Below are 56,555 nucleotides of genomic sequence, written 5' to 3'. Positions count from 1 at the left end.
GCACGGGTCACCATGACGGCGGTGAACATCGAGGTGAAAATCCCGAGGGACATGGTGACCGCAAAGCCCTTGACCGGGCCGGTACCCATGGCGAACAGGATGCCGCCGACCAGCAGGCTGGTCAGGTTGGCGTCGATGATCGCGGTGTAGGCGCGGTTGAAGCCTTCATGAATGGCGCGCTGCACCGACATGCCGGCGTTCAGCTCTTCGCGAATACGCGAGAAGATCAGCACGTTGGCGTCCACCGCCATACCCATGGTCAACACGATACCGGCAATACCCGGCAGGGTCAGGGTGGCACCCAGCAGCGACATCAGCGCCAGCAGCAGGACCATGTTGCCCGCCAGGGCAATGGTGGCGATCACACCGAAGGCACGGTAGATGGCGATGATGAACAGCGAGACGAACAGCATGCCCCACAGCGACGCATCGATACCCTTGGTGATGTTGTCGGCACCCAGGCTTGGGCCGATGGTACGTTCTTCAGCGAAGTACATCGGCGCAGCCAGACCACCGGCACGCAGCAGCAGGGCCAGTTCGGACGATTCACCCTGGCCGTTCAGGCCGGTGATGCGGAACTGGCTGCCCAGCGGCGACTGGATGGTCGCCAGGCTGATGATCTTCTTCTCTTCCTGGAAGCTCTGTACGGCAACGTCCTTCTCGACGCCGTCGACGGTCTGCTTGACGTAGCGGGTCACCGGCTTCTGCTCGATGAAGATCACCGCCATGCTGCGACCGACGTTGCTACGGGTAGCGCGGGTCATCAGCTCGCCACCGTGGCCATCCAGGCGAATGTTCACCTGCGGGCGCCCTTGCTCGTCGAAGCTGGCCTGGGCGTCGGTCACCTGGTCACCGGTGATGATCAGGCCGCGCTCGACCGCGGCGGAACGGCCGCCTTCACGGAACTCGAACACCTCGGTAGTGGCCTTGGACGCGCCCGGCTCGGCACCGAAGCGGAACTCCAGGTTGGCAGTTTTACCCAGGATACGCTTGGCTTCGGCAGTGTCCTGCACGCCTGGCAGCTCGACCACGATGCGGTTGGCGCCCTGGCGCTGGACCAGCGGCTCGGCCACGCCCAGTTCGTTGACCCGGTTACGGACGGTGGTGAGGTTCTGCTTGATCGAGTATTCGCGGATCTCGGCGACTTTCGCCTGGGTCAGCGCCAGACGCAGCACGGCGAGCTCGTTGCGCTCGGTGGTGGTCAGGTCGAAGTCATTGAAATTCTTGCGGATCAGGGCACGAGCCTGTTCGCGGGTAGCATCGTCTGCGAAGCCCAGCATGATGCCGCCATCCTGCTGAGGCAGGCTGCGGTAGCGGACGCGCTCTTTGCGCAGCAAGGTCTTGACCTCGCCTTCGTAGACTTTCATGCGGGCGCTCATGGCCTTGTCCATGTCCACTTCCAGCAGGAAGTGCACACCACCGGACAGGTCCAGGCCCAGCTTCATCGGGCTTGCGCCCAGGTTGCGCAGCCATTGCGGGGTAGTCTGGGCCAGGTTCAGGGCCACGACGTAATCATCGCCCAGTGCCTTGCGCACTACATCCTTGGCTGGCAGCTGATCTTCCTGACTGGTCAGACGGATCAGCCCACTGCCCTTCTCACCCAGGCTTGCACCCTTGACGGCGATCTTGGCATCGCCCAGCGCCTTGCTGACGCGGTCGAGGTCGGCCTGGTTCACCTGCAGCGCCGAGCTGGCACCACTGATCTGTACCGCCGGATCATCCGGGTAGAGGTTGGGAGCGGAATAAATAAAACCGATCGCCAGTACCAGCACGATCAGTGCGTATTTCCACAGAGGGTATTTGTTCAGCATCACGCCGCCCGTTCAAGACGCGGGGCGCTTTGCGCGCCCCGACTGGAAAAATGAAACCCGTAACTCAGATAGCCTTGAGCGTACCTTTTGGCAGGGTGGCCGCGATGGCACCCTTCTGGAACTTCAGCTCGACGCTGTCGGAAACTTCCAGTACCACGAAGTCATCGGAAACCTTGACGATCTTGCCGGCGATGCCGCCGTTGGTGACAACTTCGTCACCCTTCTGCAAGTTGCTCAGCAGGTTCTTCTGCTCTTTTGCACGCTTGGCCTGCGGGCGCCAGATCATCAGGTAGAAGATGACCAGGAAACCGACCAGGAAAATCCACTCGAAACCGGTACCGGCTGGGCCGGCGGCAGGTGCTGCAGCGTCCGCGTATGCGGCGGGGATCAAGAAGCTCATTGGGCACTCCTAATGTAATTTTCTAATAATGGATGCAGACAGTCAGTCCAAAGGCGGTACGGGAAGCCCGCGCTTGGCGTAGAAGGCGTCGACAAAGGCGGCCAATTTACCCTGTTGAATAGCCTCGCGTAAACCGGCCATCAAGCGCTGGTAATGGCGCAAGTTGTGGATGGTATTCAGCATGCTGCTCAGCATTTCGCCGCACTTGTCCAGGTGATGGAGATAGGCGCGGGAGAAGTTGGTGCAGGTATAGCAGTCGCAGGTCGGATCCAGCGGCGATTCATCGTGGCGATGGAACGCGTTGCGGATCTTGATCACCCCCGTATCGACGAACAGATGACCGTTGCGCGCGTTACGCGTGGGCATCACGCAGTCGAACATGTCGACGCCGCGGCGCACACCCTCAACGAGATCCTCAGGTTTGCCTACCCCCATAAGGTAACGAGGTTTGTCAGCCGGCATCTGGCCCGGCAGGTAATCCAGCACCTTGATCATTTCGTGCTTGGGTTCGCCCACCGACAGGCCACCGATGGCCAGACCGTCGAAGCCGATGTTTTCCAGGCCTTCCAGCGAGCGCATGCGCAGGTCCTGGTACATGCCGCCCTGGACGATACCGAACAGCGCCGCGGTGTTGTCGGCGTGGGCGTTCTTCGAGCGCTGGGCCCAGCGCAGCGACAGCTCCATGGACGCTCGCGCCACATCGTGCTCGGCCGGGTACGGGGTGCACTCGTCGAAGATCATCACCACGTCCGAACCCAGGTCACGCTGCACCTGCATCGACTCTTCCGGGCCCATGAACACCTTGGCGCCATCGACCGGCGAGGCGAAGGTCACGCCCTCTTCCTTGATCTTGCGCATGGCGCCCAGGCTGAACACCTGGAAACCACCGGAGTCGGTAAGGATCGGGCCTTTCCATTGCATGAAATCGTGCAGGCCGTTGTGCTTCTTGATCACCTCGGTGCCCGGGCGCAGCCACAGGTGGAAGGTGTTACCGAGGATCATCTCGGCGCCGATGGCCTCGATGTCGCGCGGCAGCATGCCCTTGACCGTGCCATAGGTGCCCACTGGCATGAACGCCGGGGTTTCCACGGTGCCGCGTGGGAAGGTGATGCGGCCACGACGGGCCTTGCCGTCGGTGGCCAGCAGTTCGAAGGACATTCGACAGGTGCGACTCATGCTTGATCCTCGGGCCCGCGTGGCGCCGGATTGCGGGTGATGAACATGGCATCACCGTAACTGAAGAAGCGGTACCCCTGCTCGACCGCCGCCGCATAGGCGGCCATGGTCTCGGGGTAGCCGGCGAAGGCCGAGACCAGCATCAGCAGCGTGGACTCCGGCAGGTGGAAGTTGGTGACCAGGGCGTCGACCACATGGAATGGCCGGCCCGGGTAGATGAAGATGTCGGTGTCGCCGCTGAAGGCCTTGAGCACGCCATCGCGCGCCGCGCTCTCCAGCGAGCGCACGCTGGTGGTGCCGACCGCGATCACCCGGCCGCCACGGGCGCGGCACGCTTCGATGGCCTCGACCACATCCTGGCTCACTTCGAGCCACTCTTTATGCATGTGGTGGTCTTCGATCTTGTCGACCCGCACCGGCTGGAAGGTGCCCGCGCCCACGTGCAAGGTAACGAAAGCCCGCTCGACGCCCTTGGCGGCGATCTTTTCCAGCAGCGCCTCGTCAAAGTGCAGGCCAGCGGTGGGCGCGGCGACCGCACCGGCGCGTTCAGCGTACACGGTCTGGTAGCGCTCACGGTCGGCGCCCTCGTCCGGGCGGTCAATGTACGGCGGCAGCGGCATATGGCCGACGCGGTCGAGCAATGGCAGCACCTCTTCGGTGAAGCGCAGCTCGAACAGCGTGTCATGGCGCGCGACCATTTCGGCCTCGCCGCCGCCATCGATGAGGATCACCGCGCCTTCTTTCGGCGCCTTGCTGGCACGCACATGGGCCAGCACCCGGTGGCTATCGAGCACACGCTCGACCAGCACTTCCAGCTTGCCGCCGGAGGCTTTCTGGCCGAACAGGCGCGCCGGGATGACCCGGGTGTTGTTGAACACCATGAGGTCGCCCGGGCGCAGGTACTCGAGCAGGTCGGGAAATTGCCGGTGCGCCAGCGCGCCGGTTGGCCCATCGAGCACCAGCAGACGGCTGCCATGGCGCTCGGCCAACGGGTGGCGGGCGATCAGGGAATCGGGGAGTTCGAAGGAAAAATCGGCGACGCGCATGATGATGTTCGGTTCGGCAGGGCCGGGAAGTTTAGCCCAATGTGTGAAAATTGACCATGAAAGCCGATTGACCGACCAGCGGTGGCTCTCTATACTGCGCGCCACATGCCCTGATGGCGGAATTGGTAGACGCGGCGGATTCAAAATCCGTTTTCGAAAGGAGTGGGAGTTCGAGTCTCCCTCGGGGCACCAAGATCCGGAAAAAACCGACCTTATGGTCGGTTTTTTTGTGCCTGCGATTTCAGCTTCCCATCAGCGCCAACGATCCAGCTGCCCCTGCGCACGGCTGCTGAAGAGGCTCAGCAGCTCGCGCAGGGTATGCGCTGGCGGTTCGTCAGTGCGGGTTACCGCATACAGGGTGATCGGCAGCGCCGGGGCCAAAGGACGAATCGCGGTCGCCCCAGGCGCCGCGCCAAGGGCGGTGAAGGGGTCGATGACCGCCAGCCCAGCACCGGATTCGACCATCGCCCTGGCCAGTGAATAGGTCTGCACCGCAATGCTCACCCGCGGCGGCGGCTCCACCGCCTTGAGATAGCTGTCGAGGCGCACCGACAGCGGGTCGGCGCTGGACAGCCCGATCAAGGGTGCACCGGCCAGTGCCGTCAACGGCAGCGGCTTGCCTTCATCTTCCGGCGGCCAATAATCTGCCGGTGCCAACGCCACCAACACCCCGCTGGCCAGCGCCTGGGCCTTGAGCGCAGGGTGATCTGGCTGTTGCAGGGTCAGGGCGACATCGATCTCCCGCATCAACAGGTTCTGCACCAGTTCGCGACTGTGAGCACTGGACAGCTCGCAAGCGATGTCCGGATAACGCCGGGTCCACTCATGAATGGCCGGCGGCAGCAGCGACAGGGCCAGTGCCGGGGTCGCACCGATCCGCAGGGTGTGGCCCGGCGCGCGACGCAGGCTTTGCGCCAGGCGTCGCACCCCTTGCAGGCTCTCGGTGACCTTGTCGACCTCACGCTCCAGCTCCAGCGCTTCGGGCGTGGGCTGCAGTTTGCCACGCACCCGCAGGAACAACGGAAAGCCCAGTTGCTGTTCCGCGTGCTGCAGAACCTTGGTCACAGCGGGTTGGGAAACATGCAGCAACTGTGCAGCACCGCTGACCGAACCGGTCTGGCGGATAGCCTGGAAAATCTCGATATGGCGAAGACGCATGGCAAGTCCATAACCTTTGTTTATGGCTCAGCGATCTTTATTCATTTTTCGCCACCTGTCACCTGGCCCTAACCTCAGGCTCGTTTCAACAACGACCTAGGACTGACATGGCTCAGCATGTATGCATCATCGGCGGTGGCGTCATTGGCCTGGCAACCGCTTACGCACTGGTACGCGACGGCTTTGACGTTACGCTGGTCGAGGCGCGCGATTCGCTGGGCAGTGAAACCAGCTTCGCCAACGGCGGCCAGCTGTCCTATCGCTACGTGGCGCCGCTGGCCGACGCTGGTGTGCCCTTGCAGGCCATTGGCTGGATGCTGCGTGGCGACTCGCCGCTCAGATTGCGCCCGCGCTTCGATCCTGCCCAGTGGCGGTGGATGGCCTCATTCCTCGGGGCTTGCCGCTCTTCGGTCAACCGCGCCAATGCAGGCCATCTGTTGCGCCTCGCGCTGTTGAGCCAGTCGACCTTGCAAGCCTGGCGAGAAGAAGATGGCCTGGGTGGTTTCCACTGGCGGCGCAACGGCAAGCTGGTCACCTTCCGCCAGGCCGGCAGCTTCGAACATGCGCGCAAGCACCTTGCCGCGCCCCAGCAACAACAGGTGCTGTCGCACGCTGACTGCATCCTTCTGGACCCGGCACTGGCAGAGGCCCCCTTTGTCGGCGCCATCTATACCCCGGATGAAGAAGTCGGCGATTGCCACGGCTTTTGCCAGCAACTGGCGGCGCGCTTGCAGGCTTCGGGACGCTGCAGATTCCGCCTGGGCCAGGCGGTGTCCGGCATTCGCCATGCCCATGGCGTGGTGAGTGCGATCGAACTGGGCGACGAGGTGCTGCCGGTGGAGCATCTGGTCCTTGCGGCCGGCCACCGCAGTGCCTTGCTGGCTCTGCCGGGTGTCGATCTGCCGCTGTACCCGCTCAAGGGTTACAGCCTGACAGTACCGATCGGCGCCCAGCACCGGGCGCCGGACCTGAGCATCACCGACTACGACCGCAAGATCGTCTACGCCCGGATCGGTGAACAGTTGCGGGTGGCGGCGATGGTCGACATTGTCGGTTTCGACCCGTCGCTGGACCCCAAGCGCCTGGCCTTGCTGAAACGCCAGGCCCGCGAGACCTTCGCCAATGCCGGTAATTATGACTACGCCATCGAATGGGCCGGCATGCGTCCAGCTACCCCTAGCGGCGTGCCGCTGCTGGGCGCAACGGCGTATCGCAACCTGTGGCTGAACCTTGGCCATGGTGCACTGGGCTTCACCCTGGCCTGCGCCAGTGCACGATTACTCAGTGAACTGATAGGCCAACGCCGCCCCTCCATTGACCTGCAGGGTTTTACGCCCCGTGCGGCTTGAACACTCACACCTGGAAAGGACCACCCGATGACCATTCACCGTATCCAGCCCAACCCACGCTTGTCCGGCGCCGTGACATTTGGCGACCTGGTGTTTCTCTCCGGCCAGGTGCCGGACGATGCCACCGATGTCGGCGGCCAGACGCGCCAGGTACTGGAAAAGATCGACGCATTGTTGGCCGAGGCCGGCAGCGACAAGGACCATCTGCTCAGCGCGACCATTTACCTGAAGGACATCGGCAACGATTTCGCGGCAATGAATGACGTCTGGTCTGCCTGGCTATCGCCCGCCCAGGCGCCCAGTCGTACCACCTTGCAGGCCGAACTGGCGCGCCCGCAAGTGCTGGTGGAAATAACCATCATCGCGGCACGTCGCTAATCCCCCCACCTGCAACGGAGAATAACAATGCAAAAAATCACGTTGATCGGCTGCACCCTCGCCCTGTTGCTAGGCACTCAGGCCCATGCTGACGAAGCAGCGCTGGGGCCTACCTTGAGCAAGATCGCCAACGCCAACAGCATCACCCTGGGCTATCGCGACGCTTCAGTGCCGTTCTCCTACGTGGGCGATCACTCGGGCCAACCCATGGGCTACTCGGTAGACCTGGCGAACAAGATCGTCGAGCGGGTACAGCAGAAGCTGGCCTTGCCCCAGCTCAAGGTGAAGTACAACCTGGTGACATCGCAAACCCGCATTCCGCTGGTGCAGAACGGCACCGTCGACCTGGAATGCGGCTCGACCGGCGTCACCGCAGAGCGACAGAAGCAGGTGGCGTTTTCCTATGGGTTCATCTATGTCAAAGGCCAGTTGCTGACCGCCAAGGACAGCGGGATCAAGCACTTCGCCGACCTGCGCGGCAAGAATGTGGTGACCACTGCCGGCACTACCAACGAACGTTACCTGAAGAGCTACAACGTCGATAACAAGATGGACATGTCCGTGATCAGCGCCAAGGACCATGGCGAAGCGTTCCAGATGTTGCAGTCTGGCCGGGCAGCGGCGTTCTACATGGACGATGCCCTGCTCTATGGCGAACGCGCCAAGGCCCGCGACCCGCACAACTGGGTGGTGGTCGGCGAAGAGCAGTCGCGGGAAATCTACAGCTGCATGGTGCGCAAGGATGACCCACAGTTCCTGGCGCTGGTAAATGCAGCGCTGGGCGAGCTGTACAGCTCAGGGGAAATCAACGGGATCTACCAGCGCTGGTTCCAACAGCCGATTCCGCCCAAAGGCTTGAACCTGGAGTTCCCGATGACCAGCGAACTCAAGGCCATCTTTGCCAAGCCGGTGAGTGACCCGGTGCAGTAACTTCAGTATCCCTCCCCTTCCGCTAAACGGCAGTGACCTGCAAGGGTCACTGCCAAAAGCCGCTTCCGAGTGAGCGTTTTCATCGCCATGGCGGTCATGCCTGCCGGCCGCCGTATCCATCACGCAACCGCGTTGCCCGCCAGCTCCCACCCTTCAGGCCGCAGCGTGTGCCATTCGCTGACCTGTTGATAGGCATGGCCGATGCGCAGGATCAGTGGCTCGGCGAACGCTTGCCCCACAACCTGCATCGAGACCGGCATACCCTTTTCATCGAACCCGATGGGCAGCGCCACCGAACACAGGTTCATCAAGTTGGCGAACCGCCCCAACAACGCCAGTGGCGTGCCATATTCGTCGACCTCCTCCAACGGCACGCTGCCAATAGCGTTGGTCGGGAAAACGCAGGCGTCGATGTTGGCCATCGCCTCCTGCATGGCTTGCCGGGCGGCGCGGCGCTGATTGTGCAACTGGATATACGCCGCCGCGTCGATGGCGCGACCACTGAGTATGCGACGTTGGACATGGGGGTCGAAACGCAGGTCGTCGCGCTCGAACAAGCTGCCCAGGCTGGCATAACCCTCGGCGCTCATCAGCCCGCCAGCGATGCGCATGCACTGCTCCAGAGACGTGGGCAGCGGTTGTTCGATCAATTGCATGCCCAACGCGGCCAGCTGCTTGAGTCCCTGGTCGTAAGCCTTCAGTACGCCGGGAGCAATATGCGCGCGTTCCGCCTGCGGCAGCACCCAGATGCGCAAGCCGGCTACCGGCCGGCCAAGACCGGCAGCGGCGCTGAATACCGGTGCCTGGGCCGCAACCGGGTCCAGCGGGTCCGGGCCTAGCAAGGCATCCAGCATCCACGCCGCATCTTCAACCGTGTGCGTGATAGGCCCGACCGAGTCCAGCGAAGGGCACAGCTCGATCAAGCCATGGCGGCTGACCAGGCCACGCGTGGTTTTCAGCCCGACCAGGCCGCACATGCCCGCCGGAATGCGCACCGAGCCGCCGGTATCGGTCCCCAGCGCAGCGCTCGCCAGGCCGCTGGCCACGGCCACTGCCGAGCCACTGCTGGAGCCACCCGGAGCGCGATGTACATTGCGGTCCCACGGGTTCCACGGCGTGCCCATCACCGCGTTGGTGCCCCAGCCACCGAAAGCAAATTCGACCGTTTGGGTCTTGCCAAGAATGATTGCGCCGGCACGCTCCAGGCGTTGCACCGCAGTGGCGGTCAACCTCGAAACGCGCGGTTCCTGCGCCAATGAGCCACCGGTAATGGCCTGGCCATCGATCTCGAACAAGTCCTTGATCGCCACGGGAATGCCATGCAGCGGCCCCAGGTGTATGCCGGACGCACGTTGACGATCCGCAGCAATCGCCGCGCTCAAGGCCCGCGAGGGATAGGCCTCGACATAGGCATTCAGTTGCTCGTCAAAACGCTCGATGCGCGCCAGTTGCGCCCGCACCAGCGCTTCGCTGGTCAGCGAGCCGGCCCGCAGCGCCTGCTGCAACTGGCCAATGCTGTGGAAAGTTACCTGATCCATGGTGTTCATAGGTTCAACCTCGCACGGTTTTGCGCCCGCGTGAAATGTGCTTTTCAAGCACACGCGACAGCATTGAAAGAGGGAAGGCGATAACGAAATAGAACAGCCCTACCAGCAGGAAGACATGCATTGGCAGGAAGGTTTCCGAAGCGATGGCCCGCGCTGCCAGCATCAACTCATCGGTGGCAATCAGGGCGCACAGCGAGCTGTCCTTGAGGATCGACACGTAGGCGTTGAGCAGGGGCGGCAATATGACCCGAAACACTTGCGGCAGGATGACGCTGGTGAACGCTTTGAGTGGCGTCAGGCCAATGGCGATAGCCGCTTCGCGCTGGCCGCGATGCAGCGAATCCAGGCCGCCACGGAGGATTTCCGCAACGTATGCGGCCCCCTGCAAACCCAGGCCGATGGCCCCGGCCCAATAGCCGGACAAGGTCAACCCCAGGCTGGGCAGCGCGAAGTACAGGGCCAGCAGCAACGCCAGAAGCGGTACTGCACGCATGCTCTGGATAAAGAACGCTGCCAACCGCTTCAGGATCGCGCTCGGGCTTCGCATCGCCCAGACCAACAACGCCCCCAGCACGACCGCCAGGGCGAACCCTAACAGCGACAATTCGGCGGTGATCCGTGCACCGAGCATCAGGCGGACGCTCCAGTCGCTCCAGTACTCCGGGTATTGTTGAAAGAAACTGATCATCGCGCACTCCCCAGATGACGTTCGAGCCGAAGGAATCCCACACCGATCGGCACAATCATCACGGCGTAGATGCACATCACTGCCAGGTAGATCAGCGAAGTCTGGAAGGTGGAGGTCACCAGATTACGCGCCAGGAACATGATCTCCGGCACGGCAATGGCTGAGGCGATGGAGGTGTCCTTGACCAGTTGCGTGACGTAGTTGGCGAACGCTGGCAAGGTCACGCGCAGGGCCTGGGGCAAGAGAATGCAGCGCAGAATCTGCATCCGGCCAAGGCCGACAGCCAACCCGGCTTCATGCTGGCCGACATGCAACGACTGCAAGCCACTGCGGAAAATGTCGGCCAATACCGCACTGCCCACCAGGCTCAAGCCAAGGATGGCGGCCAGCCACGCGGGCAAGTTGATGCCAAGGTAGGAGAGACCGAAATAGATCAGGAACAGGTGCGCCAGCGCAGGCACATTGCGCATCCACTCAATGAAGCAGCCGATCACGCCATGCAGCAGCCGTGAGCGACCGAATGTCAGCAACACGGCAAGCACCACGCCGCCGGCACTTGCCAGCAGCAAGGTGCACAGCGCGATTTCCAGGGCGGTGAGCGCGCCTTTCAACAGCAGGGGCAATAGCCCGAGAAACACTTCGAAGTTCGCCATCAAGCGCCCTCCATGGCCATGCGCCCAAGAAAACTGCGGGTACGCTCATGACGTGGACTGTCGATTACCTGCGCCGAAGGCCCTTGCTCGACAATGTGCCCACCGTCCATGAAGATCACCCGGTCCGCCACATCCCGGGCGAAGCGCACTTCGTGGGTCACCATGATCATGGTGCGGCCCTCTTGCGCAAGCTCACGAATCACGGCCAGCACTTCCCCCACCAGTTCGGGGTCCAGTGCCGAGGTTGGCTCGTCGAACAGGATGACCTTGGGTTGCTGGGCCAACGCGCGGGCGATAGCCACTCGCTGCTGCTGCCCGCCGGACAACTGCTCGGGGTAGACCTCGGCCTTGTGCCGCAGGTGGACTTTTTCCAGCATGGCATCAGCCAGCTCGTAGGCCTGCTTGCGCGGCATGCCCTGCGCCTTGATCGGCCCCAGCGCGACGTTGTCGCGCACAGTCAGATGTGGCCAGAGGTAGAAAAGCTGAAACACCATGGCGATCTCGCGCCGCTGTGGGGCCATTTCCCGATCGCTCATCAGGCGTATGCGCTTGCCGTCCCTGACCTGACCGATCAGCTCGTCGCCCAGCCAGATATCGCCGCGGGTGGGCTTTTCCAGGTAATTGATGCACCGCAGGCAAGTGGACTTTCCCGACCCGCTGGGGCCGATCAACGACAGCGTTTCACCGGCTTTCAACTCCAGGTCGATGCCCTTGAGCACTTCCAGATCACCATAACTTTTGTGCAGGTCATGCACGCGCAGCAACGCAGGTTCGGACGGCGTCGACATCTTGGTTAACCTCTTTATTGTTATAGGTATGGCGATGAACCGGCACGGGCAACCAGGCCGATTCATCCGCTCATGCGCTTACTGGCAGCCAGGCAGTTGCCAGTCGGCCGGGCGGTCGACTCCCACCCTCAGGTTGTTGCCTTGCGGCACATACCAGACATCCTGGGACAAGCCGTAGCGGGCACCGATCTTGCGCATTTCACAGCTTTTCCAGAGGCTCTGGATCTGCTCGTTGACCGCGGCCACCAACTGCGGGCTGGCCTCTTTATTGAAGCCGTACACCACCTGTCCCAGGCCGGTCAGCAGTGGGAAATCCGGATCGTTGTCGGTGAACGCGTTGAAGCGCAGGTGCCATTGCTGGTTGCGGAAAATGGCGTACTGCATGACTGGCGGGTCGCCAATCACGGCATCGATACGCCCGGCGAGCAGATCGCGCACTGCGGCATCGGAGGTGTCGTACAGCGCTACCTGCAAGCCTTCGATCTTGCGCATCTCGGGAATGAACGAGAACCCCGTGATAGTGCCGACCTTCTTGCCCTGCAAATCCTTGAGGCTGTTCCAGTTGGTCTTGTCGGTCTGGGTGATGCCGTTCTTGAAATAGTGAATCGGGTCACTCACGGTCATGATCTTCGCGCGCTGCACGGTCCAGCCCATAGTGCCGGCCATGACATCCACGCGGTTGGCTTGTACCGAGGCAATGGTACTGGCCCAGTCCATCAAGGCCGGCTTTACCTTCAAACCCAGCTTCTCGGATATTTGTTGAAGGATTTCACCGTCGTAGCCGACCAGCCGGCTGTCCTGATAACCGGTCCCGGGCATATCCCCGGTGAACGCGACGGTCAGGCTGCCCGGCTCTACCGTTTCCAGTGCGAAGGCCGGTAGCGAGGCCAGCATGGCAACCAGCAAACCCGCATGAATACTGGCAAACCGTCGAACATTGGGCTTGTTCATCACGTGCTCCTTGATTGTTTTTTTTTATGAACAGCATGGTGCTGGGCTAGCGCTCATCGTATGGTGATCAGCGGCATAACTGGTTGGATGGTTTGCAGGAATGATTGAATATTTGCGACATTTCGGAGATGCACTGCCCAACGCCTCCAGCGCAAGCCTCGTGGAAGCGCTGGACAAGGGGCAGGCACGACATCCGCCAAGCCGACGCGGCGCCGCCGAGCTGTCTATCGGTATCGTGCTATGGCCACGCTTCCCCCTGCTATCACTCTCGGGGCTGACCGATGCGTTGCGCCATGCTGCCGATACCGGCGATCAGAGCCGTCCGATACGATGCCAATGGAAAGTTCTCGGCACCCCCGGGCAAAGGGTCGTTTCCAGTTGCGGGCTGGACGTACCCGTCGACAGTGAACTCGGCAACCCTCATCAATTCGATTACATCGTGGTGATTGGCGGGCTACTGGATTACCTGGAGACTGCGCCGAAGACCTATGCGGCATTCCTGCATCAGGCAGCCGCCGCTGACGTGCCGTTGATCGGCTTGTGCACAGGCAGCTTCGTGCTTGCGCGACACGGCCTGATGGAGGGGCGTACTGCCTGCGTGCATGCCTACCATTGCGATGACTGGAAACGCCTGTTTCCCAGATTGCGCTTTGTCAGCAACAGTGACTTCCTCATCGACAAGGACCGCATCACCTGCGCCGGCGGTATCTCGGTGATCGAGTTGGCCATCCATCTTATCGGGATGCATTGCGGCCCGGATCGGGCCGGCAAGGTCGTTCACCAGATGACAGTCGCGAAAAACAGCTCTGGCAGCTTCGTCGATCGGCGCAAGGCACTTGGCTACGCCAGCGCTTCGAACAGGCGCCTGCACGAAGCCGTGATGCTGATGGAAAAGCACATGACCGAGCCTTTGGACATCGACGCGATCGCGAACCTTGTCGGTACCAGTAAACGGCAGCTGGAGCGGCTGTTTGTCGCCGAAACCGGTAGCACGCCGGCCCAGTTCTATCGCCAGGTCCGACTCCGGTTTGGCCGCTGGCTGCTCATCAGCTCGGATCGACATATCGGAGAAATCGCTTTTGAATGCGGTTTTGCCGATGCTCCCCATTTCATTCGGCATTTCCAGAACCTGTTCGGCATGTCCCCCGGCAAATTGCGCAAAGAACTGCTGCGAAATGCGACCCCGACCAAGGGGGAAACAGCTTCATGAACCGTGAATATCGAGCCGTCGCCGGGCAGAATATGACTTCACGGACCAGCCAGCATACAAGGACTTGCCATGCACCTGACCCACCGCCCCGTACAGCCCGACGATATCGCTGAAATCTGCAGCTTCCCGCAAAGCCCGGCCGAACTGTTCTACATGTTCCCCAAAGCCGACTACCCCCTCACCCCCGCGCAACTGAGCAATGCCATCGCCCAACGCAGCAGCTCCACGGTGGTGGAAGGCAACGGCACGGTGCTGGCCTTCGCCAACTTCTACAAGGCCGAACACGGCGGCGTGTGCGCCCTGGGCAACGTGGTCGTGGCCCCCGCCGCACGCGGCCACGGCGTAGCGCGCTACCTGGTAAACGCCATGATCGAACTGGCCCGCCAACATTTCGCAGCCCGGGAGGTATGGGTGTCGTGCTTCAACCACAACACAGCGGGCCTGCTGCTTTATCCACAGCTGGGCTTCGTGCCGTTCGGCATCGAGGAACGGCAGGCGCGGGATGGCTCGCGGGTGGCGTTGGTGCAGATGAAACAGGTGTTGATTCAGCCCGGCTGAGTCAGCGTGGCACTGCATGGGGCTGGACGAGAAGATTCAGAATACCTTGCAACAATCAGCCGCCGAACCTTCGCCCTACCTCGACGTCGGATCCTGCATCTACCCGTTTTCGAGGTACCCCGCGTGAAAGACATCATCGTCCGCAAGTACCGCCTGGCCGTGAAGACCATCGGCTATATCGGCTGGTCGCTGTTCTGGCTGCTGATCTGGGATGTGCTGGTCACCATCGACTTCATGCTGTTCTTCAACAGCAAGTTCACCCTGCCGCTGATCCCGTTGACCTTGCTGGGTTCTGCGCTAGTGGTGCTGGTCAGTTTTCGCAACAGCAGCGCCTACAACCGCTGGTGGGAGGCACGCACCTTGTGGGGGGCGCTGGTCAACAGTTCGCGCAGCTTCGCCCGGCAGGCGCTGACCCTGATCGATGACCCGGACGATGGCCTGAACCCGGTCAAGGCAACCCTGCTGCGCCGGCATATCGCCTATGTGAACTGCCTGGCGGCGCACCTGAAGGGTGAGCGCTGCCCGGACGAACTGATGGCGTTCATCCCGCCGGCGGAATTCGAGCGGCGCAACCGCTCGAACAATTTTGCCAACGACATCCTCAGCGGCTCGGCGGCGCTGCTGGCGCGGGAGTATCAGGCAGGCCGGCTGGACAGCATTCGCCTGGCGCGCTTGGAGTCGACGCTGGTAGACCTGTCCAATGCCCAGGGTGGCATGGAGCGGATCGCCAATACGCCGCTGCCCTACCCTTATGTGTATTTCCCGCGGCTGTTCATCACCCTGTTCTGCCTGATCGTGCCGGTGGGGCTGGTGGAGTCGCTGGGCTGGTTCACGCCGCTGGCTTCGACGGTGGTGGGGTTCATGCTGCTGGCCATCGAGCGGATCGGGACGGATCTGCAGAGCCCGTTCAGGCTCAGTGAGCACCAGATTCAGATGGACAGCATTTGCGAGACGATCGAACGGAACCTAGAGTCGATGCAGCGGGAAGCGCAGTGTGGGGAGTTGGCTTAGTGCCAGACCTCAAGGGCCCTATCGCGGGCAAGCCAGCTCCCACAGGGGCAGTGGGATCCTGCGACCTTGCACAGTACCTGTGGGAGCTGGCTTGCCGGCGATAGGGCCGCAACGCGGCCCCGGCAATCTGTCAGGCCCGCACATAGCGCTGACGCAACACATCACTCAACGCATCCACCAGCAATACCAGCACCAGCATACCCATGATCACCGTACTGGCCTGGGCCTCCTGGAACAGGCTCAAGGTGGTATACAGCATCTGCCCCAACCCGCCAGCCCCGACAAAACCCAGCACGCTGGCCATGCGGATGTTGTTCTCCCACCGATACAGGCTGTAAGCCAACAGCTGCGGCCACAGATTGGGCAAGGTGCCAAAGCAGAACGCCGCCACCTGGCTGCCGCCCTGCAGGCGGATGGCCGCAGCCGGCTCCGGCGGTGCGTTCTCCAGCGCTTCGGCAAACAGCCGGCCCAGCACGCCAGCAGTATGCAGCGCCAACGCCAGGGTACCGGCATTCGGCCCAAGCCCGGCCGCCAGTACCGTCAGCGCGGCCCACACCAGCTCCGGGATGGCCCGCAAGGCATTCAGCAGCAGCCGCGCGCAGGCCTGCAATGGCCAACCGAAGCGGCCAGCGGCCGGCAGCGCCAACAGCATGCCCAGCACCATCGCCAACAAGGTGCCCAGGCCCGACATGGCCAGGGTTTCCAACGCCCCGTGCGCCACCGCGCGCAGGTGACCGGCAGACAGGTCCGGGTGCAGGAAACGCCCGGCATAGTCGCCCATCTGCCCCAGCCCGCCGTTGCCGACCAGCGCCTGCAAGTCCAGCTCCAGGTAGGCGAACGAGGCCATCACCGCAGCCACGATGGCGCCTAGCACCAGCCAATTGATGACCCGGTTCATGCCAGCCTCCAGCGCAGAACACGACTGAGCAGGTCGGCCAGCATCACCAGGACCAGGAACGTCAGCAGCATGCTCGCCACTTCCGCACCCGCAAACATGCGCATCGACAGGTCAATCTGCTGCCCCAGCCCGCCAGCACCGACAAAGCCCATCACCACCGAGGCACGTACCGCGCACTCCCAGCGGTACACGGTGTAGGACACCACTTCGGACACTGCACTGGGCAGTATGCCGTAGAGAAATGCAGCCAGGCGCCCACTGCCCGCCTGCAGCAAGGCATGGGCCGGGCGCTGGTCGACCGACTCGAAGATCTCGGCATAGACCTTGCCAAGCATGCCGCTGTAGGTGATGGCGATGGCCAGCACGCCCGCCGTCGGCCCCAGCCCCACGGCCCGCACGAACAGCAATGCCCAGACGATCTCCGGCACACTGCGCAGGAAAATCAGCAACCAGCGCACCGGCAGGCGCAGCAGGCGCGACCACAACTCGGCGCGACCGCCACGGGAGGCTGCGCGCAGCGACAGGGCACGGCTGGCAAGCAGGCCGGCAGGGACCGCCAGCAGCAACGCCAACGCCATGCCGACCGTGGCCACGGCCAGGGTCTGCAAGGTGGCTTCATACAGCAGCGAAAGGAACTCGGCATCGTGTGCCGGCGGCCAGAAGGCGCGGGTGAAACTGGCGATCTGCTGGCGGTTCTCCGCCTGCAGCAGCACCCCGGGGTTCAGTTCGCTCAGCTGAATGCCAGGCCACAGCACGGCTACGGCCAGCAGGGTCAACAGCAACCGCGGCAACAAGGCCGGGTCGCGCGCGTCGGCCTTCAGCATCGCGGAATCTGCACAGTCAGGGTCGCCCCCTGGGTTGGCGGTGAAGCCAGTTGTTCATTGGCGTACAGCGCATCCAGCAATTGCTCGGTAACGGCTTCGGCCGGGCAGTCGAACGCCACCTGCCCTTCGCGAATACCAATCACCCGCGGGAAGTGCGCCAGCGCCAGCTCCACGGCATGCAGGCTCGCCACCAGGGTCACACCATTGGCCTGTGCATGGCGGTTGAGCAACGCCAGGCTGTGGTCAGCCAGCACCGGGTCCATGGCCGACACCGGCTCATCGGTCAGCAACACCTGCGGCCGCTGGTACAACGCTCGGGCAATACCCACCCGTTGCAACTGGCCACCGGACAATTGCCCGCACTGCACGAACAGTTTGTCGGCCAGGCCCAGTTCGGCCAGGGCTTGGCGCGCCCCAGGCACATCACTGGGGTACAGCAGGTTGAGCAGGCCGCGCAGCACACCCCACTGCCCCAGGCGGCCGGCCAGCACCGCCGTCACCACCCGCTGGCGCGGTGGCAAAGGTGGTGCCTGGTGCACCAGGCCTACCCGCGCACGCAGGCGCTGGCGGGCCCTGGCGGATAACGCCCAGGGCTGCTCGCCGAGCAGCTCCAGGCGCCCGCTACTGGGCTGGACGGCGGTCGCCATCAGGTGCAGCAAGCTGGACTTGCCCGCCCCCGAAGGCCCGATGATGGCGACGCGCTCGCCCTGGCCGATGCTCAGGCTCACGGCATCAAGCGCACGCACCGGGCCATGGCGCAGCCCGGCCCCGTGCAGTTGGATAGCCACGTTGGAAGCCACTGTCGATGTCACTTGAGCAGGCCGGCCTCGCGTGCAGCCTGTTCGGTGCCCACGTAGTTCTCAGGTTTGGTCTCGATGAAGCGGCTGGCGGCCTGCAGGTCGAGGATCGCCTTGTGCTCCGGGTTGGCCGGGTCAAGGTCGAGGAAGGCTTTCTTGATCTTCTCTTTCAGCGCCGGGTCCATGTTGCCACGCACGGTCCAGTTGTAGTCGAAGTAGGTCGGGGTGGTGGCGAACACCTTCACTTTGGCGGTATCGACCTTGCCGGCATCCACCAGCTTCTGCCACACGCTGGCGTTGAGCACGCCGCCATCGACCTTGCCGGCCTGCACCCAGGCCACGGTGGCATCGTGGGCGCCGGAGTAGGCAACGCGGCTGAAGTAGTCTTCAGGCTTGATGTTGTCCTGCTTGAGCATGAAGTAACGCGGCATCAGGCTGCCCGAGGTGGACGAGATGGAACCGAAGGCGAACGATTTGCCCTTGAGGTCGGCCAGGCTCTTCACATCGGGGTTGGCGGTGATGAACTTGGAGGTGAACTGCGCGTCCTGTTCACGCTGCACCAGCGGCGTGGCGGTCGGGTCCTTCAGGTGCACCTGGACGAAGGTGAAGCCTCCCAGCCAGGCCAGATCGAGGCGACCGGAGGCCAGCGACTCGACCACTGCCGGGTAATCGGCCACGGGTACGAACTTCACTTCCATGCCCAACTGCCTGGCCAGGTACTCGCCCAGCGGCTTGAACTTGCGCTGCAGTTCGGTCGGCGCTTCGTCCGGGATGGCGCTGACCCGCAGGGTTTCAGCGGCCTGGACGACAACGGCACAGCAAGACAGCACGAGGCCGGCGGCGAGCGCCAGGGGGCGTTTGAGCATGGGTGTTCTCCGGTTCAATAGCGGGGAAAGGCCGGCCTTTGCGCCGACAACGGGAATTATAAGAGGCGCAGGCTCAAAGGCCAGCTTTGCTACAATCGCGCAACAAATTGACCTGCCGAGGTACACATGAGCGAGCCGATTCGCCTGACCCAGTACAGCCATGGTGCCGGCTGTGGCTGCAAGATCTCCCCCAAGGTGCTGGACGTGATCCTCGCCGAAAGCGGCACCCAGGCCCTGGACCCGAAACTGTGGGTCGGCAACGCCTCGCGTGACGACGCAGCCGTGTATGCGCTGGACGACGAGCGTGGTGTGGTCTCGACCACCGACTTCTTCATGCCGATCGTCGATGACCCGTATGACTTCGGCCGTATCGCCGCCACCAATGCCATCAGTGACATCTACGCCATGGGCGGCGACCCGCTGATGGCCATTGCCATCCTCGGCTGGCCGGTCAACGTGCTGCCGCCGGAAGTGGCCCGCGAAGTGATCCGCGGTGGCCGTGCGGTGTGCGCCGAGGCCGGTATTCCGCTGGCCGGCGGCCACTCGATCGACGCCCCCGAGCCGATCTTCGGCCTGGCCGTCACCGGCGTGGTCAGCAAGCGCCACCTCAAGCGCAACGATACCGCCAGCGCAGGCTGCCGCCTGTACCTGACCAAGCCACTGGGCATCGGCATCCTCACCACCGCCGAGAAGAAGGCCAAGCTGCGCGAGCAGGACCAGGGCCTGGCCCGCGACTGGATGTGCACCCTCAACACCCCCGGCAGCCGCTTCGGCAAGCTCGACGGGGTCAAGGCCATGACCGACGTCACCGGTTTCGGTCTGCTCGGCCACCTGGTGGAACTGGCCGAAGGCAGCGGCCTCACCGCGCACCTGGACTACGCCGCCGTACCGCGCCTGCCCAGCGTCGACCACTACCTGGCCGAGGGCTGCATCCCCGGCGGCACCCTGCGCAATTTCGACAGCTACGGCCACAAGATCGGCGCCCTGAGCGACGACCAGAAGCACTTGCTGTGTGACCCGCAAACCAGCGGCGGCCTGCTGGTGGCAGTTGCCCCGGAAGGTGAAGCCGAGTTCCTGGCGGTGGCCGCCGAACTGGGCCTGCAACTGGCGCCGATCGGCAAGCTGGTCGAGCGACAGAGCCACGCGGTCGAGGTGATCTGATGCGCCCCGACTGCACCGATTTCCGCCAGCTGTTCCTCGACGACGTGCCGATGATGGACATGCGCGCACCTGTCGAATTTGCCAAGGGCGCCTTTCCCGGTGCCGTCAACCTGCCGCTGATGAACGACCAGGAGCGGCAGAGGGTCGGCACCTGCTACAAGCAGCAGGGCCAGGCTGCCGCTATCGCCCTTGGCCATCAACTGGTCAGCGGCGCCACCAGGCAGGCACGCCTGGAGGCCTGGGCAGCGTTCGCCAAGGCTCACCCGGAAGGCTACCTGTACTGCTTCCGTGGTGGCCTGCGCTCGCAGATCGTGCAGGGCTGGTTGCGCGATGAGGCGGGCATCCAGTACCCGCGCGTCAAAGGTGGCTACAAGGCCATGCGTACCTTTCTGCTGGAAACCACCGAGCAGGCAGTGGGGCAATGCGATTTCGTGCTGGTGGGGGGCCTGACTGGCACCGGCAAGACCGATGTGCTGCACCAGCTGGATAACGTGCTGGACCTGGAAGGCCATGCCAACCATCGCGGTTCCAGCTTCGGCAAGCGCGCCACCGCGCAGCCGGCGCAGATCGACTTCGAGAACCAGCTGGCCATCGACGTGCTGAAGAAGCGCGCCCGTGGCATCGAACAGTTCGTGCTGGAGGATGAAGGCCGCATCGTCGGCAGTTGCACGGTGCCGCTGGCGCTGTACCAGGGCATGCAGCAGTATCCGCTGGTGTGGCTGGAAGACAGCTTCGCCAACCGCGTGGAGCGCATCCTGCGTGACTACGTGGTCACCCTGAGCGCCGAGTTCGTCAGCGTGCATGGCGAGGAGGATGGCCGCCGGCTGTTTGCCGAACGCATGTTGCAGAGCATGGCCAATATCTACAAACGCCTGGGCGGCGAGCGTCATCAGCGCTTGTCGGAGATCCTGCGCGAGGCGCTGGACGAGCAGCTGCGCAGTGGTGCGGTGGACTTGCATCGGGGCTGGATCGAAGGGTTGCTGAACGAGTATTACGACCCGATGTACGCCTACCAGCGCGCTGCCAAGGCAGAGCGCATCGAGTTTGCCGGGGATGCCGTGGAAGTGCGCGAGTACCTCAAGGCCCGGGCGCTGCGCCAACCGCGCAAATAAAGCGAGCTCCCACGGGTATCGCATGAGCCCGAAGACTGCACGGTACCTGTGGGAGCGGGTTTACCCGCGAAGAGGCCAGTACAGACAACTCACTGCCCCGGGCTAAGCACCCGTTCCAGTTCCGCCGCGCGGTCGCCGGTCATGTCCATCAGGCAGGTGCCACCTTCCAGCTGCGCCATGGTCCCGCCACTGGCCTGCACATGGAACTGGCAATTGCCATCGCGGTAGGCCAGCCATTTACGCTGCACATCGCGCAGGCTCTTCTGCTGCCCGGCATCCAGCTTGGCCATCAGTTGCTTGTACACCCGGTTCAAGCGCTGATCCTGCACTTGCGTCTCGGCCCCGATGCACTCGCTCATGGCCACGGTGCTGGAGGCCTTGTCCATGCACTGGCCGTAGGCCGCCGTATGGTCGTCAGCCACCGCCAACGGCAGCACACAGGCCAGTCCCAGGCCCGTCAGGTATTGCTTGATCATGTAAACCCTCCTTGTGGGCATCACAGCGTCTGCGGCTGCTCAGGCGGCATCAGCACCTTGCCCGGCTCGAAGCGCAGCGATGGCATCTGCGTAGCCGTATAAAGCGCCACACCCAACGCCGCAATCAACGCCACGTCGAGCCAGCTCCAGCCCGGCATGTCGTTGGCACTGCGGGCCTTCCAGCAATGCCAGGCCTGGCCCAGGCAGAACACCACCATCGCCGCCAGCCACAGGTAGAAGCCAGCCCCGAAACCGCTCAGGTCATGGAACTCATAGGTCTGGTTATCCGGCAAGCGAGTGATGCCGAAGCTGCTGGCCGCCAGGTACGTCGCCGCCAAGCCAGCCAGCAACGCCAGCCGGCGAAACCGCCGATGGCCAAGGATGGCCAGGGCCAGCAGCGGGTTGGCAAACCACTGGTACAAGCCGAAGGGCATGCCCCAAGGCCCGTACAGCAGCATCTGCAGGGCCGGCATGTAGCGCTCGCCGCTCATCAGCGCGCCATCGAAGAACAGGGCGAGCAGGTACAGCAGCAGGCTGATGCTCAGGTAGAAAACAGGCAAGGGGGTCATTTCCTAGGCAACCGGCGGCTCTAGCAGAAGGCCATAGAGACCCGAATCGGATAACTCGCCGCCAACGCACCAACGCGCACGCAGGGTACCTTCCAGCACAAAACCCTGGCGCTCCAGGGTGCGTGCCGACCCTTGGTTGCGCGGGTCGATTTCGCCTTCCAGGCGACGCATGTGCAAGGTGTGGGCGAGGTAATCGATGAAACAGGTCAAGGCTTCGTCCATGTACCCCCTGCCCTGCACTGCGCTGGCCAGGCAGTAGCCGATCTCACCACGGCGGGACACATCGTCGATGTTGAACAGCTGGACCATGCCGATCAGTTCGCCGTTGTCGCGGCGGTACATGCCGAGCTTGAGCTGGTCGCCATTGGCATAGGCTTCGCGGTCGGCGGCCAGGGCGCTTTCGGCTTCGGCCAGGTCTTGCCAGGGGGCATGGTGCCAGTAACGCATGACCTCGGGATCGGCCATGATCGCCAGCCATTGGGCAGCATCGGCGTGGCGCATGGGGCGCAATTGCAGACGCGGGCTGTCGAGGCAGAGGTCACTGGGGAAACTACGGGGTGGGGTCACGCCGGATCTCCTGTCCATTGCTGGGGAGATGACAGTTTAACGGCATGCGCACGGTTCCGGCATCCTGGGGCTGCTACGCAGCCCATCGCCGGCAAGCCAGCTCCCACAGGTTTACCACAAGCCTGGAGCCTTGCACTGTACCTGTGGGAGCCGGCTTGCCGGCGATGGGGCGCAGAGCGGCCCCGGAAATCGCTCAGGCGTCGCGATTCAACCCCAGTTCCATGTCATTTATCAGCGCCTTGGCCATGGCACTGAGAATCCGCGCCGCGCTGCCGGCGATCTTGTCGCCCTCCATCTCGGCCTCTTCGTTCAGGTGCTTGATGCAGCCGATCAGCACCGACAATTCATCGAATGCGAGATCGAGCGGGACGCCGGGCTCTACCCGGTACAGCTCAAGGAATTTTTCCACGCCGGCGGTGGTGCGGGATTTGAGGTGGTCGCTCATGCCTTGGCCTCCTGCGCTTTCATGTGGGCTAGCAGGGCTTGTAGCAGGTCGGTTTGGGCTGACATCGCTTCCAGCAGGCTGGAACGCAGGGCTGGGGCTTCGGCGCCGAGGTATTGGATAATGGTGCCGGAGAGGTTGTCCATGACCTGGGTGGCCTGGGACTTGGCGGCTTGGTAGGTAAGGTCTGTAACAGATGGATCAGGTACGAGGTTAGTCATAGTCATCTCGGAAGTAGTCTCAGAGGCAACCCCAAACTTCGGGCTTCTCACACCCGGTCGCCAGTTGCGACGACGCTGAAACGCTATCTCTGAGGTATGTACTTGCCTATCAGACGGCATCCGACTGAGGTCGTAGGATAATTCCTAATCCCTGGCAACCTGAAGCATTTGGTTTCAGGTTCAGAATCTTCTTACAGCTGATGGCCTCTTCGCGGGCACGCCCGCTCCCACAGGGACCGCACAGTATTTGAACCCTGTGCAGTACCTGTGGGAGCGGGCGTGCCCGCGAAGAGGCCATCACAGGCAACCTGGATGCTTCAGGCCACCTCAGCCCCATCATCCGGCCAATGCGGCTCGTTGGCCTCTGGCGGGGTCAGCGGTGGCAGCCCATACGCCGCCCGCGCATCGTCGCAGCTGGGGTTATGCACCCCACCCACCCACGACGCCTCGAACTCGCGGCAGGGGCTGGAACGGTTGGCATAAATGGTACAAGCCACCTCTTTGCCGATCTCGCCAGCAAGGCTGACACAGCGGCAGGGCTTGGCATCGGTGCCGATCATGGCAACGCGGGTGGGGTTGATCTGTACCACCAGGTCGTCCGGCACAACGCCCCCGGCAGACTGGCATTCGCCCCAGAAGAAGGACACACGGAAGTACCCGCAGCAGGCGCCGCAGTCAAGGCAAGGGTTATATTCGGACATGATGGCACGGAGGGAAGGTTGTTGTTATCGGGGCTGGCCCGCGGCGCCATTTTCAGTCCAAGCGGGGGCGGCTGGATAGAGGGGCAATGCAAAAAAATCTGCCGCTGATCCGGCCGCCCGTTACGGCTAGCAGATGGCCTTGTAAGTCGCAGCATCCCAACGCTGCAAAGCCAGGCCTGCGCTCGGGTCGTACTCGCCACCCTGCACCTTGCTGAAGTAGGTGCGGGCTTCGCCGCAGTGCACCAGCCGGTCGTGCTTTTCGCCCTCGGTGAGCAGGGTATAGGACGCACTGCGCATGGCCTGATACTGCTGCTCAGCCGCCGCCATGAGCTGGTGATACTTCATCAGCTGGCTGTCGCCCAAGGCCAGGCGCTTGTCCAGTTGCACACCCCAGCGGGTCAGGCAGACCTCGGCAAAATGGCGAACAATCAACCCCGGCTCCACCAGCACCTTGCCGTCGCCCGCACCATCCACCGAGGCATTACCCACCAACGTGGCATGCCTGCCTGGCATCGGGTAGACACATATCCGAGTATTGCTTGCAACTATCGGAATCACGCAAGCAAAACCCTTGGAGCGCTCATCCCGCGAGTAGAAACCTACATACTCTTTGACGTTATCAGCCAGCATTACGCGCTCGACTTGAACATTGCCGACGCCCGGCACCGGGTCGATGGCAAAGATGTTCACCGGGATGCCCCGCAACACAGGGTCCTTTGCCATGGCGTTTGCCAGCATGTGGCAACTGATCCCTCCCCTGCTCCAGCCCACCAGGTTCACCTGGGTTGGCAAGCGCGGCTTGCGGAACATACTGATGATGCGCTCCTGCAATTCCTGTGGCGTTGGATGGCGATCACCGTAGTCGTAGGTACGCCAGAACCAGGAGGCAACGGAAGACACATCCGGAATGGGTACGCCAGCGGCCTTCAGGCGCTGGTATTCTTCCTCGCTCAGCTTGGTGCGCCGCCAGCTGCTTTCACCCTTGATCACTTGCAGCACATGGTTGACGTTTTCTTCCCAGCCGCGGCCGAACAACTGACCGGTCCAGTTGAAGTAGCCGCCGGGCTCGACGAACAGGTGGTCGTCCTGGAGGTTGCCGCTGCCGGGGCCGTCCACGGCGATCCAGTGGGCGAACTCGCGGCCCTGGTCGTTGCTGGCCAGGGTCGAGACCAGTTCGCCATTCCAGAAGTTGGGGTTGGCATCGTCGAAGCGGTGCGAGCCGGTGCCGCAGAAGTAGGCGGTGAAGACACTCATTGGGGGAATCTCTTTGGTGAGAAATGAGTGCTGAAGATAGGTAGGCAGATGGGTGAGATGCAGGCGGAAAGCTCGCCTTTGAGTCCGTAGGGGGCTGCTTTGCAGCCCATCGCCGGCAAGCCAGCTCCCACAAGGTCCCCACAGGACCAGAACCTTGTGCAGTACCTGTGGGAGCTGGCTTGCCGGCGATGGGCCGCAAAGCGGCCCCAATGGCCTTACTTGCGGGCCAACCCGTCAGCCCGGAACATCTGCCGAATCCCGCGAATGGCCTGGCGAATTCGGTCCTGGTTCTCGATCAGGGCAAAGCGCACATGGTCATCACCATAATCACCAAAGCCGATCCCCGGCGAGACGCATACCTTGGCCTCGGCCAGCAGCTTCTTGGAAAACTCCAACGAACCCAGGTGCGCATACTCCGGCGGGATCTTCGCCCAGACGTACATCGAGGCCTTGGGGTTCTCGACCATCCAGCCCAGCTCGTGCAGCCCTTTCACCAGCAGGTTGCGGCGCTGGCGGTACTGCTCGGCAATGTCGCGCACGCACTGCTGATCGCCTTCCAGGGCTGCAATGGCAGCCACCTGCAGCGGGGTGAAGGTGCCGTAGTCGTGGTAGCTCTTGATCCGCGCCAGGGCGCTGACCAGCTCGGGGTTGCCGACCATGAAGCCGATTCGCCAGCCAGCCATGTTATAGCTCTTGGAGAGGGTGAAAAACTCCACCGCAATGTCCTTGGCCCCTGGCACCTGCATGATCGACGGGGCTTTCCAGCCGTCGTAGACGATGTCGGCGTAGGCCAGGTCATGCACCACCAGCACGTTGTATTGCTTGGCCAAAGCCACCACACGCTCGAAGAAGTCCAGCTCCACGCATTGGGCGGTGGGGTTGGACGGGAAGCCAAGAATCATCATCTTCGGCTTGGGGATCGACTCGCGGATGGCCCGCTCGAGCTCGTTGAAGAAGTCCACACCCGGCACCAGCGGTACCGAACGCACCTGGGCACCGGCGATCACCGCCCCGTAGATATGGATCGGGTAGCTGGGGTTGGGCACCAGCACCGTGTCGCCCTGATCGAGAGTGGCCAGCATCAGGTGGGCCAGGCCCTCTTTCGAGCCGATGGTGACAATGGCTTCGCTTTCCGGGTCGATGTCGACCTCATAGCGTTCCTTGTACCAGTTGGATATGGCCCGGCGCAGGCGCGGGATGCCGCGCGAGGTGGAATAGCCGTGGGTGTCTTCACGCTGGGCGACCTGCACCAGCTTCTCGACGATGTGCGGCGGGGTGGCGCCATCGGGGTTGCCCATGCTCAGGTCGATGATGTCCTCGCCACGGCGGCGGGCAGCCATCTTGAGCTCGGCAGTGATGTTGAAGACGTAAGGGGGGAGACGATCGATGCGCGCAAAGCGGCGCGGCGAACCTGGGTTGGCCATGGCTTCCTCTGAGTACGTAAGCGCCCGGAACCGTCCGAGCGACGCTGGCCGATGTGGCGGCCTGGATCAGAAGATAGTGCCGAAACAGGATGCCTGTAAAGGACAATTTCCTGTTTTGTTATATCTTTTCAGATGTATTTTTTGAAAATTTGGGATTTATGCTTTCCTGCGCTGGCCTCTTCGCGGGCTTGCCCGCTCCCACAGGGTTACCCACAGCCCCCTGAGACTTGCGCCGTACCTGTGGGAGCGGGCAAGCCCGCGAAAGGGCCGGCACAGGAAAAACACCCATAAAAAAACCCCGGCGCAGAGGCCGGGGTTTTCGTGAAACAGGCAGCTATTTCAGCGTGCGTATGTCATCAGCACATCCGCAGCAGTCTGGCTATCCACGCCCATCATCACGCTCAGGGCGGTAACGGTGAGGATGGAGAAGCCGAACACCTTGCGGGCCCACTTGCTGTCGTCCTCGGCCTTGTAGCCACCCCAGGCCATGTACAGCCAGTACAGGCCCATGGCTGCTGCCACGGCCAGGTAGCCGAGGCCGGCGTATCCGCCGAGGGTAAGCATCAGGGTCGCGAGCACGAAGGCCAGCACGTACAGCACGATCTGCTTCTTCGCCGCGAGGACACCACGTGCCACCGGCAGGACCGGAATGTTGGCAGCGCTGTAATCCTTGAAGCGGAAGATGGCGATGGCGAAGCTGTGCGGCATCTGCCACAGGCTGAACATCACCAGCAGGGTAACCGCAGCCAGGTCGAAGCTGTTGCTGACGGCGCAATAGCCGATCACCGGAGGCATGGCACCAGACAGGCTGCCGACCAAGGTGCCGTGCACCGATTTACGCTTCAGCCACAGGCTGTAGAAACCGACGTAGACGATGAAGCCGATCAGCGCACAGAACGCCGACAGCGGGTTGGCCTGGACATACAGCAGGCTGAAACCCGCCACCCCGAGCAGGGTGGCGTAGGTCAGCGCGAGGGGCAGCGACATGCCGCCCTGGACCATGACGCGGTTCTTGGTGCGCTCCATCTTGTGGTCGATGTCACGGTCGATGCAGTTGTTGAACACGCATCCGGACGCTACCACCAGCGAAGTACCGATCACCACCGCCAGGAACAGGGCGAAATCCACATGGCCCTTCGAGGCAAGGAAGAAACCGCCTGCCACGGAAAGCACGTTACCGAAAATGATCCCCGGTTTGGTGATTTGGATAAAGTGCTTAACGGACATGCAGTCTTACCTCACTTGGCCAACATTTCGAAGTGGATGCTGAACATGATCCACAGCGACAGGCCGACAAGCAGAGCGATCACCAGAGTGGTGAACAGGAACGTCGAAACGTTGTTGCGTTGCTCTTTCGAGCGGTCCATGTGCAGGAAGTACACGAGGTGTACGACTACCTGGATCACGGCCATGGCAACAATGATCAGAACGGTCAGGTTCTTCGGCAGGCTTGGCGACATGGCCAGGCCGAACGGGATCGCAGTCAGGATGATCGACAGGATGAAGCCGATCATGTACGACTTGACGCTGCCGTGGTTACCTTCGTGATGAGTGTCGTGTGCGTTAGCCATTACAGAACTCCCAGCAGGTAGACGACGGTGAATACGCAGATCCAGACCACGTCCAGGAAGTGCCAGAACAGGCTCAGGCAGCTCATGCGGGTCTTGGCGGTCGGCGTGATGCCGTGCTTGTTGATCTGGTACATCATGATTGCCATCCAGATCAGGCCGGCGGTCACGTGCAGACCGTGGGTGCCTACCAGGGCGAAGAAGCCCGACAGGAAGCCACTGCGCTGCGGGCCGAAGCCCTCGGCGATCAGGTGATGGAATTCGTAGATTTCCATCGCGATGAAGCCTGCACCGAACAGGAAGGTCACAGCCAACCAGCCCAGTACGCCCGCTTTCTTGCCATCGAACATCTTCAGCATGGCGAAGCCGAAGGTGATCGAGGACAGCAGCAGGAACAGCGTTTCAACAGCTACGAAATCGAGCTGGAAAATGTCATGACCCGACGGGCCGCCGGCAAAACTGCCGGACAGCACCGCGTAGGTGGCGAAGAGCGACGCAAACAGGATGCAGTCGGTCATCAGGTACAGCCAGAAACCAAGTACGGTCATCTGGCCCGAGTCGTGGTGGTGGTCGTCATGCCCATGGTCGTGACCATGAGCAGCACCGTGCATTACTTGACTGGACATTGATTACACCCGCTCAAACGATTCGACACGTGCGCCGGCAGGCAGAGCACCTGCTTTGGCCAGCGCTTTCATGCGCTCGCCTTCGATGCGCGCCACTTCTTCGGCCGGAACCATGTAGCCCTGGTCGTCACGCGCAGCGTGGCGAACGAAGACAGCGATGGTTGCAACCAGGCTCGCGCCAACCAGCCACCAGATGTGCCAGATGAAGGCGAAGCCGAAGACGGTCAGGAACAGGCCCATGAACAAACCGGTAGAGGTGTTGCTCGGCATGTGGATCGCTTCGTACTTGGCCGCAGGCTTGTAGGCAACGCCGGCTTCCTTGGCTTCGTGCCAGGCATCCAGGCCAACCTTCTCAGGCATGTGGGCGAAGTTGTAGAACGGAGGTGGCGACGAAGTCGACCATTCCAGGGTACGGCCGCCCCATGGGTCGCCGGTCACGTCCAGGTTCTGGTTGCGGTCGCGAACCGATACGTACAGCTGGATCAGCTGGCAGGCGATACCGAACAGGATCAGCACGGCGCCGACAACGGCTACGTACAGGTAGGGTTCCCACAGTGGGTTGTCGGAGTGGTTCAGACGACGGGTCATGCCCATGAAGCCCAGGGCGTACAGCGGCATGAACGCTACGTAGAAGCCCGAGATCCAGAACCAGAAGGCAGCTTTGCCCCACTTCTCGTTCAGGGTGAAACCGAAGGCTTTCGGGAACCAGTAGGCGAAGCCGGCGATGTAGCCGAATACCGCACCACCGATGATCACGTTGTGGAAGTGAGCAATTACGAACAGGCTGTTGTGCAGTACGAAGTCAGCCCCTGGTACAGCCAGCAGAACGCCAGTCATGCCACCGATGGAGAAGGTGATCATGAAGCCCAGGGTCCACATGATCGGCGCGGTGAAGCGCAGACGGCCCTGGTAGATGGTGAACAGCCAGTTGAACAGCTTCACACCGGTCGGAATGGAGATCAGCATCGTCGCCAGGCCGAAGAAGGTGTTGACGCTGGCGCCGGCACCCATGGTGAAGAAGTGGTGCAGCCATACAGCGAAGCCCAGCACGGCGATGGCGCCCGATGCGTAGATCATCGAGTGGTGGCCGAACAGACGCTTGCCGGAGAAGGTAGAAGTGACTTCCGAGAACACACCGAAGGCCGGCAGGATCAGGATGTACACCTCAGGGTGACCCCACGCCCAGAACAGGTTGACGTACATCATCGGGTTCCCACCAAGCTCGTTGGTGAAGATGTGGAAGTCCAGATAACGGTCAACAGTCAGCAGAGCGAGTGCAGCGGTCAGGATCGGGAACGAAGCCACGATCAGCACGTTGGCCCAGGTGCAGGTCCAGGTGAAGATCGGCATGTCCATCAGCTTCATGCCAGGTGCGCGCATCTTCATCACGGTGACGAGGAAGTTCACGCCGGTCAGCGTCGTACCCAGTCCGGATAGCTGTAGCGCCCAGATGTAGTAGTCGACACCCACCCCAGGGCTGTACTGAATGCCCGCGAGCGGCGGATAGGCAACCCAGCCGGTCTTGGCGAATTCACCAACGCCCAGCGAGATGTTGACCAGCAGCACGCCTGCCAGCAGCAGGTAGAAGCTCAGGGAGTTCAGGAACGGGAAGGCAACGTCACGTGCACCGATCTGCAGAGGAACCGCCAGGTTCATCAGGCCGGTGAAGAACGGCATCGCCATGAAGATGATCATGATCACACCGTGAGCGGTGAAGATCTGGTCATAGTGTTCAGGCGGCAGGTAGCCTTCGGAGCCACCGGTAGCGGCAGCCAGCTGGGTACGCATCATGATGGCGTCGGCAAAGCCGCGCAGCAGCATGACCATCGCGACGATGATGTACATCACCCCGATTTTCTTGTGGTCGACAGTCGTCAACCACTCGGTCCACAAGTAGGTCCACTTGCGGAAGTAGGTGATAGCACCGACGACAGCGATACCACCGAGCGCAATCATGGCAAGTGTCACCATGACTATCGGCTCGTGATAGGGTATCGCCTCCAGGCTTAGTTTACCGAACATCTCTTACTCCTCTGCACCGGCAGCTGGTTGCATACTCGATTCCACACCCTTGGTAGTGGCCAGATCTTTGCTGCCTGCTTCTTCGTGGCTCGGACGACCGCGGTTCATGCCTTCGTACTTGTCGACGATCAGCTGGAACTGGTCAGGCGAAGCCTCGCTGTACAGCGCGACCGGGTTGTTTTCGCTTGGTTTGGCCAAGGCGTCGTATTCGGCCTTGTCCAGCTTCTTCGGCGACTGCTTGACCTCGGCGACCCACTTGTCGAAGTCTTCCTGGGAGGTGGCAGTAGCCTTGAATTTCATGCCGGTGAAGCCAGCACCGCTGTAGTTGGCGCTGATACCGTCGAACTCGCCGTTTTCGTTGGCGATCAGGTGCAGCTTGGTGGTCATGCCGGCCATGGCGTAGATCTGGCCGCCCAGGCCCGGGATGAAGAACGAGTTCATCACGGCGTCGGAAGTGACGCGGAAGTTGACCGGGGTGTTAGCCGGGAAGACGATCTTGTTGACCGTGGCAATGCCCTGCTCCGGGTAGATGAACAGCCACTTCCAGTCCAGTGCGACCACGTCGATCTGCACTGGCTTCACGTCGGAATCCAGCGGACGGTACGGGTCCAGCTTGTGGGTGGAGTGGTAGGTGAAGTAGCCCAGGGCGATGATGATCAGGATCGGGATGATCCACACCGCGGCTTCGATCTTGGTCGAGTGCGACCAGTCTGGGGTGTAGGTGGCGGCCTTGTTGGAAGCACGGTACTTCCAGGCGAAAACCACGGTCATGATGATGACCGGAATCACCACCAGCAGCATCAGGCCGGTAGCGATCAGGATCAGGTTCTTTTGCTCAATGCCGACCTGGCCCTTCGGGTCGAGCAGGGTCCAGTTGCACCCACTGAGTAAAAGCATGCCTAAAAAGGGCAATATGCCAAACAGTCTGGGGTAACGCTTTTTACTCATCTCACGACCTCTAGATCAGCTTGCTTCAATGCAATTTGTGTTTTGGTAGCCAACACTTCGTCCTGCCAAGTGCGGCATTTCGCGCCCGTACTCGCTCCTGCCCGGGGTCCGACTGCAGGACCTAGGCGTGAAGCGAGTTAGCGGTGCTTATGGTTTCGTAGGCAACAGGCCTGTACTTCAGACCAAGTCCATTTGGTGCGGGAAAACGCGGAGGGGGGTCCGCCCGGTATCGCCGTTGGGCGAAACTTGACGAAGTCAGCAAAAAGGAGCGCTGGGGCTTCCTTCAATCCTGCGACTTGCAAGCAGTGCCGAACGGAAATTGGGGGCGATTGTAGATAGGTCGCCAACCCTTGACTATGACTTATTGAGCAACAGTCTTTTACAGAATCCGTAACAATACTGCTCGAAAATTCAACTTCGCGACAGTTTGTCGCACCCCGCTTGCTAGGCCCCAAAGCCGCATTCTGCAAGGCCTCCGGGTTGATCTGGATCAAGCGGGGAGCAAATTTTCCCTCTTCTCATGCGGTGCAAAAGACCCCATGCAATTCGGGACTTTTGTCTAAGCCCTGCGTCGGTTGCGATAGATACCGAGCGGAACCAGCACGGCCGTCAGGACAAACGCCACCAACGCCCATTGAGCCAGCGACAACCCGAGGATCGGTGGGTACGGCGTGCTGCAGAAGCCGTCGACCTGGAACACCAGCGGCCAGAGCTTGGCCAGCGGGAGATCGTCCACGATCGGCTGCAGGGTGTCGATGCCGCAACTGACCATGGGGTTGGCGAGTATATACACATGGTTGCCGGCCGCAACGATTCCGCCAATGGCGCTGAGCACCACCAGTGCCTCGAAGAAGGTCAGGCTGCGGCGCCCGGGCATCGCCGCGGCAATGAAGGCGAACACGGCGATGAACAGCAGCGCATAACGCTGCAGGATGCACAACGGGCAGGGAGCCTCGCCCAGGACGATCTGCATGTAGAGGGCGCCGCCGATCAGCGAAATGCAGATCAGGCCCAACAGCACCAGAAAGCGCCGTTCCCGATTCAGGCGCGATGTTTGTTCGTTCATTGCCGGTTCCTTCGATGGATAGTGGCAGCGTGGTCCGCCTGCCTGGGCGCAAGTCTACACGCTGGGCAGGGCCTTTGAGCGTGTCGAGGAAGCGGCGTGATAGCGCTGCGCAGGGCTATCCGGTGTGGCTGAGACCGGCCGCAACGACGTCGGTTCAACGCCGGGCGGCAAAAAAAAGCGGCTGCCGGGTGCCGCGCAGGAGCAAGCCCCTCGACACCCGGGAGTGAAGGATACCGTGATTAAAGGAGGATTAAAGATGAAAGCTGCACAGTCGCTTTCATCTCTCCTTTATATATAGGCAGGAAGGTGTGGTGCGCCCAGCGGCTGGGATGAAGGCTCTGTAAACCTGTACCGGCCTCTTCGCGGGCCTGCCCGCTCCCACAAGTACCCCACAAGGTTTGAAGCTTGTGCAATCCCTGTGGGAGCGGGCAAGCCCGCGAAGAGGCCAGTGCAGGCGCTACATCACTCCAGCGCAGCCGCCGGCCCGAAGAACTCGTAGCGGCTCTGCTGCTCTGGCACACCCAGGCCCTTCAGCTGGCGCTTGACCGCCGCCATGAAGCCCTTGGGCCCGAGGAAGTAGGCATCCACATCACGCGCCTGCGGCAGCCACTCGGCCAGCAGATCTTCGCTCAGCAGGCCGACGGCATCGGCAGCGGCGCCCCCCTGCGGTTCGGCGTAGCAGTAAAAGCGCTTGAGCCGCGGATGACGCGCGGCCAGCTCGTCGATCCAGTCGCGGAAGGCATGCACGGCGCCGTTGCGCGCGCAGTGGATGAAATGCACCTCACGCTGGGTTTGCAGTGCCGCCTGCAGCATTGGCAGGGTCGGGGTGATGCCCACGCCACCGCTGATCAGCACCAGCGGCTTGTCGCTCGCCGCCAGGGTGAAATCGCCAGCCGGCGGGAACAGTTGCAGGGTATCGCCCAGCGCCAGTACGTCGTGCAGGTAGTTGGAGACCTTGCCACCCGCCTCGCGCTTGACGCTGATGCGGTATTCCTTGCCGTCGCACAGTGCCGACAGGGAATAGTTGCGGCGCTGCTCGGCGCCGTCGATGTCCAGCTTCAGGCCGATGTACTGGCCAGGCTCGGCCTTGAGCACCGGCTTGCCGTCCACTGGAGCAAAGTAGAACGAAACGATTTCGCTGCTTTCCTGTTCACGGCGTACCAGGCGGAACTCGCGGGTACCGCGCCAGCCGCCTTCGGCTTCTTCCTTCTGTTTATAAAGGTTCTCTTCCGCGCCGATAAGAATGTCGGCCAGCTGACCATAAGCTGCCCCCCAGGCGTCGATCACGGCGGGGGTAGCGATTTCCTTGCCCAGCACTTCTTCGATGGCACGCAGCAGGCAGCTGCCGACGATCGGGTAGTGCTCCGGCAGAATCTGCAAGGCAACGTGCTTGTTGATGATCTGGCCGACCAGGCCGCCCAGCTGCTCCAGCTGGTCGATGTGGCGGGCATACATCAGCACGCCGTTGGCCAGGGCACGGGGCTGGTCACCGCTGGCCTGGTGGGCCTGGTTGAACAGCGGGCGCACTTGCGGGTACTCGCTGAGCATCATCTTGTAGAAGTGGGTGGTCAGCGCTTCACCGCCGCTTTCCAGCAGGGGAACGGTGGCCTTGATGATTGCACGTTGTTCGGCATTGAGCATTGCAACAACTCCTGAGCCTGTGGCTTCAAATGACTGCCCCGGCTGTTACAGCAATCGTGCCAACTTTTATCACCAGCAAAATCAGGGGTTTGACACAGGTCATGTCAAAACGACCCACCTCGACGTATAGTCAAATCGACTAACCGGAGTCCATATGACCACAAAACCGCTGCTCACCACCCTGCTGCCGCTGGTCAGCGACCTGTCCCGCGACCTGCCCGACCAGGAACGCTATCGCCGCCTGCTGCAGGCCATGCGTGGGTTGCTGCCCTGCGATGCCGCGGCGCTGCTGCGCCTGGACGGCGAGTGGCTGGTGCCGCTGGCAGTGGACGGCCTGAGCCCCGATACCTTGGGCCGGCGCTTCCGGGTCAGCGAGCACCCACGTTTCCAGATCCTGCTCAGCAGCCCGGAACCCACCCGCTTCGCCAGCGATTCCGGGCTGCCCGACCCTTACGACGGCCTGGTCAACGCCCCTGATGCCAACCTGGAAGTCCATGATTGCATGGGCTGCCCGTTGATGGTCGACGAGCGCCCTTGGGGCCTGGTAACCCTCGACGCCCTCACCCCGGGGCAGTTCCAGAGCCTGGAGCTGGGCGCCCTGCAGGCCTTCGCCAGCCTGGCCGCTGCCACGGTCACCGTGGCCGAGCGCATCGAACACCTGGCCCTGCGCGCGGAAGACGAACACCGCCGCGCGGAGATCTACCGCCAGGCCAGCGGCCAGGACCGGGAGCTGATTGGCCAGAGCCCTGCACACAAGCGCCTGGTGGAGGAAATCCGCCTGGTCGGTGGCAGCGACCTGACCGTGCTGATCACCGGTGAGACCGGCGTCGGCAAGGAGTTGGTGGCCCAGGCCTTGCACCAGGCCAGCAACCGCGCCGACAAACCATTGGTCAGCCTCAACTGTGCCGCCCTGCCTGACACCCTGGTGGAAAGCGAACTGTTCGGCCATGTGCGCGGCGCCTTCACCGGTGCCCATGGCGAGCGCCGCGGCAAGTTCGAGCTGGCCAATGGCGGCACACTGTTCCTCGACGAAGTGGGTGAACTGCCGTTGGCGGTGCAGGCCAAGCTCTTGCGCGTACTGCAGAGCGGCCAGTTGCAGCGCCTGGGCTCGGACCGTGAACACCGGGTGGATGTGCGCCTGATCGCCGCCACCAACCGCGACCTGGCAGCAGAAGTACGCACTGGCAACTTCCGCGCCGACTTCTATCACCGCCTCAGCGTGTACCCACTGCATGTGCCACCGTTGCGCGAGCGTGGGCGAGATGTGCTGCTGTTGGCCGGCTACTTCCTCGAACAGAACCGTTCGCGCCTGGGGCTGAACAGCCTGCGCCTGAGCAGCGAGGCCCAAGCCGCGCTGCTGGCCTACGACTGGCCGGGCAACGTGCGTGAACTGGAGCACCTGATCGGTCGCTCGGCGCTCAAGGCACTGGGCCAACATGCCGACCGGCCCCGCATCCTCACCCTGGCGGCCGTCGACCTGGACCTGCGCGCAACGACAACGCCCGGCACCCCGCCCTCCCCTGCCGCGCCCTTGCCGGCGGCACCGCTATGCGAAGGAGGGCTGCGCGAAGCCGTCGACGACTACCAGCGCCAGATTATCGAGGCCTGCCTGCAGCGGCACGAAGAAAACTGGGCAGCGGCTGCCCGGGAGCTGGGGCTGGACCGCGCCAACCTTAGCCGCCTCGCCCGTCGGCTGGGCCTGCGCTGAGCTGAAACGGCGGCGCCCCTGTGGGAGCGGGCGCGCCCGCGAACACCGGCAGAGCCGGTGCCATGCAGCGCGTCGAAGCCTTCGCGGGCGCGCCCGCTCCCACAGGGGCCCACGCATTCCCTGGCACTGTGCAAAATGACTAAAGCCCGACCCAAACAGGCCGATAACCGGTTATCCCCTGTTCCCCATGAAGGTCACCATGGCCACGCAAAATGCTCGCGCGGACTCGCTGTCCCTGCTGCTGTTCACCCTGCGCAGCGGCAAGTTGATGGCAATCAACCTGCTCAAGGTCAGCGAGATCATCCCCTGCCCAGCGCTGACCAAACTGCCCGAATCGCACCCCCACGTGAAAGGCGTGGCGACCCTGCGCGGCAACTCGCTGTCAGTCATCGACCTGTCCCGCGCCATCGGTGAACGGCCGCTGGCCGATCCGGATGGTGGCTGCCTGATCGTCACCGAGATCAGCCGCTCGCGCCAGGGCCTGCATGTGCAGGCGGTCAGCCGCATCGTGCATTGCCTGAGCACCGACATCAAACCACCACCCTACGGCTCGGGCAACCGCTCGTTCATCACCGGCGTAACCCGGGTCGACAACACCCTGGTGCAAGTACTGGACATCGAAAAAGTCATCCACGCCATCGCTCCCCCGGTGCCCGAGCCGTCTCACCACACCCTGAACGACGAAGACATCAGCCTGCTGGCCGCCGCCAACATCCTGGTGGTGGACGATAGCCTGGTGGCCCTGCAGCAGTCAGTGCACACCCTGCGCAACCTCGGCATCGAATGCCACACCGCGCGCAGCGCCAAGGACGCCATCATCGTGTTGCTGGAACTGCAAGGCACCGCGCAGGAAATCAACGTGGTCGTTTCCGACATCGAAATGAGCGAAATGGACGGCTACGCCTTCACCCGCACCCTGCGCGAAACCCCCGACTTCCAGCACCTGTACATACTGCTGCATACCTCGCTGGACAGCGCCATGAGCGGAGAAAAGGCGACCCAGGCCGGAGCCAATGCCATCCTCACCAAGTTCTCCTCGCCGGAGCTGACCGATTGTCTGGTGGTGGCGGCGCGCGCCGTGGGGTTCGCCGAGCGCTGATATATTCGGAGACAAACTCCCCGGCTTGCCGCCGGGGGCGAGTCGGGCATAATTCGCGCCCCTCGCAAGTAATTTGCCGGAATCGCGTATGAAGTTTCTCAGTTCTATCCTGTTCACTTGCGCCCTCGTCAGCGGTATCGCCCAGGCCTCCAGCAGCCAGGCCTGGAACGAGCAGCGCCAGCAGATGCTCAAGGCTTGCCTGGCCGCCAGCCAGTTCAAGGACGCCCACGCCCGCAGCAAGCCCGCCGAGTTCGATGACCAGGTGGGCATGAGCGCCCTGCTGATCGAAGGCGTCTACCCACAGAAACACATGCAGCATCGCACCGGTACCGAACTGTGCCTGTACGACCGCCAGCACCAGCGTGCCTTCGTCAGCGAATGGAGCCCGGAAGCCAAGTGACCGACAACCTGCGTTTCGCCTGTACCGGCTGCGGCAAGTGCTGCACCGGCCACCACGTGCCCTTGACCCTGGCCGAGGCGCGTCGCTGGGCGGACAGCGCCGGCCAGGTGGTGGTGCTGATCGAAGCCTTCGTGGCGGACGGGCCTGGCATGCCGGTAGAACAACGTGATCATGTGCTGCGTCGTTCCCATCCCGTGCCCTGCGGCGACAGCGAGGCACGTGTATCGGTGACTTTTGCCGCGTTCAACCCCGGGCGCTGCCGCAACCTCGACGACAACGACCTGTGTACCATCTACGACCAACGGCCGCTGGTCTGTCGCATCTACCCGGTGGAAATCAACCCGCATATCCCGCTGCGGCCAGACAGCAAGGATTGCCCGCCGCAAGCCTGGCAGCAGGGGCCGGAGCTGATTCACGGCACGCAACTGGTCGATGCCGGGCTAGAGGCGCTGGTGCAGGCCTCGCGCCAGGCCGACCGCGATGACATCGCCGCCAAGGTAGCGGTGTGCCAGGCGCTGGGGATGACCACCAGTGCGCTCAAGGGCAACGGGTTTACTGCCTATCTGCCGGACATGGGGGCGTTTGCTGCAGCTTTGGCGCAGGTTCCGGAGAATGCCCGGGCGCAGTGGACCCTGCATGTGGAGGATGAGGCGCTGGTGACGAGCTTGCAGGAACATGGATTGCGCACCACCAACGAGCCCCCGGTGTATTACGCCTTTATCAGCTTCTAGCTATGCCTTTGCAAGGCAACTGCCTTGCTAAAGAACCAAAGCCTGCCGCGTCCCCTGTGGGAGCGGGCGTGCCCGCGAACACCGGCGCAGCCGGTGCCATCCACCGCGTTGTATTCTTCGCGGGCATGCCCGCTCCCACAGGGGTCGCCGTTCGCATGCCACGAAACTGACAGTGCTGTCAGCCAGCGGTCACGCTGCCGACCCGGTTCGGGGACTATAAAGTTGACTACAGCTCTCTTTCCTCACCAATGGCCAAGGTGCCCGCACCGATGCGACGTCCGTCCCGCCCTGTCATCCTCGCCGCCCTGGCACTCCTGGTCCTGGCGGTAGCGGGCATCTGGTTCGGCCAGCGCCAGCCAGCACCTGCCGCCCGCGCGCAAACCGCCGTCCCGGTGCGCGTGGTCAGTGTTGTCCAGCAGAACGTGCCGCACTATGCCAGCGCCATCGGTTCGGTGCTGTCGCTGCACAGCGTCGAGGTGCGCCCGCAAGTGGAGGGGGTACTTACCCAGGTGCTGGTCAAGGAAGGCCAGTGGGTGAAGGAAGGGGACCTGCTGGCCACCCTCGACGACCGAGCCATCCGCGCCAGCCTCGATCAGACTCGTGCCGAACTCGGCCAGAGCCAGGCGCAGATCCAGGTCGCCAATGTCGACCTGCAGCGCTACCGCCTGCTGAGTACCGACAACGGCGTGTCGAAGCAGACCCTCGACCAGCAGCAGGCCTTGGTCAACCGCCTGCAAGCCACGGTAAAGGGCAACCAGGCGGCCATCGCCAATGCCGAGGTGCAGCTTTCGTACACGCAAATCCGCTCGCCAGTTACCGGCCGGGTGGGAATCCGCAATGTCGACCCCGGCAACCTGGTGCGTACCAGCGATACCCGCAGCCTGTTCAGCGTTACCCAGATCGACCCGATCGCCGTCGAATTCGCCCTGCCGCAGCAAATGCTGCCGACCCTGCAGAGCCTGCTGAAGGCGCCCACCCCGGCACCGGTGCAGGCCTACATGGACGCCGACGGCGAACGCAGCCTGTTAGGCGAAGGCCACCTGGCACTGATCGACAACCAGATTTCCGCCACCACCGGCACCGTTCGGGTAAAAGCCGAGTTCGACAACAAGGACGGCCGCCTGTGGCCGGGCCAACTGGTCACCATCCGCCTGCTTACGGCCGTGGAAGAAAACGCCCTGGTGGTGCCGCCGCCGGTGGTACAGCGCGGTGTCGACGGGCACTTCGTCTACCGCCTGGACGGTGACAAGGTCACCAGTGTACCGGTCAAGGTGCTGTACCAGGACAGCGGGCAAACCATCATTGCCGGGGTCAAGCCGGGCGAGCGCCTGGTGCTCGACGGCCAGTCGCGGCTCAAGCCGGGTTCACGGGTCGAAGTGGCCCCCGACGCCCCCGCTCCTTCGGAAATGGCCGACCGCCGGAGCCAGCCATGAACACGCGCAACGGTGTTTCGGCCTGGTGCATCGACCACCCCATCGCTACCTTGCTGCTGACCTTCGCCCTGGTGCTGCTGGGGGCCATCGCCTTCCCTCGCCTGCCGGTGGCCCCTCTGCCGGAAGCCGACTTCCCGACCATCCAGGTCACCGCCCAGCTGCCCGGCGCCAGCCCGGAAACCATGGCTTCGTCGGTAGCCACGCCGCTGGAGGTGCAGTTCAGCGCCATCCCCGGCATGACCCAGATGACCAGCAGCAGCGCGCTGGGCTCGACCACCCTGATCCTGCAGTTCACGCTCGACAAGAACATCGACACTGCCGCCCAGGAGGTGCAGGCGGCAATCAACACCGCCACTGCGCGCCTGCCGCAAGATCTGCCCAACCCGCCGACCTGGCGCAAGGTCAACCCGGCCGACAGCCCAGTGCTGGTGATGACCGTCAGCTCCAGCCAGATGCCCGGCAACGACCTCAGCGACTACGCCGAAACCCTGCTGGCGCGCCAGCTGAGCCAGATCGAAGGGGTAGGCCTGATCAACATCACCGGGCAACTGCGCCCGGCGATCCGCGTGCAGGCGCAACCCGAGAAGCTGGCAGCCATCGGCCTGACCCTGGCCGACCTGCGCCAGGCCATCCAGCAGACCAGCCTGAACCTGGCAAAGGGAGCGCTGTACGGCGAGCACAGCGTGTCGACCATCGCCGCCAACGACCAGTTGTTTCACCCCGACGATTACGCCCAGCTGATCGTCTCCTACCGTGACGGTGCGCCGGTGCACCTGAGGGACGTGGCCAAGGTGATCAACGGCGCCGAGAACGCCTACGTCAAAGCCTGGTCCGGCGACCAGCCAGGGCTGAACCTGGTGATCTTCCGCCAGCCCGGCGCCAACATCGTCGATACCGTGGACCGGGTAATGGCCGCCCTGCCAAAGCTGCAGCAGATGCTGCCAGCTTCGGTCGAAGTGTCGGTGCTTCAGGACCGCACCCAGACCATCCGTGCTTCGCTGCATGAAGTGGAGCTGACCCTGATGATCGCCGTGGCCCTGGTGATCGGGGTGATGGCGCTGTTCCTGCGCCAGTGGTCGGCGACCCTGGTGGTGTCCAGCGTACTCGGCGTGTCGCTGATCGCCAGTTGCGCGCTGATGTACGTTTTCGGCTTCAGCCTGAACAACCTGACCTTGGTGGCCATTGTCATCTCGGTGGGCTTCGTGGTCGACGATGCCATCGTCGTGGTGGAAAACATCCACCGTCACCTGGAGGCCGGCGACGACAGCCGCACGGCAGCGCTCAAGGGCGCCGGGGAAATCGGCTTCACCGTGGTGTCGATCAGCTTCTCGCTGATCGCCGCGTTCATCCCGCTGTTGTTCATGGGCGGCGTGGTCGGCCGGCTGTTCAAGGAGTTCGCCCTTACCGCCACGTCCACCATCCTGATTTCGGTGGTGGTTTCGCTGACCCTGGCGCCAACCCTGTGCGCATTGTTCATGCGCCGCCCGCCCAGTGAGCACAAGGATGGCTTCGGCGAACGGCTGGTCAGGTGGTACGAAAAGGGCCTGGACCGCGCCCTCGCCCACCAGCGTTTGACCCTCGGCGCCTTTGGCGTGACGCTGGCACTGGCGGTGCTCGGTTACATGGCCATTCCCAAGGGCTTTTTTCCGCTGCAGGACACTGGCTTCATTCTCGGCACCAGCGAGGCAGCGGCGGATGTGTCCTACCCCTCGATGATCGAGAAGCACCAGGCGTTGGCAAAAATCATCGGCGCCGACCCGGCAGTGCGCGCGTTCTCGCACTCGGTGGGCGTCACCGGCAGCAACCAGACCATCGCCAACGGCCGCTTCTGGATCGCCCTGAAACCGCGTGGCGAACGCGATGTCTCCGCCAGCGAACTGATCGACCGGCTGCGGCCCAAGCTGGCCCAGGTGCCGGGCATTGTCCTGTACATGCGTGCCGGCCAGGACATCAACCTCAGCTCCGGCCCGTCGCGCACCCAGTACCAGTACGTACTCAAGAGCAACGACGGCATGGCACTGAACCTGTGGACCCAACGCCTGACCGAGCGCCTGCGGGAAAACCCGGCGTTCCGCGACCTGTCCAACGACCTGCAACTGGGCGCCAGCGTCACCCGCATCGATATCGACCGCCAGGCCGCGGCACGTTTCGGCCTGACCACCACCGACGTCGACCAGGCGTTGTACGACGCCTTCGGCCAGCGGCAGATCAGTGAATTCCAGACCGAGACCAACCAGTACAAGGTGATCCTCGAACTGGATGCCCGCCAGCGCGGCAAGGCCGAAAGCCTCAATTTGTTCTACCTGCGCTCGCCATTGACCAACGAGATGGTGCCGCTGTCGGCAGTGGCCCATGTGGCGCCGCCCAGTACCGGGCCGCTGTCGATCAGCCACGACGGCCTGTTCCCGGCGGCCAACCTGTCGTTCAACCTGGCCCCTGGCGTGGCCTTGGGCGATGCAGTGACCATCCTTGAGCGCACCCAGCGCGAGCTGGGCATGCCCGATTCCATCAGCGGCAACTTCCAGGGCGCGGCCCAGGCCTTCCAGAGCTCGCTGTCGAGCCAGCCGTGGCTGATCCTGGCCGCGCTGGTGGCGGTGTACATCATTCTCGGCGTGCTGTACGAAAGCTTCGTCCATCCGCTGACGATCATCTCCACCCTGCCGTCGGCCGGCCTTGGCGCGCTGATTCTGCTGTGGGCCATGGGCCAGGACTTCAGCATCATGGGGCTGATCGGCGTGGTGCTGCTGATCGGCATCGTCAAGAAAAACGGCATCCTGCTGATCGACTTCGCCCTCGAAGCCCAACGCCGCCAGGGCCTGACCCCGCAGCAGGCGATCCACCAGGCCTGCCTGACGCGCTTCCGCCCGATCATCATGACTACCCTGGCCGCCTTGCTCGGCGCGCTGCCGCTGATGTTCGGCTTCGGCACCGGTGCGGAACTGCGCCAGCCACTGGGCATCGCTGTGGTTGGCGGCCTGCTGGTGAGCCAGGCGCTGACGCTGTTCACCACCCCGGTCATATACTTGGCCCTGGAGCGCCTGTTCCACCGCCGCCAGGCCGCCCGTGCGGCGGCGCCCAGTGCCAGTTAGGACAAGACCATGCGTGTGCTGATCATCGAAGACGAAGAAAAAACCGCCGACTACCTGCACCGCGGCCTCAGCGAGCAGGGCTTTACCGTCGACCTGGCGCGGGACGGCATCGATGGCCTGCACCTGGCCCTGGAAGGTGATTACGCGGTGATCGTGCTGGATGTGATGCTGCCGGGCCTGGACGGTTATGGCGTGCTGCGCGCCCTGCGCGCGCGCAAGCAGACGCCAGTGATCATGCTGACCGCCCGCGAACGGGTCGAAGACCGTATCCATGGCCTGCGCGAGGGTGCCGATGACTACCTGGGCAAGCCGTTCTCCTTCCTCGAACTGGTCGCCCGCCTGCACGCCCTGACCCGCCGTAGCAGCAACCATGAACCGCTGCAGGTGCAGGTGGGGGACCTGAACATCGACCTGATGGCGCGCAAGGTAACGCGCGCGGGCCAGCGCCTGGAGCTGACGGCCAAAGAATTCTCGCTGCTCAGCGTGCTGGCCCGACGGCAGGGCGAAATCCTGTCGAAAACGGCGATTGCCGAGCTGGTCTGGGACATCAATTTCGACAGCGATGCCAATGTCGTCGAAGTGGCGATCAAGCGCCTGCGCGCCAAGCTCGATGGGCCATTCGACAACAAGTTGCTGCACACCATCCGAGGCATGGGCTATGTCCTGGAAAACCGTGCGGGGTAATTCCATCGCACTGCGCCTGTCGGTACTGTTCATCCTGGTGGCGCTGGGCGTGTTCCTGCTGATCGGCTCGGCACTGTACCGCCAGGTCGACCGCAGCCTCGACTTGCTGCCGCAGGCCGAGCTGGATGCACGTTTCAGCGTGCTCGAATCCACCCTCAACCGCTTCGGCACCCCGGAGCACTGGGTCAAGATCAACAACAAGCTCAACCTGCTCAGTGAGGAGGACAAGCGCATCCGCTTCTGGGTGGTCAGCAGCGACCCGGCCTACGAATACGGCCACCCCAGCGAGCTGGTCCGCGCCTTCGCCGAAGGCCCGCAGGGCATGCGTGACCTGCGCCTGCCCGACCGCCTCTACCCTTACAAGGTGCTGGTCAGCGAGCTGCCGGCACTGGGCGAGCGACCGCCGCTGCGCTTTCTGATCGGCATCGACACCGAAACCTTCTGGCAGGCCCAGCACAGCCTGCTGGTGGCGATTGTCGGGCTGGCGGTGCTCGGCGTGCTGCTGGCCTCGCTGCTGGGTTATTGGGTGGCACGCATCGGCCTGCGCCCGTTGCTGGCGTTGTCCAACGAGGCCCAGGCGCTGGCCCCGCCACGCCTGGACGGGCGCCTGCAAACCGAGGACCTGGCACCGGAGCTGGCCCAATTCGCTGGCGCCTTCAATGCCGCACTGGACCGGGTCAGCCAGGCCTATACACGGCTCGAAGCCTTCAACGCCGACGTCGCCCACGAATTGCGCTCGCCACTGACCAACCTGATCGGCCAGACCCAGGTGGCACTGACCCGCGGGCGCAGCGCCGAGCACTACTTCGAAGTGCTGCAATCGAACCTTGAGGAACTGGAGCGCCTGCGCAGTATCATCAACGACATGCTGTTCCTGGCCAGCGCCGACCAAGGCAGCAAAGCCACCGCCCTGACCCAGGCTTCGCTGGCCGAGGAGGTGGCAACCACCCTCGACTACCTGGACTATATCCTCGAAGACGCGCAGGTCAGCGTAAGCGTGCACGGCGATGCCCAGGCGCCCATCGAAAAGGCGCAGCTGCGCCGGGCGCTGATCAACCTGCTGAACAACGCCGTGCAGCACACTGCACCGCACCAGGTGATCGAGGTGCAGATCGCTGCCGGGCCGGAGCAGGTCAGTATCGCCGTGAGCAACCCGGGCCCGGCGATCGACGATGCGCACCTGCCGTTGCTGTTCGAACGCTTCTACCGGGTGGATGCGGCACGCAGCAACAGTGGGGGCGGTAACCATGGGTTGGGGTTGGCGATCGTCAAGGCGATTGCGCTGATGCATGGTGGGGAGGTGTTTGTGCGTAGTGGAGCGGGGCTCAATACTTTCGGCATCCAATTGCCAGTTCTGAGGCATGCGCAGTCTCTGTAGGAGCGGCCTTGTGTCGCGAAAGGGCTGCGTAGCAGCCCCGGCAATTGTTGCTGTGGCACAAAACCTGGGGCCGCTTCGCGCCCCATCGCGACACAAGGCCGCTCCTACAAGGATCGCGCAAGTGCTCTAGGCTGGGGGTTTGCGGCGAAAGTCCAATTGCTTTTCCAGCGATAATTACCTTTTACGCAACAGTGCTTATCGCACTTCGCTCTGTTTCAAGTGCATTGAAAGGACTAACTTTACCCCTGTCCTCATTAGCACTTGCACCGCAAGAAGGTAGTTTCAAATGTCCAACAGTATGGGTATTGCCAGCGTCTTCGTCCTGTCTTCCCTGTTGTTGTCGCCCCTGGCCATGGCCGAAGAATCCAATGCTTTCGTCACCCGTAATGCCGAGTTCGCCGCGGTCCACCAGGAGGCCCGCGAAGCCGTAGCCGCACAGCAGGCCGACACCGCAAAAGACGCAAACCAGACAGCCTCCAAGGTTTCTGTCGATGCCAATGCCGACAGCTGATCAAACACTGTCGCTGCTCCCGTTTTCCCTTGGCTACGCCATGGGCACCACAGGTGCCGATATGTTAGCCTTTTAAAGCCGCTGCCGATCAGCGGCTTTTTTTATGTGCTTTAACTATCAGCCCAGCTGTAACGTCTCCCTATAAAAAAGATGCACATTCGAAAATAACAACTGCCCCACCGCCACACCAGAGGAGCTAGTACCGGTGCCTTCCGCGTTTCGTTTTACCCCGCTGTTCCTTGCGTTGACTGCAACGATCCCTTTCGCCGCCCAGGCAGATGAAGACAAGGCTGATGGCTTCATCGAAGGCTCGTCCTTCAACCTGCATTTGCGTAATGCCTACTTCAACCGCGATAACCACAACGCTGGCGTGCGCGACACCCGCGAGTGGGGCCAGGGCGCGGTTGCACGCTTCGAATCGGGCTACACCCCGGGCGTGGTCGGCTTTGGCCTGGACGCCCACGCCATGCTGGGCCTGAAACTCGACGGCGGTGGCGGCCATGCCGGCACCAGCATCCTGCCCGAGCACATCAAGGACGACGGTGAGCTGGGCGCTGCCCCGCACGCGTTCTCCACTGCAGGTGCCGCAGTCAAGCTCAAGGCGTTCGGCACCGAGCTGAAAGCCGGCGACCTGTTCCTGACCAACCCGGTGATCGCCGGCGGCGAATCCCGCATGCTGCCGCAGACCTTCCGTGGCGTGAGCCTGACCAATACCAGCATCGAGGGCCTGCTGCTCGAAGGCGGCCAGGTGAGCTTCACCAAGCCGTACAACCAGAGCGGCCACCGTCGCATCGACACTTACTACGGCTCGCTGGACGAGCATGACAAGAGCAAGCACCTCAACTGGGCCGGCGCGTCATGGAGCGGGACTCCGAACATAACCGCCAACCTGTATGCGGCCGAGCTGAAGGACATCTGGAACCAGTATTACGCCGACTTCGACTACACCTACGTGGTCAACGACCTGATCAGCCTGAACCCTGGCGTGCACTTCTATCACACCCAGGACACCGGCCAGGCACTGCTGGGCAAGATCGACAACAACACCTACAGCGTGCACTTCACCGTCAACGCCGGGTACCACAGCGTCACCGCCGCCTACCAGCGGGTCAATGGCAACACGCCGTTCGACTACATCAACCTGGGCGACAGCATCTACCTGGACAACTCGCGCATGTACTCGGACTTCAATGCGCCGAACGAGCGTTCATGGAAGCTGCAGTACAACTATGACTTTGCCGGTGTGGGCATCCCTGGCCTGACCACGGCGCTGTCGTACTCGCGCGGTGAAGCCGACCTGACCAAGGCCAGCCAGGACACCACCCACTACGACTACTACCGTGCCGATGGCAAGAACGCCATGCACTGGGAACGCGACCTGGACGTGAAGTACGTGTTCCAGGAGGGCGACCTGAAGGACCTGTCGGTGCTGGTGCGCTATGCCACCCACCGTGGCAGCCAGGGTTACGCGTCGATCGACAGCAACAGCGACAACGATGAACTGCGCGTGATCGTGGATTACCCGTTGAACGTGTTCTGATCCCGGTTTACAGGGAGCGCGCGTAACCTCTGTGGGAGCGGGTTCACCCGCGAACACCGGCGAAGCCGGTGCCAGACACCGCGTTGGTTTCTTCGCGGGTGAACCCGCTCCCACAAGGGCTTGTGATAGGACCAAAACACGGTATACCGTGATTCCGTCGGACAAATCTTGTCCGACAAACCCCGCTTCCCTAGAATGTCGCCGCCGCGAACGGCCCTGCCCACGCAGTAGCGAGCATGACCCCCCGATCACCGCGTTTCGCACTCTACAGGTCGCACCCCGAGCTGATCCTCAACCTGGGCAGTTGCCTTGCCGTGCTCGCCATCGTGGCCATCGTCAGCTACCTGCTGGCGCGCGAGCGCGATAACGTCGAGCTGGCGGCGCTCCGCTCGTCCAACAATATCGTCCAGCTGATCGAAAGCGACATCCTGCGCAACGTCGAACTCTACGACCAGTCGCTGCAGAGCCTGATCTGGGCGGTCGGGCGCAAGGAACTGCCGGAAATTCCCGGCCCGGTGCGCCAACGCTTGCTATTCAATGAAGCCTTCGTCGACCGCAAACGCGGTGACGTGCTGTGGCTGGACAAGCACGGCAACGTAGTGGGCGATTCCACCAGCAGCGTGCCACGCAAAGCCAACTTCGCCGACACCGGGGTTTTCCAGGCGCACCTGCACAACGCCAACCTCGGCCTGCTGGTGGGCCCGCCGTTCAAGGCCACGCTCGGCGACCTGGACTGGTGCATCAGTTTCAGCAGGCGCATCTCCGGGCCCAATGGCGAGTTCAATGGTCTGGCCGCCGGTGCGCTGCGCCTGTCTTACTTCAGCGACCTGTTCCGGCGCCTGGATATCGGTGATGACAGCAGCATCAGCCTGTTCAATACCGACGGTCAGCTGCTTGCCCGCCAGCCATCACGGCCACAGGATCCGCTCATAGGCACCAACTACGCCAATCGCGCCAATTTCAAGCGCATACTCAACGACCAGAGCGGTAGTTTCACCGCCCGCTCTGGCAGCAGTGCCAAGCTGCGCATGTATACCTTTGCCCGCGTCCCGCAGCTGCCACTGATCTTGCTGGTGGCTCACTCCGCCGACGAGGTGTTCCAGTCCTGGCGCCGCACAGCGATTGTCGTCAGCGTCGCCACCGGCGTACTGTGCGCAGGAATCCTCTGGCTGACCCTGTTGCTGGGGCGCGAATTGCGCCGCCGTCAGGAGGCCGAACAGTGCCTGGCAAGTCTGGCCGCTACCGACAGCCTGACCGGCCTGGCCAACCGCCGCCACCTGGACCAGGTACTGCGCCAGGAATGGGCCCGCTCCCAGCGCAACCGCAAGCCGCTGGCGGTGCTGATGGTGGATGTGGACCATTTCAAGGCGTTCAACCAGCGCCATGGTCACGCCGGTGGCGACCATGCCTTGCGCGAAGTGGCCAAAGCCATCGAGGCATGCATCCGTCGCCCGGCGGATCTGGCGGCACGCTATGGGGGTGAGGAATTTCAGGTAGTGCTGCCGGAAACCGACCTGGCCGGTGCGCAGCTGCTGGCCGAGCGCATCCGCGCCAGCGTCGAGGCGCTGGCCCCGTTCGCCGACGACGCCCATTCGGTCACGGTGAGCATCGGCATCGGCCTGTCGGGCACCCAGCACGACCTGGCGAGGGTGCTGGGTGCTGCAGATGAAGCGCTCTACCGGGCCAAGGCCAAAGGCCGCAACCGGGTAGAGGGGCCTGCCGACTAGCTGTGAGCGCGGGCGGCGTTGCGCAGGGCCCTTACCTGGTCATGGTTGCGCTGCACGCCTTGCAGCTGTTTTTCCACCAGGCTGTAGGTCTGGTCGCTGGCAGTGCGGCCCAGCTTCACCAGTTTCTCACGGGCTTCCTTGTAGGCCTTGAGGGCATGGTCCTCGCCTCGCTCCACCTCGTTCAGCACCGCTTCCTCATCCTTGCCGGTTACCATCGCCTTGAGGTTGACCCAACCCCGATGCAGGTCACCGCTGATGCTGGTGGAAGTTTCCGGGTCGCCACCCAGGCGGCGCACCTCGCTCTGCAATTCACCGGCAGCATTGGCACACTCACCGGCACGTTGCACGAAGAACGCTTTCAGTTCGGGGTTCTTCACATCATCGGCCGAGGCCTTGAAGCCTTTCTCGCCATCCTTGCTGTACTCGATCAGGTCGTTGAGCACGTCGATCACGTCTTTGTTGGGATTGCTCATGGCACAAACTCCTTGGCAGGTGATAGTCACCTGTAAGAGAGCAGCGTTCGTGCCAACCGGCGCCAATCAATAAAATTCTTTGGAATCAGCTAGATACCGTTATCAGGTTGGCGCTGGAACCCGGCGTTCTGCATGATTGCCGCTTGGGCCTTCGTGCAGATTGCAGTATGGTCGGCGCTTTTCCACAGCCAGGTGCGCCGATGATGAAGCCGGAAACCCTCGAACTGCTGGTGACCCGCACCATGCCGTTCGGCAAGTATCAGGGACGAATCATTGCCGACCTGCCGGGGGATTACCTGGCCTGGTTTGCGCGCAAGGGTTTTCCGGCGGGTGAATTGGGCGGCTTACTGGCGTTGATGCATGAGGTCGACCACAACGGGCTGGGCGATCTGCTGGTGCCGTTGCGGCAGAAGCATCGGCGCTAGCCTGGGCTGGCCCCTTCGCGGGTAAACCCGCTCCCACAGGTTCTCTGCAAGCTTGAAAACTGTGCAGTACCTGTGGGAGCGGGTTCACCCGCGAAGAGGCCAGTGAGACCAACTGAAATCTCTAGCCCTTTACCGGCGCCACCGCCAACTCCACCCGCTCGCTCTTCTTGATCACCGCATACACCACCGCCGTCAGCAAGCTGCCCGCCACGATCGCCAACAGGTACAGCAGCGCATGGTTGATCGCATTGGGGATCAGCAACACGAACAGCCCGCCATGCGGCGCCATGAGCTTGCAGCCGAAGTACATCGACAAAGCCCCGGTCAATGCCCCACCGGCCACGCTGGCCGGGATTACCCGCAGCGGGTCCTTGGCGGCAAACGGGATTGCCCCTTCGGAGATGAAGCACAGCCCCAGCGCCAGGGCCGCCTTGCCCGCTTCACGCTCGCTCTGGGCAAACTTGCGTCGGGCCAGAATGCTGGCGATACCCAGGCCGATCGGCGGCACCATGCCGGCTGCCATGGTCGCCGCCATCGGCGCATAGCTCGACGAAGCCAACAGCCCCACCGAGAAGGCATAGGCAGCCTTGTTGATCGGCCCACCCAGGTCGACACACATCATGCCGCCCAGCAACAGGCCCAGCAGGATGGCGTTGGTGGTGCCCATGCTGTCGAGAAAGTGGGTGAGGCCTTCCAGCATCGCCGCCACCGGCTGGCCGACCACGTAAATCATCACCAGGCCGGTGAACAGGCTGGCCAGCAGTGGGATGATCAGGATCGGCTTGAGTGCCTCCAGGCTGCTGGGCAGGCGCGCCCAGCGGGCAATGGCCTTGGCGCTGTAACCGGCGAGGAAGCCGGCGACGATACCACCGATGAAACCGGCACCCAGGGTGCTGGCCAGCAAACCACCGATCATGCCGGGCGCCAGCCCCGGTCGGTCAGCGATGGACCAGGCGATATAGCCCGCCAGCAGCGGCACCATCAACTTGAACGCAGCTTCGCCGCCGATCTGCATCAACGCGGCCGGCAACGTGCCCGCCTCTTTATAGGCCTCGATACCGAACACGAACGACAGGGCAATCAGCAGGCCGCCAGCCACCACCATCGGAAGCATGAACGACACGCCGGTGAGCAGGTGCTTGTATACCCCGGCCTTCTCGCCCTTTGCTGGCGTGGTTGCCGCTGCGGCATCGCCGTTGTTTTCCACCCTGCCTTCGGCCAGGGCCTTGTCGAGGGTGGCACGAGCCTGCTTGAGGGCGATACCCGTGCCACAACGGTAGATGCGCTTGCCGGCGAAACGCGCAGTGGGCACTTCGATGTCGGCGGCCAGTAGCACTACATCGGCTGCGGCGATGGCTTCGGCAGACAAGGGATTGCGCGCACCGACCGATCCCTGGGTTTCGACGGTGAGCTGGTAGCCCAGTTGCTGCGCTGCCTGCTGCAAGGCTTCCGCGGCCATGAAAGTATGCGCAACGCCCGTCGGGCAAGCCGTGACAGCAACGATGCGGGCGCCAGCGCCGCCAGCCTCGGCCGGGCTGCCTGGCACTGTGGCCAGCAGCCGGGCGTTGGAAGCCGCTTCATCAAGGAAGCCTTCGCGGTCGGCCAAAGCCTGGGATGGCGTACTCTGGTACACGCGCTTGCCGACGAAACGCCCCAGATCCACCGGGCCGGTGCTGACCACCAGCACCCAGTCGGCCTCGGCGATCTGCGTGGCGCTCAGTTGCCGCTCGGGGTGGCCGGCGACCTGCACTTCGACGCTGGTACTCCAGCCCCGCCGCTGGGCTGCGGCGGACAGCAAGCGCGCGCTCAGCACGCTCGACACCTGGCCGTTGGGGCAGGCAGTGACAATGGCAATGTTCATCGGCAACCCTCTTGTTGTTCTGTCAGTTGCACACCGGCTTCCAGACGCGCCAGTTGCTCGCGGTCACGAATGCCGAAACCAACCTGGGTAACAGCCTGTGCAGCGATCGCGGTGGCGCGGGTCAAGGTCCGCGCCGGGGCCTCGCCCAACAGCAAACCGTGGACCATGCCGGCCACCAGCGAATCACCTGCGCCTACCGTGCTGGCAACCTGCACCTTGGGTGGGCAAGCATGTACGGCATGGTTTTGGGTAAACCAGCTGACGCCCTGTTCACCCGCCGACACCACCACGTGTTCTACGCCACTGGCCAGCAGGCGCTCGGCAGCGGCGCGCTGCTGCGCCGGGTTATCCACAGCCAGGCCAAGCACCTCGCCCAGCTCTTCGGTATTGGGCTTGACCAGCCAGGGCGAGCTCTGCAGGCCGACACGCAGGGCTTCGCCGCTGCTGTCCAGGGCCACCTTGAGGCCTAGCGACTTGAGCTGTTCGAGCAACTGGCGGAACCAGTCGGCACTGATCCCGCGCGGCAGGCTGCCAGCCACCACCACCGCATCGTGGCCCGGGGCAATCTGTGCCAGGCGGCGCAGCAATGCACTGCACGCCGCTTCGTCGACTTCCGGACCTTGGCCGTTGATGTCGGTGACACGGCCATCGGCTTCGACCAGCTTGATATTGCTGCGGGTTTCCCCCGGTACGCGGACAAAGCAGTCGACGAAACCGCGCCAGTCGATCAGCGCCTCGAAGGGTTGCAGGTTATCGCGCCCCAGGAAGCCGCCAACCGTGACGCTGTGCCCCAGGTCGGCCAGCACCTGGGCGACGTTCAGCCCCTTGCCCGCGGCGTGGCTGTGCTGCTCCTGGCTACGGTTGACCTGCCCGGGGCGCAGGGTATGCAGGCCGATGGTGATGTCCAGCGCCGGGTTCAGGGTGAGGGTGAGGATCTTGGCCATTCAGTAACGCTCCACCAGCGCGCGAACCGCTGCGGCGCTGTCCTGTTGCAGGGCCTCGCGCGCCAGGGCGCGGGCCGTCTGGTAATCGGCCTGGCGAACCAGGGCCTTGACTTCGGCAATGCTGCGCGCGGCAACGCTGAGCTCGTCCACATCCAGGCCCAGCAGCACGGCCACTGCCTGCGGGTCGGCCGCAAGCTCGCCGCACACACCCACCCACTTGCCATGGGCATGCGCTGCGCGCACGGTCATGTCGATCAGGCTGAGCACCGCCGGGTGCAGGCCGTCGGCCTGGGCCGAGAGGCTGGGGTGGCCACGGTCGATGGCCAGGGTGTACTGGGTCAGGTCGTTGGTGCCGATGCTGAAAAAGTCCACTTCGCGCGCCAGTTGGGGTGCCAGCAGCGCTGCCGAGGGCACTTCGACCATGATGCCCAGTTGCAGGTCGGCTACCGGGATTTCGGCACGCAGGCGCTCGACCATGGCGCGCGCCTCGCGCCATTCGTGCACCTGCCCGACCATCGGGAACATGATGCGCAGCGGGCGCTGGTCGGCAGCGCGCAGCAAGGCCCGCAACTGGTCTTCCATCACCTGCGGACGCTGCAGGGTAAGGCGCACGCCGCGCACGCCGAGGAACGGATTTTCCTCGGCAGCGATCGGCCAGTACGGCAGCGGTTTGTCACCACCGACATCAAGGGTGCGCACCACCAGCGGGCGCCCGTCGAGGCCATCGAGCACGCGGCGGTACTCGGCTTCCTGGGTCGCAACGTCCGGCGCCTGGGGGTGAGCCATGAAAATCAGCTCGGTGCGCAGCAGGCCCACGCCTTCGGCGCCCTGCTCCACTACCTTGGCGATGCCATTGCTCTCGCCAATGTTGGCGAACACCTCGACCGCGTGGCCATCGCGGGTGACCGCCGGCTCGAAGCGGTTGGCCCAGGCGGCCTGCAAGCGTTGCTCGCGCAGGTCGCGCTCGGCCAGGGCCCGTTGCAATTCATCCGCCGGCGGCGCCACGCTGACCACGCCACGCTGGCCATCGAGCAGCAACGGCGTGCCACTGTCCAACAGCAGTATCGACGCACCCGCGCCGACCACCGCCGGAATGCCCAGGGCACGGGCGACGATGGCACTGTGGGCGGTGGCGCCGCCCTGGGCGGTGACGATACCGGCGACGCGGCTCGGGTCCAGCCGGGCGACATCGGACGGGCCCACTTCGGTCATCACCAGCACGTAGGGTTGCTCGGGTTCAACCTGGGCCGGCACGCCACACAACTGCGCCAGCACGCGGCGGCCGATGTCACGCAGGTCGGCCGCACGCTCGGCGAGCAAGGCATCGTGCAGCGATTCCTGCTGGCGCGCCGCCGCCTCGATCACCGCCATCCACGCTGCCGCGGCACTTTCGCCCTGGCCCAGGCGCTGCTCGACATCGTCGGTCAGGGCCGGGTCGGCGAGCATTTCCTGATGGGTGACGAAGATTTCGCCAATGGCCTTGTCGCTACGCTGGACCAGGGCCTGCAGCTCGCCATTCACGGCCGCCACGGCTTCACGCAGCTTCTGCCGCTCATGGGTGCAGGACTCGCCGCGCAGGGGGTAGTCGAACTCACGCTCCACACACACATGCGCCGGGCCACTGGCAATACCCGGCGCAGCACCCACACCCTGGATGCGGCTACCGGCTTCGGGCGCTTGCAGCACTTCGGCCACATCGCCGGCTACGGCCGCCGTGCTCTGTGGCAGTGGCTCCACCTCTTCGCCGAGGCCCTCTTCGATGGCGGCCAGCAGCACCGGCAAGGCATCGGCGGCGATGCCTGGCTCAGCTACCAGTTCCAGCGCCTGGCCACGTCGGGCGCCTAGGCTGAGCAGCTTGCTCAGGCTCTTTACCGACACCGCCGGCTGAGCGCTGTCGACCAGGCGTACACGGATTTCCCCCTCGAAACCTTTGGCCAGTTGCGCCAATACCTTTGCCGGGCGGGCATGCAGACCGTGCGGGTTGGCCAGTACGACACGCGCGCTGGGCCAGTCCGCAGGCGCCTCACCGCCTAGCACTTCCAGTACCGCACGGCTGCTGGTCGCCTGGTAGAGCATCTGCCCGCGGCCTTCGATCAGCACTTCGCACAGGCGCTCGAGCAAGGCCTGGTGGGCCGCACCGAGGCTGGCCAAGCAGAACAGGCCGTTGAGCGGCTGGTCGCGGTAACGCAGCGGCTGCTGCGGGGTGATGAAGGCCAGGCCCGGCTGGCGAACCTGGCGCTCGCTGTGCAGCCACCACAGGCCCTCACCCAGCGGCAGCGGCTCGGCCTGCTGCAGCAGGGCGGCAAAACCGTTGTCGACGCAGTCGGCACGCTGCAAAAGGCGGGCGCCACGCCAGGCCAGCTCATCGAAGTCTTCGGCCGGCACGCTCAGGCCGACCAGTTGGGCATCCAGCGCCAGTTCCTGTGGCGCGCCCTGCAACAGTTTCAGCAAGGCCTCGGCGGAACTGGCGCGGCGCAGTGCTTCGGCCAGGTCGGTCTCGCCCAGGGCGCGGGTAAGCAGTTGCAGCAGGCGCAGGTGCTCGTCGGAGCGGGCGGCAATGCCGATGGCCAGGTAGACCATCTGGCCATCGCCCCAGTCCACACCCTCGGGAAACTGCAACAGGCGTACGCCGGTGGCATACACCAGGTCACGGGTCTGCGGCGTGCCATGGGGGATGGCGATGCCCTGCCCAAGGAAGGTTGAGCCTTGTGCCTCGCGGGCCTGCAGCCCTTGCAGGTATCCGTCGGCGACCAGGCCGTCAGCGAGCAGCCGGTCGGCCAGCAGGCACAATGCCTCGGCCTTGTCGGCGGCCTTCTGGCCCATGGCTATTTGCTCTTTGGCGAGCTCGAGCATGACCTTCTCCTTTTGCAGTTCCCGGTCGGGTACTGGAGTATTGTTGTGAAATTCACATGAACGGCCAGTTCAACAGCCTTGCACGGATGGCAGCCGAGGCAGAAAATTCGGCAGCTGAAACGATTAATCTGACCAGGCGGCCACGTTACTCGATAATCTGCCGAGGAAAAAGCCCCATCCTGTCGGACAATTGCGACAATGGTCGTCTGCGCGTGGCGCCCGTGCCGGGTCAAACTACCCGGTCCGGCTTCACAGCCAGCCCCGGTAATAACAAGGAAAATTCGGTGAAACTCAGCGATATCGCCCGTCTGGCCGGTGTGTCCGTGACCACTGCCAGCTACGTCATCAATGGCAAGGCCGAACAGCAGCGCATCAGCAACAGCACTGTCGAGCGGGTACGCGCGGTGGTCGAGGCCCACGGCTTTACCCCCAACCCGCAGGCCGCTGGCCTGCGCAGCCGGCATACCCGCACCCTGGGCTTCATTCTCCCGGATCTGGAGAACCCCAGCTACGCCCGCATCGCCAAGCAACTGGAACAAGGGGCCCGCGCCCGAGGCTACCAGTTGCTGATCGCCAGCAGTGACGACCAGCCCGACAGCGAGCGCCAGTTGCAGCAGCTGTTCCGCGCCCGCCGTTGCGACGCATTGTTCGTCGCCAGTTGCCTGCCACCGGAAGACGACAGCTACCGCGAACTGCAGGACAAAGGCCTGCCGGTGATCGCCATCGACCGCCGCCTGGACCCTGCGCACTTCTGCTCGGTGATCAGCGACGACCGCGATGCCAGCCGCCAACTGGCGGCCAGCCTGCTGAACGCCGCGCCGCGCAGCATCGCGCTGATCGGTGCACGCCCCGAGCTGTCGGT

54 protein-coding genes and 1 tRNA gene (2 of these 55 only partly in view) are annotated in these 56,555 nt (G+C 63.3%); 22 read left to right on the top strand and 33 right to left on the bottom strand.

Going from position 1 to position 56,555, the window contains the following annotated elements; translation table 11 throughout:
- From secD to queA, 4 genes are all read right to left on the bottom strand, one after another.
- Positions 1–1,811: the 5' portion of a protein translocase subunit SecD gene (gene secD, locus CAF70_RS08160; RefSeq protein ID WP_085623863.1), read on the bottom strand. Its footprint begins 52 nt before the window's first position; 1,811 of the gene's 1,863 nt are visible here — the first part of the coding sequence; it begins with the start codon at positions 1,809–1,811; its stop codon lies beyond the left edge, outside the window.
- Between the two features lie 64 nt (positions 1,812–1,875).
- A complete protein-coding gene (yajC, locus tag CAF70_RS08155; protein ID WP_085623861.1) occupies positions 1,876–2,211 on the bottom strand; it encodes a preprotein translocase subunit YajC in 336 nt (111 codons plus the stop codon).
- A gap of 42 nt (positions 2,212–2,253) precedes the next feature.
- A complete protein-coding gene (gene tgt, locus CAF70_RS08150) occupies positions 2,254–3,369 on the bottom strand; it encodes a tRNA guanosine(34) transglycosylase Tgt (protein ID WP_172827479.1) in 1,116 nt (371 codons plus the stop codon).
- A gap of 14 nt (positions 3,370–3,383) precedes the next feature.
- Positions 3,384–4,433, bottom strand: coding sequence for a tRNA preQ1(34) S-adenosylmethionine ribosyltransferase-isomerase QueA (gene queA / locus CAF70_RS08145; protein ID WP_085623859.1), 1,050 nt, complete (start codon positions 4,431–4,433; stop codon positions 3,384–3,386).
- 107 nt (positions 4,434–4,540) lie between these two features.
- On the opposite strand from queA, the gene CAF70_RS08140 reads away from it, so the two are divergent.
- Positions 4,541–4,625 (top strand) — tRNA-Leu (locus CAF70_RS08140).
- Between the two features lie 60 nt (positions 4,626–4,685).
- Here the strand turns inward: CAF70_RS08140 and CAF70_RS08135 are convergent.
- Entirely contained in the window at positions 4,686–5,591 is a 906-nt protein-coding gene (locus tag CAF70_RS08135; RefSeq protein WP_085623857.1) for a LysR family transcriptional regulator, read from the bottom strand.
- Between the two features lie 107 nt (positions 5,592–5,698).
- Here CAF70_RS08135 and CAF70_RS08130 point away from each other — a divergent pair, with 107 nt between their 5' ends.
- The 3 genes from CAF70_RS08130 to CAF70_RS08120 are packed head-to-tail and all read left to right on the top strand — an operon-like array spanning position 5,699 to position 8,248.
- Positions 5,699–6,940: a D-amino acid dehydrogenase gene (locus tag CAF70_RS08130; RefSeq protein ID WP_085623854.1), complete on the top strand. Its 1,242-nt coding sequence runs from the start codon at positions 5,699–5,701 to the stop codon at positions 6,938–6,940.
- Between the two features lie 27 nt (positions 6,941–6,967).
- Positions 6,968–7,318: a RidA family protein gene (locus CAF70_RS08125; RefSeq protein ID WP_085623852.1), complete on the top strand. Its 351-nt coding sequence runs from the start codon at positions 6,968–6,970 to the stop codon at positions 7,316–7,318.
- A gap of 27 nt (positions 7,319–7,345) precedes the next feature.
- Positions 7,346–8,248: a transporter substrate-binding domain-containing protein gene (locus tag CAF70_RS08120; RefSeq protein ID WP_085623850.1), complete on the top strand. Its 903-nt coding sequence runs from the start codon at positions 7,346–7,348 to the stop codon at positions 8,246–8,248.
- A gap of 119 nt (positions 8,249–8,367) precedes the next feature.
- On the opposite strand, the gene CAF70_RS08115 is transcribed toward CAF70_RS08120, so the two are convergent.
- The 5 genes from CAF70_RS08115 to CAF70_RS08095 all read right to left on the bottom strand — a co-directional run bounded on the left by CAF70_RS08115 (position 8,368) and on the right by CAF70_RS08095 (position 12,875).
- Positions 8,368–9,795: an amidase gene (locus CAF70_RS08115; protein ID WP_085623848.1), complete on the bottom strand. Its 1,428-nt coding sequence runs from the start codon at positions 9,793–9,795 to the stop codon at positions 8,368–8,370.
- Positions 9,796–9,799: 4 nt separating this feature from the next.
- Positions 9,800–10,483 (bottom strand): amino acid ABC transporter permease, encoded by a 684-nt coding sequence (locus CAF70_RS08110; protein ID WP_085623846.1) that lies wholly within the window; start codon positions 10,481–10,483, stop codon positions 9,800–9,802.
- A complete protein-coding gene (locus tag CAF70_RS08105; protein WP_085623844.1) occupies positions 10,480–11,136 on the bottom strand; it encodes an amino acid ABC transporter permease in 657 nt (218 codons plus the stop codon). Before CAF70_RS08105 ends, CAF70_RS08110 begins: the two co-directional genes overlap by 4 nt.
- Positions 11,136–11,924 carry an amino acid ABC transporter ATP-binding protein gene (locus CAF70_RS08100; protein ID WP_085623842.1) on the bottom strand — a complete coding sequence of 263 codons (789 nt, stop codon included), beginning with the start codon at positions 11,922–11,924 and terminating at the stop codon, positions 11,136–11,138. Before CAF70_RS08100 ends, CAF70_RS08105 begins: the two co-directional genes overlap by 1 nt.
- 78 nt (positions 11,925–12,002) lie before the next feature.
- Positions 12,003–12,875, bottom strand: coding sequence for an ABC transporter substrate-binding protein (locus tag CAF70_RS08095; RefSeq protein ID WP_143491568.1), 873 nt, complete (start codon positions 12,873–12,875; stop codon positions 12,003–12,005).
- A gap of 100 nt (positions 12,876–12,975) precedes the next feature.
- Between CAF70_RS08095 and CAF70_RS08090 the strand changes: the two genes are divergently transcribed.
- From CAF70_RS08090 to CAF70_RS08080, 3 genes are all read left to right on the top strand, one after another.
- Positions 12,976–14,085 (top strand): GlxA family transcriptional regulator, encoded by a 1,110-nt coding sequence (locus CAF70_RS08090; RefSeq protein ID WP_085623840.1) that lies wholly within the window; start codon positions 12,976–12,978, stop codon positions 14,083–14,085.
- A gap of 69 nt (positions 14,086–14,154) precedes the next feature.
- Positions 14,155–14,643: a GNAT family N-acetyltransferase gene (locus tag CAF70_RS08085; protein WP_085623838.1), complete on the top strand. Its 489-nt coding sequence runs from the start codon at positions 14,155–14,157 to the stop codon at positions 14,641–14,643.
- A gap of 123 nt (positions 14,644–14,766) precedes the next feature.
- Positions 14,767–15,654: a bestrophin family protein gene (locus CAF70_RS08080; RefSeq protein ID WP_085623836.1), complete on the top strand. Its 888-nt coding sequence runs from the start codon at positions 14,767–14,769 to the stop codon at positions 15,652–15,654.
- Between the two features lie 130 nt (positions 15,655–15,784).
- Here CAF70_RS08080 and phnE read toward each other — a convergent pair whose 3' ends face one another.
- Genes phnE through CAF70_RS08060 form a run of 4 tightly spaced genes read right to left on the bottom strand, consistent with a single transcriptional unit; the run spans position 15,785 to position 19,039 of the window.
- The gene (gene phnE, locus CAF70_RS08075) at positions 15,785–16,552 is read right to left on the bottom strand and encodes a phosphonate ABC transporter, permease protein PhnE (RefSeq protein WP_085623835.1); all 768 of its coding nucleotides are present in this window, start codon (positions 16,550–16,552) and stop codon (positions 15,785–15,787) included.
- On the bottom strand, positions 16,549–17,376 hold the full coding sequence (locus tag CAF70_RS08070) for an ABC transporter permease (protein WP_085623833.1): 828 nt from the start codon (positions 17,374–17,376) through the stop codon (positions 16,549–16,551). Before CAF70_RS08070 ends, phnE begins: the two co-directional genes overlap by 4 nt.
- Entirely contained in the window at positions 17,370–18,164 is a 795-nt protein-coding gene (locus CAF70_RS08065; protein ID WP_085624222.1) for a phosphonate ABC transporter ATP-binding protein, read from the bottom strand. The genes CAF70_RS08070 and CAF70_RS08065 overlap by 7 nt, the downstream gene beginning before the upstream one ends.
- 20 nt (positions 18,165–18,184) lie before the next feature.
- A complete protein-coding gene (locus CAF70_RS08060; protein WP_085623831.1) occupies positions 18,185–19,039 on the bottom strand; it encodes a putative selenate ABC transporter substrate-binding protein in 855 nt (284 codons plus the stop codon).
- Between the two features lie 126 nt (positions 19,040–19,165).
- Here CAF70_RS08060 and selD point away from each other — a divergent pair, with 126 nt between their 5' ends.
- Together selD and mnmH are read left to right on the top strand one after the other, a co-directional pair.
- Entirely contained in the window at positions 19,166–20,200 is a 1,035-nt protein-coding gene (gene selD / locus CAF70_RS08055; RefSeq protein WP_085623829.1) for a selenide, water dikinase SelD, read from the top strand.
- Positions 20,200–21,312 carry a tRNA 2-selenouridine(34) synthase MnmH gene (gene mnmH, locus CAF70_RS08050; protein ID WP_085623827.1) on the top strand — a complete coding sequence of 371 codons (1,113 nt, stop codon included), beginning with the start codon at positions 20,200–20,202 and terminating at the stop codon, positions 21,310–21,312. The genes selD and mnmH overlap by 1 nt, the downstream gene beginning before the upstream one ends.
- Positions 21,313–21,401: 89 nt before the next feature.
- On the opposite strand, the gene CAF70_RS08045 is transcribed toward mnmH, so the two are convergent.
- The 15 genes from CAF70_RS08045 to hmpA form a co-directional block, all read right to left on the bottom strand.
- The gene (locus tag CAF70_RS08045; RefSeq protein WP_085623825.1) at positions 21,402–21,788 is read right to left on the bottom strand and encodes a lysozyme inhibitor LprI family protein; all 387 of its coding nucleotides are present in this window, start codon (positions 21,786–21,788) and stop codon (positions 21,402–21,404) included.
- A gap of 20 nt (positions 21,789–21,808) precedes the next feature.
- A complete protein-coding gene (locus tag CAF70_RS08040; RefSeq protein WP_085624220.1) occupies positions 21,809–22,348 on the bottom strand; it encodes a hypothetical protein in 540 nt (179 codons plus the stop codon).
- A 12-nt stretch (positions 22,349–22,360) separates the two neighbouring features.
- Positions 22,361–22,924, bottom strand: a complete 564-nt coding sequence (locus CAF70_RS08035; RefSeq protein WP_085623823.1) for a GNAT family N-acetyltransferase — start codon at positions 22,922–22,924, stop codon at positions 22,361–22,363.
- A 193-nt stretch (positions 22,925–23,117) separates the two neighbouring features.
- Complete coding sequence (locus CAF70_RS08030; RefSeq protein ID WP_085623821.1) at positions 23,118–23,369, bottom strand: DUF3077 domain-containing protein; 252 nt, start codon at positions 23,367–23,369, stop codon at positions 23,118–23,120.
- Positions 23,366–23,512: a hypothetical protein gene (locus CAF70_RS27675; protein WP_178076364.1), complete on the bottom strand. Its 147-nt coding sequence runs from the start codon at positions 23,510–23,512 to the stop codon at positions 23,366–23,368. Before CAF70_RS27675 ends, CAF70_RS08030 begins: the two co-directional genes overlap by 4 nt.
- Before the next feature lie 392 nt (positions 23,513–23,904).
- Positions 23,905–24,288, bottom strand: a complete 384-nt coding sequence (locus CAF70_RS08020) for a YkgJ family cysteine cluster protein (RefSeq protein ID WP_085623819.1) — start codon at positions 24,286–24,288, stop codon at positions 23,905–23,907.
- 126 nt (positions 24,289–24,414) lie between these two features.
- Positions 24,415–25,542 carry a hypothetical protein gene (locus CAF70_RS08015; RefSeq protein WP_085623817.1) on the bottom strand — a complete coding sequence of 376 codons (1,128 nt, stop codon included), beginning with the start codon at positions 25,540–25,542 and terminating at the stop codon, positions 24,415–24,417.
- 215 nt (positions 25,543–25,757) lie between these two features.
- Positions 25,758–26,966 (bottom strand): alanine transaminase, encoded by a 1,209-nt coding sequence (gene alaC / locus CAF70_RS08010; RefSeq protein ID WP_085623815.1) that lies wholly within the window; start codon positions 26,964–26,966, stop codon positions 25,758–25,760.
- Between the two features lie 339 nt (positions 26,967–27,305).
- Positions 27,306–28,193 (bottom strand): heme o synthase, encoded by an 888-nt coding sequence (gene cyoE, locus CAF70_RS08005; RefSeq protein ID WP_085623813.1) that lies wholly within the window; start codon positions 28,191–28,193, stop codon positions 27,306–27,308.
- An 11-nt stretch (positions 28,194–28,204) separates the two neighbouring features.
- Positions 28,205–28,537, bottom strand: coding sequence for a cytochrome o ubiquinol oxidase subunit IV (gene cyoD / locus CAF70_RS08000; RefSeq protein WP_003259128.1), 333 nt, complete (start codon positions 28,535–28,537; stop codon positions 28,205–28,207).
- On the bottom strand, positions 28,537–29,160 hold the full coding sequence (cyoC, locus tag CAF70_RS07995) for a cytochrome o ubiquinol oxidase subunit III (protein WP_025337745.1): 624 nt from the start codon (positions 29,158–29,160) through the stop codon (positions 28,537–28,539). Before cyoC ends, cyoD begins: the two co-directional genes overlap by 1 nt.
- A gap of 3 nt (positions 29,161–29,163) precedes the next feature.
- Positions 29,164–31,182, bottom strand: a complete 2,019-nt coding sequence (gene cyoB / locus CAF70_RS07990) for a cytochrome o ubiquinol oxidase subunit I (RefSeq protein ID WP_063911280.1) — start codon at positions 31,180–31,182, stop codon at positions 29,164–29,166.
- Positions 31,183–31,185: 3 nt separating this feature from the next.
- Complete coding sequence (cyoA, locus tag CAF70_RS07985; protein ID WP_015268993.1) at positions 31,186–32,130, bottom strand: ubiquinol oxidase subunit II; 945 nt, start codon at positions 32,128–32,130, stop codon at positions 31,186–31,188.
- A gap of 559 nt (positions 32,131–32,689) precedes the next feature.
- A complete protein-coding gene (locus tag CAF70_RS07975) occupies positions 32,690–33,196 on the bottom strand; it encodes a disulfide bond formation protein B (protein ID WP_063911279.1) in 507 nt (168 codons plus the stop codon).
- Between the two features lie 462 nt (positions 33,197–33,658).
- Positions 33,659–34,837, bottom strand: coding sequence for an NO-inducible flavohemoprotein (gene hmpA, locus CAF70_RS07970; protein ID WP_085623811.1), 1,179 nt, complete (start codon positions 34,835–34,837; stop codon positions 33,659–33,661).
- Between the two features lie 154 nt (positions 34,838–34,991).
- On the opposite strand from hmpA, the gene norR reads away from it, so the two are divergent.
- The 11 genes from norR (at position 34,992) to CAF70_RS07905 (ending at position 49,137) form a co-directional block, all read left to right on the top strand.
- Entirely contained in the window at positions 34,992–36,545 is a 1,554-nt protein-coding gene (norR, locus tag CAF70_RS07965; RefSeq protein WP_085623809.1) for a nitric oxide reductase transcriptional regulator NorR, read from the top strand.
- 199 nt (positions 36,546–36,744) lie between these two features.
- A complete protein-coding gene (locus tag CAF70_RS07960; protein WP_085623808.1) occupies positions 36,745–37,644 on the top strand; it encodes a chemotaxis protein in 900 nt (299 codons plus the stop codon).
- 88 nt (positions 37,645–37,732) lie between these two features.
- Positions 37,733–38,044 carry a hypothetical protein gene (locus CAF70_RS07955; RefSeq protein WP_085623806.1) on the top strand — a complete coding sequence of 104 codons (312 nt, stop codon included), beginning with the start codon at positions 37,733–37,735 and terminating at the stop codon, positions 38,042–38,044.
- On the top strand, positions 38,041–38,775 hold the full coding sequence (locus CAF70_RS07950) for a YkgJ family cysteine cluster protein (protein ID WP_085623804.1): 735 nt from the start codon (positions 38,041–38,043) through the stop codon (positions 38,773–38,775). Before CAF70_RS07955 ends, CAF70_RS07950 begins: the two co-directional genes overlap by 4 nt.
- A gap of 269 nt (positions 38,776–39,044) precedes the next feature.
- A complete protein-coding gene (locus CAF70_RS07940; protein WP_085623802.1) occupies positions 39,045–40,208 on the top strand; it encodes an efflux RND transporter periplasmic adaptor subunit in 1,164 nt (387 codons plus the stop codon).
- Positions 40,205–43,297 (top strand): multidrug efflux RND transporter permease subunit, encoded by a 3,093-nt coding sequence (locus tag CAF70_RS07935; protein WP_085623801.1) that lies wholly within the window; start codon positions 40,205–40,207, stop codon positions 43,295–43,297. The genes CAF70_RS07940 and CAF70_RS07935 overlap by 4 nt, the downstream gene beginning before the upstream one ends.
- Before the next feature lie 9 nt (positions 43,298–43,306).
- Positions 43,307–43,981, top strand: coding sequence for a heavy metal response regulator transcription factor (locus tag CAF70_RS07930; protein WP_085623799.1), 675 nt, complete (start codon positions 43,307–43,309; stop codon positions 43,979–43,981).
- Positions 43,956–45,359 carry a heavy metal sensor histidine kinase gene (locus tag CAF70_RS07925; protein WP_085623797.1) on the top strand — a complete coding sequence of 468 codons (1,404 nt, stop codon included), beginning with the start codon at positions 43,956–43,958 and terminating at the stop codon, positions 45,357–45,359. Before CAF70_RS07930 ends, CAF70_RS07925 begins: the two co-directional genes overlap by 26 nt.
- A 286-nt stretch (positions 45,360–45,645) precedes the next feature.
- Positions 45,646–45,870, top strand: a complete 225-nt coding sequence (locus CAF70_RS07920) for a hypothetical protein (protein ID WP_085623795.1) — start codon at positions 45,646–45,648, stop codon at positions 45,868–45,870.
- Positions 45,871–46,075: 205 nt separating this feature from the next.
- Positions 46,076–47,410, top strand: a complete 1,335-nt coding sequence (locus CAF70_RS07915) for an OprD family porin (RefSeq protein ID WP_085623793.1) — start codon at positions 46,076–46,078, stop codon at positions 47,408–47,410.
- A gap of 236 nt (positions 47,411–47,646) precedes the next feature.
- Positions 47,647–49,137 carry a sensor domain-containing diguanylate cyclase gene (locus tag CAF70_RS07905; protein ID WP_085623791.1) on the top strand — a complete coding sequence of 497 codons (1,491 nt, stop codon included), beginning with the start codon at positions 47,647–47,649 and terminating at the stop codon, positions 49,135–49,137.
- Here the strand turns inward: CAF70_RS07905 and CAF70_RS07900 are convergent.
- Positions 49,134–49,610: a PA2169 family four-helix-bundle protein gene (locus CAF70_RS07900; RefSeq protein ID WP_085623789.1), complete on the bottom strand. Its 477-nt coding sequence runs from the start codon at positions 49,608–49,610 to the stop codon at positions 49,134–49,136. The two genes, CAF70_RS07905 and CAF70_RS07900, sit on opposite strands and share 4 nt — an antisense overlap.
- A gap of 203 nt (positions 49,611–49,813) precedes the next feature.
- Between CAF70_RS07900 and CAF70_RS07895 the strand changes: the two genes are divergently transcribed.
- Positions 49,814–50,035, top strand: coding sequence for a DUF3820 family protein (locus CAF70_RS07895; protein ID WP_016393933.1), 222 nt, complete (start codon positions 49,814–49,816; stop codon positions 50,033–50,035).
- A gap of 121 nt (positions 50,036–50,156) precedes the next feature.
- On the opposite strand, the gene CAF70_RS07890 is transcribed toward CAF70_RS07895, so the two are convergent.
- Genes CAF70_RS07890 through ptsP form a run of 3 tightly spaced genes read right to left on the bottom strand, consistent with a single transcriptional unit; the run spans position 50,157 to position 55,693 of the window.
- Positions 50,157–51,896 (bottom strand): PTS fructose-like transporter subunit IIB, encoded by a 1,740-nt coding sequence (locus tag CAF70_RS07890; RefSeq protein ID WP_085623787.1) that lies wholly within the window; start codon positions 51,894–51,896, stop codon positions 50,157–50,159.
- Positions 51,893–52,840 carry a 1-phosphofructokinase gene (gene pfkB / locus CAF70_RS07885; RefSeq protein ID WP_085623785.1) on the bottom strand — a complete coding sequence of 316 codons (948 nt, stop codon included), beginning with the start codon at positions 52,838–52,840 and terminating at the stop codon, positions 51,893–51,895. The genes CAF70_RS07890 and pfkB overlap by 4 nt, the downstream gene beginning before the upstream one ends.
- Positions 52,841–55,693: a phosphoenolpyruvate--protein phosphotransferase gene (gene ptsP / locus CAF70_RS07880; RefSeq protein WP_085623783.1), complete on the bottom strand. Its 2,853-nt coding sequence runs from the start codon at positions 55,691–55,693 to the stop codon at positions 52,841–52,843. It abuts the gene before it with no gap.
- 284 nt (positions 55,694–55,977) lie between these two features.
- Here ptsP and cra point away from each other — a divergent pair, with 284 nt between their 5' ends.
- A protein-coding gene (gene cra, locus CAF70_RS07875) for a catabolite repressor/activator (protein ID WP_085623781.1) crosses the window boundary here: on the top strand, positions 55,978–56,555 show its 5' portion. The gene runs 418 nt beyond the window's last position; only the first 578 of its 996 coding nucleotides appear in the window; the start codon lies at positions 55,978–55,980; its stop codon lies off the right edge, out of view.

The sequence above is a fragment of the Pseudomonas sp. B19(2017) genome (genome assembly GCF_002113165.1).
Taxonomy (GTDB): Bacteria; Pseudomonadota; Gammaproteobacteria; order Pseudomonadales; family Pseudomonadaceae; genus Aquipseudomonas.
Note: the sequence above shows the minus strand (reverse complement) of the source record. Positions and strands in the feature narration are given on the sequence as shown.

Bases quoted from the DNA above. Each gene is read 5' to 3' on its own strand.
- yajC (WP_085623861.1), bottom strand. From the start codon at position 2,211: ATGAGCTTCTTGATCCCCGCCGCATACGCGGACGCTGCAGCACCTGCC.
- tgt (WP_172827479.1), bottom strand. From the start codon at position 3,369: ATGTCCTTCGAACTGCTGGCCACCGACGGCAAGGCCCGTCGTGGCCGC.
- queA (WP_085623859.1), bottom strand. From the start codon at position 4,433: ATGCGCGTCGCCGATTTTTCCTTCGAACTCCCCGATTCCCTGATCGCC.
- CAF70_RS08135 (WP_085623857.1), bottom strand. From the start codon at position 5,591: ATGCGTCTTCGCCATATCGAGATTTTCCAGGCTATCCGCCAGACCGGT.
- CAF70_RS08130 (WP_085623854.1), top strand. From the start codon at position 5,699: ATGGCTCAGCATGTATGCATCATCGGCGGTGGCGTCATTGGCCTGGCA.
- CAF70_RS08125 (WP_085623852.1), top strand. From the start codon at position 6,968: ATGACCATTCACCGTATCCAGCCCAACCCACGCTTGTCCGGCGCCGTG.
- CAF70_RS08120 (WP_085623850.1), top strand. From the start codon at position 7,346: ATGCAAAAAATCACGTTGATCGGCTGCACCCTCGCCCTGTTGCTAGGC.
- CAF70_RS08115 (WP_085623848.1), bottom strand. From the start codon at position 9,795: ATGAACACCATGGATCAGGTAACTTTCCACAGCATTGGCCAGTTGCAG.
- CAF70_RS08110 (WP_085623846.1), bottom strand. From the start codon at position 10,483: ATGATCAGTTTCTTTCAACAATACCCGGAGTACTGGAGCGACTGGAGC.
- CAF70_RS08105 (WP_085623844.1), bottom strand. From the start codon at position 11,136: ATGGCGAACTTCGAAGTGTTTCTCGGGCTATTGCCCCTGCTGTTGAAA.
- CAF70_RS08100 (WP_085623842.1), bottom strand. From the start codon at position 11,924: ATGTCGACGCCGTCCGAACCTGCGTTGCTGCGCGTGCATGACCTGCAC.
- CAF70_RS08095 (WP_143491568.1), bottom strand. From the start codon at position 12,875: ATGAACAAGCCCAATGTTCGACGGTTTGCCAGTATTCATGCGGGTTTG.
- CAF70_RS08090 (WP_085623840.1), top strand. From the start codon at position 12,976: ATGATTGAATATTTGCGACATTTCGGAGATGCACTGCCCAACGCCTCC.
- CAF70_RS08085 (WP_085623838.1), top strand. From the start codon at position 14,155: ATGCACCTGACCCACCGCCCCGTACAGCCCGACGATATCGCTGAAATC.
- phnE (WP_085623835.1), bottom strand. From the start codon at position 16,552: ATGAACCGGGTCATCAATTGGCTGGTGCTAGGCGCCATCGTGGCTGCG.
- CAF70_RS08070 (WP_085623833.1), bottom strand. From the start codon at position 17,376: ATGCTGAAGGCCGACGCGCGCGACCCGGCCTTGTTGCCGCGGTTGCTG.
- CAF70_RS08060 (WP_085623831.1), bottom strand. From the start codon at position 19,039: ATGCTCAAACGCCCCCTGGCGCTCGCCGCCGGCCTCGTGCTGTCTTGC.
- selD (WP_085623829.1), top strand. From the start codon at position 19,166: ATGAGCGAGCCGATTCGCCTGACCCAGTACAGCCATGGTGCCGGCTGT.
- mnmH (WP_085623827.1), top strand. From the start codon at position 20,200: ATGCGCCCCGACTGCACCGATTTCCGCCAGCTGTTCCTCGACGACGTG.
- CAF70_RS08045 (WP_085623825.1), bottom strand. From the start codon at position 21,788: ATGATCAAGCAATACCTGACGGGCCTGGGACTGGCCTGTGTGCTGCCG.
- CAF70_RS08030 (WP_085623821.1), bottom strand. From the start codon at position 23,369: ATGAGCGACCACCTCAAATCCCGCACCACCGCCGGCGTGGAAAAATTC.
- CAF70_RS27675 (WP_178076364.1), bottom strand. From the start codon at position 23,512: ATGGACAACCTCTCCGGCACCATTATCCAATACCTCGGCGCCGAAGCC.
- CAF70_RS08020 (WP_085623819.1), bottom strand. From the start codon at position 24,288: ATGTCCGAATATAACCCTTGCCTTGACTGCGGCGCCTGCTGCGGGTAC.
- CAF70_RS08015 (WP_085623817.1), bottom strand. From the start codon at position 25,542: ATGAGTGTCTTCACCGCCTACTTCTGCGGCACCGGCTCGCACCGCTTC.
- alaC (WP_085623815.1), bottom strand. From the start codon at position 26,966: ATGGCCAACCCAGGTTCGCCGCGCCGCTTTGCGCGCATCGATCGTCTC.
- cyoE (WP_085623813.1), bottom strand. From the start codon at position 28,193: ATGTCCGTTAAGCACTTTATCCAAATCACCAAACCGGGGATCATTTTC.
- cyoD (WP_003259128.1), bottom strand. From the start codon at position 28,537: ATGGCTAACGCACACGACACTCATCACGAAGGTAACCACGGCAGCGTC.
- cyoC (WP_025337745.1), bottom strand. From the start codon at position 29,160: ATGTCCAGTCAAGTAATGCACGGTGCTGCTCATGGTCACGACCATGGG.
- cyoB (WP_063911280.1), bottom strand. From the start codon at position 31,182: ATGTTCGGTAAACTAAGCCTGGAGGCGATACCCTATCACGAGCCGATA.
- cyoA (WP_015268993.1), bottom strand. From the start codon at position 32,130: ATGAGTAAAAAGCGTTACCCCAGACTGTTTGGCATATTGCCCTTTTTA.
- CAF70_RS07975 (WP_063911279.1), bottom strand. From the start codon at position 33,196: ATGAACGAACAAACATCGCGCCTGAATCGGGAACGGCGCTTTCTGGTG.
- hmpA (WP_085623811.1), bottom strand. From the start codon at position 34,837: ATGCTCAATGCCGAACAACGTGCAATCATCAAGGCCACCGTTCCCCTG.
- norR (WP_085623809.1), top strand. From the start codon at position 34,992: ATGACCACAAAACCGCTGCTCACCACCCTGCTGCCGCTGGTCAGCGAC.
- CAF70_RS07960 (WP_085623808.1), top strand. From the start codon at position 36,745: ATGGCCACGCAAAATGCTCGCGCGGACTCGCTGTCCCTGCTGCTGTTC.
- CAF70_RS07955 (WP_085623806.1), top strand. From the start codon at position 37,733: ATGAAGTTTCTCAGTTCTATCCTGTTCACTTGCGCCCTCGTCAGCGGT.
- CAF70_RS07940 (WP_085623802.1), top strand. From the start codon at position 39,045: ATGCGACGTCCGTCCCGCCCTGTCATCCTCGCCGCCCTGGCACTCCTG.
- CAF70_RS07935 (WP_085623801.1), top strand. From the start codon at position 40,205: ATGAACACGCGCAACGGTGTTTCGGCCTGGTGCATCGACCACCCCATC.
- CAF70_RS07930 (WP_085623799.1), top strand. From the start codon at position 43,307: ATGCGTGTGCTGATCATCGAAGACGAAGAAAAAACCGCCGACTACCTG.
- CAF70_RS07925 (WP_085623797.1), top strand. From the start codon at position 43,956: ATGTCCTGGAAAACCGTGCGGGGTAATTCCATCGCACTGCGCCTGTCG.
- CAF70_RS07920 (WP_085623795.1), top strand. From the start codon at position 45,646: ATGTCCAACAGTATGGGTATTGCCAGCGTCTTCGTCCTGTCTTCCCTG.
- CAF70_RS07905 (WP_085623791.1), top strand. From the start codon at position 47,647: ATGACCCCCCGATCACCGCGTTTCGCACTCTACAGGTCGCACCCCGAG.
- CAF70_RS07900 (WP_085623789.1), bottom strand. From the start codon at position 49,610: ATGAGCAATCCCAACAAAGACGTGATCGACGTGCTCAACGACCTGATC.
- CAF70_RS07895 (WP_016393933.1), top strand. From the start codon at position 49,814: ATGAAGCCGGAAACCCTCGAACTGCTGGTGACCCGCACCATGCCGTTC.
- CAF70_RS07890 (WP_085623787.1), bottom strand. From the start codon at position 51,896: ATGAACATTGCCATTGTCACTGCCTGCCCCAACGGCCAGGTGTCGAGC.
- pfkB (WP_085623785.1), bottom strand. From the start codon at position 52,840: ATGGCCAAGATCCTCACCCTCACCCTGAACCCGGCGCTGGACATCACC.
- ptsP (WP_085623783.1), bottom strand. From the start codon at position 55,693: ATGCTCGAGCTCGCCAAAGAGCAAATAGCCATGGGCCAGAAGGCCGCC.